Raw genomic sequence first — 57,671 nt, 5'->3', positions numbered from 1 at the left:
GATGATGATGGTGATGACCACCAGCACCACGCTGCGCAGCACCCCGGCGGGCAGCGGCAGAAAGGAGAGCGCCCCCGTCACCGGCCCGGCAAAATTGTCCGCCGCCACGGCCGAGTTGAGAAAACCCGAAAGGGTCACCCCGACCTGAATGGTGGCCAGAAAATCGGAGGGCGAGTCGGTGATGGAGAGCAGCCGCCCGGCCGCTTTGTCGCCGTCCTCCGCCAGGCGCTTCATCTTCTGCGAGTTGATGGAGATGATCGCGATCTCGCTCATGGCGAAAAATGCATTGATGCCGATGAGGATCAAAATAAGCAGGATACTGGGCCAAACGTCCATGTGGGGAAACCAACCTCTTTCTGTGAGCCGGGCGGCGGTAGGCCGCGCCCCGGGGGCAAAGCCCCAAAAGCCGCGTTTGCCGCCGCGCAGGCGTTGTCTGTGGGCGCGGCCGGGTCCCGGCGCGCCCCGCGGATAAAAAGTCCTGATCTACTGAAATGGTATCAAAACGCGGCGCTCCGCGTCAAGCCGCGCCCGGGCAGTTGCGGCCGCGCCCGTCCGCGCCAAGCCCGGCGCGGGCGGGCGCAGCGGGGATTTTCCGTCTATTCCCTTTCCTTTTCCGCTATTTTGCCCGTTTTGGGGCGTTTTACCAGAAAGCCCGGCCCGCCCCTTTTGTCCCTGCCCGCCGCCGGGCTGCGCGGCTGTATAACCGGCGCCTGATCTGGCAACCGTGATTATCACGGGACGCCGCTGCGCCGCAGGCGGGATCTGCAGTTTTAAGCGGGCTGTTTTCTTGTCTAGCGGGGGCTGATATGGTATACTGGGTAAGGTTATATTTCGACGGCATATCCCGGAGTATTTTTAAAACGGGCATATTTTTTACATTTTTATGCCGTGTCGCGCACAGAGCGCGGGAGAGGGACGAAGTATGGACAGCATTTTCAAGGATAAGACTCTTCTGATCACCGGCGGTACCGGCAGCTTCGGCAACACGGTGCTCAAACATTTTCTCTCCACCGATATCGGGGAGATCCGCATTTTTTCCAGGGACGAAAAAAAGCAGGACGACATGCGCCACGACTATCAGCTGCGCTTCCCCCATCTGGCGGGCAAGCTGAAGTTCTACATCGGCGACGTGCGCAACCGCGACAGCATCCACGCCGCCATGGGCGGGGTGGATTTCATCTTTCACGCCGCGGCCCTCAAGCAGGTGCCCAGCTGTGAATTTTTCCCCATGGAGGCGGTGCGCACCAACATCGTGGGCACCGACAACGTGCTGGCCGAGGCCATTGAGGCCGGGGTGAAAAAGGTGGTCTGCCTCTCCACCGACAAGGCGGCTTATCCCATCAACGCCATGGGCATCTCCAAGGCCATGATGGAAAAGGTCATCGGCGCCCGGGCCCGCACCGTCAGCGCGCAGGACACCACCATCTGCTGCACCCGCTACGGCAACGTGATGGCCAGCCGCGGCAGCGTCATCCCGCTGTTTGTCGACCAGATCCGGGCGGGCAAGCCCATCACGGTGACCAACCCCAACATGACCCGTTTTCTGATGAGCCTGGACGAGGCGGTCGCGCTGGTGGTCTTTGCCTTCGAGCACGCAGAACCCGGCGACCTCTTCGTACAAAAGAGCCCGGCCTCCACCATCGGCGACCTGGCCAAGGCCATGCAGCAGCTGTTCGGCGACACCGGCGTGCGCATCATCGGCGACCGCCACGGCGAAAAGCTGTACGAGACGCTGCTCACCAGCGAGGAGCGGATGCACGCCACCGACATGGGCGGCTATTTCAAGGTGGCGGCGGACACGCGCGACCTGAACTACGACAAATATTTTGTCGAGGGCACCCTGCCCGAGGGCGAGCCCGAATCCTATACCAGCCACAACACCACGCGGCTGGACGTGCCGGGCATCGTCGACAAGCTGATGACCCTGGACTATATCAAAGAAGAGCTGGCAAAGGAGTGAGCCCATTGGCCGCACAGTCTCGGCCCCTGCAAAAAGGGGACCCCATCCTGGTGACCGGCGCGGACGGTTTTGTGGGCCGCAACCTGGTGCTTGCGCTGCAGAACCGGGGCTACACCAACGTCCTGCGCTTTGACCGCGGGAACACCGACGCCGAGCTGGCCGCTTTTTGCGCGCAAGCCCGTTTTGTCTTTCATCTGGCCGGGGTCAACCGCCCCCGGGACCCCAGTGAATTCTACGACGGCAACAGCGACCTGACCGCCCGCCTGTGCGCCCTGCTGGCCGGGGCGGGGGGCCGCTGCCCGGTGCTGATGACCAGCAGCATCCAGGTGGGCAACGGCAGCGATTACGGCAACAGCAAGGCCCTGGCGGAACAGCAGCTGGTGCGGTACAGCCACGACACCGGCGCCCCCGTCCACTTGACCCGCATGCCCGGCGTGTTCGGCAAATGGTGCCGCCCCAACTACAACAGCGTTGTGGCCACTTTCTGCCACAACATCGCCGCCGGGCTGCCCGTGCAGGTGCGCGATCCCGCATTTTCGCTGCCGCTGGTCTACATCGACGACGTGGTGGACGCCCTTGTCGGCGTTTTGGAGGGGCGCAGCCTGCCCGACCCCGAACGCCCGGGCTATTTTGCCATCGCCCCGGTGCATGAGACCACGCTGAGCTGGCTGGCGGACACCATCCGCTCGTTTGCCGACAGCCGCGGCACGCTGCAGGTGCCGGACCTGTCCGACCCCCTGACCAAAAAGCTCTACAGCACCTATCTGTCCTATCTTGAGCCGGAGAGCGGCTTCAAATACCCGCTGAAGACGCACGCGGACGCGCGCGGCAGCTTTACCGAATTTCTGCGCAGCCCGGACCGGGGCCAGGTCAGCGTCAACGTCAGCCGCCCCGGCATCGTCAAGGGCAACCACTGGCACGACACAAAAAACGAAAAGTTCCTCGTCGTATCCGGCCGGGCCTGCATCCGCTTCCGCCGGGCCGACGGCGGCCCTGTTTACGAGTATCACGTCTGCGGGGAGAAACTGGAAGTGGTGGACATCCCCACCGGCTACACCCACTCCATCGAAAACGAGGGCGAGGGCGACCTGGTGACCGTGATGTGGGCCAACGAGTGTTTTGACCCGGACCATCCCGACACCTGGCCCCTGCCGGTGACCGGGGACTGACGCGGCCCTGCCGCCGTTTTCCGGCCGTCTGTTTCGGCCTTTTGCGGCGGGCGTTTCTATCCCGGGGCGGCCGGACCGGCCGCAGGCTGTCTTTTCAGCCCTCCGGCCTTTCCGGGCCGCGGTCCTCAAACCCGGCGCCGGGCTGCCCCGCGCATCCGGGCGGCCAAAACTTTCCCACGGAGGCTGTGATAAAATGAAAAAACTGAAGCTCATGACCATCGTCGGCACCCGGCCCGAGATCATCCGGCTGTCGGAGGTCATCAAGTGCTGCGACCGGTACTTCGACCATCTGCTGGTGCACACCGGCCAGAACTACGATTACCGTCTGAACGGCATTTTTTTTGAGGATCTGGGGCTGCGCCAGCCGGACCATTACCTGTCCTGCGTGGGCAGGGATCTGGGCGAGACGATGGGCGGCATCATCGCGAAGAGCTATGAGCTGATGGTGAAAGAGCGCCCCGACGCGGTGCTGCTGCTGGGCGATACCAACAGCGCCCTGTCCGCCATCTCGGCAAAACGGCTGAAGATCCCCATCTTTCACATGGAGGCGGGCAACCGCTGCTGGGACTGGAACGTGTCTGAGATGATCAACCGCAAGATCGTGGACCACATCAGCGACGTCAACCTGCCCTATACCGAACATTCCCGCCGCTATCTGCTCAGCGAGGGGCTGGACGGCAAGACGATCTTCGTCACCGGCAGCCCCATGCGCGAGGTGCTGGCCGCCCACGCCGCAGCCATAGAGGACAGCCGGGTGCTGGAAGAGCTGGGCCTTGCGCCCGGCCGGTACATCCTGCTCTCCGCCCACCGGGAGGAAAACATCGACAACGAGGAAAATTTCATGTCCCTCATGGGGGCGGTGAACCGCATTGCCGAGCACACGGGCATGCCGGTGATCTACTCCTGCCACCCGCGCAGCCGCAAGTACATCGAAGCGCGGCAGTTCCGGTTTCACTCGCTGGTGCGGGAGATGCAGCCTTTCGGCTTTCTCGACTACAACAAGCTGCAGAAAAACGCCTACTGCGTGCTGTCCGATTCCGGCACCTTGTCGGAGGAGAGCGCCATGCTGGGCTTTGCCGGGGTGCTGATCCGCACCAGCACCGAGCGCCCCGAGGTGCTGGACAAGGGCAGCGTGGTGATCGGCGGCATCCGCGGCGACGACGTGGAACAGGCCATGGAGCTGGCTGTTGCGATGCGGGACAACGCAGAGCCGGTGGTGATGGCGGAAGACTATGCCGACCTCAACGTTTCCGTAAAGGTGGTCAAGCTGATCCAGAGCTATACCAAGATCGTCAACGAGACGGTGTGGCTCAAGCGCTGAGCCGCCGCGGGCACAGAGAAAGAGCAGCGGCCCGCGCTTTGGCGCGGCGCGCGGGACCTTTGAGATCTTTTCCCGCACTGGCGGCCCCGCCCGCTTTTGTTCTCTTTTCCAGACCGCCGCAGCGGCGGCGCGCGCCCCGTTTTTTCATCTTCTGCCAAAAGGTGGTGTCGTATTGCCCAAAAGGATCCTGGTCGTCAGCCAGCACTATTGGCCCGAGACCTTTCGCAGCACCGACGTCTGCCAGGGCTTTGCCGAACTGGGCTACGAGGTGGACGTGCTCTGCGGGCTGCCGAACTACCCCAAGGGGGAGCTGTTCCCCGGCTACGGCTTTTTTAAGCGGCGGCGGGAGACCCGCGGCGGGGTGGAGATCTTCCGCGCCTGGGAGGTGCCCCGCAAGGGGAATACCGGCCCGCGCATCTTCTGGAACTATGTCTCCTTCCCCTTTTTTGCGGTTTTTGATCTGCTGCGGCTGCACGGCCGCCGTTACGACGCGGTGTTCTGCTACGAGACCAGCCCGGTGCTGATGGCTTTTCCGGCGATCGTGTACGGCAAACTGCACCGGGTGCCCACCACCATCTATGTGCTGGACCTGTGGCCCGAAAACCTCTACTCCGTGCTGCCCATCAAAAACCGCGCCCTGCGCGCGCTGGCCTTTGGCGTCTCCCGCTGGCACATGCGGGCGGCGGACCGGCTGATCGCCATGTCCCCCGGGCTGCGGCAAAAGCTGATCGAGCGCACCGGCAAGCGCACCGGCGACGTGGCCGTGGTGCCCCAGTACTGCGAGGACCTCTACACCCGCGACGTGGAGGACGAGGCGCTGCGCGCCCGTTTTGCAGACAAGTTCAACGTGGTCTTTGCGGGCAATTTTTCCCCCGCCCAGTCGCTGGACACCCTGGTAGAGGCCGCGCTGTGCCTGCGCCGGCGCGGGGAGCAGGGCATCCGGTTCATCCTGGTCGGCGACGGCATGAGCCGCGAGACCCTGCTGGAGCGGATCAGCGCCGAGGGGCTGGACTCTTATTTTGCCTATGAGGGGCCGCATCCCGCAGAGGACGTGCCCCGGTACCACACGCTGGCCGACGCGCTGGTCGCCTGTCTGGCGGGCACTGAAGATCTCGGCCTGACCATCCCCGCCAAGATCACCAGCTACTGCGCCGCGGGGCGGCCGGTGCTGGCCAGCATGGACGGCGAAGGCGCCCGGGTCGTGCAGGAGGCGGGATGCGGTTTTGCCAGCCCGGCCGGCGACGCGGAGGCGCTGACGGAAAACCTGCTGCGGCTGTACCGCATGTCCCCCGGCGAGCGCGCCGAGCTGGGCCGGCGCGGACGCGCTTACAACGCCGCCCACTTCGACCGCAAGACGCTGCTGCGGCAGCTCACCGACTTTATACTCGGCGGGGAACAGCCCTCTGCCGGGGACTGCTGACCGACCGGAGGTGCATCCGCTTTTGAAGATTTTGGTAATGATCCCCTGCTACAATGAAGAGGAAAATCTGGAACGGGTCGTGACCCGTCTGAAAGAGACCTGTCCCGAGGTGGACTATCTCATCGTCAACGACTGTTCCACCGACCGCAGCCGTGAGATCTGCGACGAAAAGGGCTACAGCTATATCTCGCTGCCCGTCAATCTCGGCATTGGCGGCGGTGTGCAGAGCGGCTATCTCTACGCGGTGGAGCGGGGCTACGATGTGACGGTGCAGATGGACGGCGACGGCCAGCACGACCCCGCTTATCTGCGCGCGCTGGTCCAGCCGGTGCTGGACGGCAGTCTGGATATGGCCATCGGCAGCCGCTTCATTACCAAGGACGGCTTCCAGTCCAGCCCGCTGCGGCGGCTGGGCATCAACATCATCAGCCTGTTTATCCGGGTGCTCACCGGCAAAAAGGTGCGGGACACCACCAGCGGTTTTAGGGCCTGCAACCGCGCCCTGACCGAATTTTATGCCCGCCATTACGCCCAGGACTACCCCGAGCCCGAGGCCATCGTGGCCGCGCTGGCGGCGGGCTACCGGGTGGGCGAGGTGCCGGTGGTGATGGAAGAGCGCATGGGCGGCACCTCCAGCATCCGCTCTTTCAAATCCGCTTACTACATGGTCAAGGTCTGCCTGTCCCTGATCGTCTACCGGCTGTCCTTTTCCCGGCGGCGGCGCCGGCAGTGAGCCGCGTCATCCCCATCCTTTTGAGGTGAAGTAAAATGGATATTATGTTCCCGGCATTCCGGCTGGCGATGATCCTGGGGGTCCTGCTCTATCTGGGCGTCATCTTCTACCTGCTCAAAAAGCAGAAGCTGGGCGTACAGTATGCCATCATCTGGCTGATCTCCGGCTTTGTGCTGCTGATCTTCGCCCTGTTCCCCTATATCGTGCTGGTGATGGGCGACCTGCTGCATGTGCTCAACCCGGTCAATTTCGTCTTTATGGTGATCCTGGCCTTTGTGCTGCTGATCCTGCTCTCCCTCTCGGCGGTGGTCAGCGGTTTCGCCCTGAAGATCAAGTCCCTCACCCAGAATGCCGCCCTGCTGGAGCGGCGGATCCGCGAGCTGGAAAGCGGACGGGAGAACGCCGGGGAGGACGCGGGCCAAAAGCCCGGCCCCGGCCGTCACTGAACCGCATCCCCCTACGCCGCTGCGGCGCGGCGAATCCATGAGTTGAGGTTTTGGTGGTATGACGGAGACATTCACAAAGCAGGTGCAGGAGCTTTGGCGCTTTCTGCAGCAGGAGATCTTCAGCCAGCCCTTTTCCCTGCAGTCGGTCGGGGACTGGCTGGGCGGCCTGCTGCAAAAGGGGATGAGCTTTAATTCCCTTGCCTTTCTGCTCTTTTTCCCGCTCTGCGTGCTGCTTTATTATCTGCTGCCAAAGGCCGCGCGCAACCTTTGGCTGCTGGTGTGCAGCTATTTTTTCTACTATTTTGCGACCGTTGCGGGCGGCCGTGCACACCCCGCCGCGCTGGCCGTTCTGGCGCTGCTCACCCTTGTCACCTACCTGCTGGGGCTGGCCCTTGACCGGCCCGTCTCCCGCAGCGCGCGCCGGCTGCTGCTGGCCGCCGGCGTGCTGGCCAATATCGGCGCGCTGATCTATGTAAAGTACACCTCTTTTTTCGCCTCGCTGCTGAACGGGTGGTTCGGCTGGTCTCTCAAGGCCGCCCCCGCGCTCTCCCCGGTGTGGATGATCGGTTTGAGCTTTTACACCCTGATGGCGGTGGGGTATCTGGCCGACGTCTACCGCGGCGTCTCGCCCGCGGAAAAAAGCCCGGTAAAATGCGCGCTGTTCCTCTCGTTCTTCCCCCAGGTGGTGTCCGGCCCCATCAGCCGCAGCGGCGATCTGCTGCACCAGATGAACCGGGTCCACCGCTACGACTGCGCCATGGTCAGCCAGGGCCTGCGGCAGATGCTGTGGGGATACTTCAAAAAAATGGTGATCAGCGAGAACGCCGCCGCCATCCTCAAGCTGGCCTTTTCGTCCCCCGGGTCCTATAATGGTTTTCAGCTGCTGGTGTCCGCCCTGCTGTATGCCGTGCAGCTGTACGCCGACTTTTCCGGCTACTCCGACATTGCGCTGGGCGCCGCACGCTGCCTGGGCTTCAAGCTGCCCGGCAACTTCCGCCGGCCCTACGCGGCCCGCACCATCGGCGAATTCTGGGACCGCTGGCACATCTCGCTCTCCAGCTGGCTGCGGGACTATCTCTATATCCCCCTGGGCGGCAGCCGCAGGGGGGTGGCGCGCGCCTGCGCCAATACGCTGATCGTTTTTCTGGTCAGCGGCCTGTGGCACGGCGCCGGGCTGACCTTTTTGGTCTGGGGCGGTCTGCACGGTCTGTATAATGTGATCTCGCGGCTCACAAAGCCCCTGCGCCTCACCGTGAACCGGCTCACCCGGCTGAACCGCTGCAAACGGCTGCACCATTTTCTGCAGCGCGCAGCGACCTTTTGCATGGTGACCTTCGCCTGGATCTTCTTCCGGGCTGACAGTCTGGACAAAGCGCTGCTCTTCATCTACCGCCTGCCTGTGCAGCTGGGGCGCACTCTGGCCAGCTGGACGGCGGTGGACCGCGCCCTTGCGGGGATCGGCTTTTACGCCAACAACGGTGCGGCGCTGGTGTGCGCCATCCTGCTGATGTTCGTCGCCGAAGCGCTGGAGCGGCGGCGGCCGCTGGCGGAGGCGGTTGGCCGCTGGCCTTTTGCGCTGCGCTGGGTGGGATACTATCTGCTGTTGCTGGGCATCCTCTTTTTCGGTGTTTTCGGCGCCACCCCCTTTATCTACGGACAGTTTTAAACCTGTCGAAAATTAGTATTTGTAGAGCAAAAGGCTCCTTTTTAACAAAAAAGGAGCCTTTGCGTCTGCCCGGTGCGCCTGTGCCGTTCTCCCGCGCTTGGTTTTTTCCCTGATCCCTGGGTCCCGCATTTTGCCCTGCGCCCGGCTTTTCAGGCTTTCCGGCGCAGCCCCGCCGATGTGCTGCCGCGTCTGCCCTGTCCCAAAAGGCTGCGCCGCGTCCGCATCCACCTGACCGGCATCGGGCCTCCACCCGCAAAAGGCAAAGAGAAGCCGGCCCTTTTACACTTTTCTCTCAAAACTCCGGCAGTGGAAAAAACGTCTGTTTGGGCCGGCAGAGGGAGCGCTGTTTTTTACCGCGATCTGAAACAGGAGTGGAACAAACTGTGATCTGTTACAAAAGCTGCTGTGCGGAGGATATCCGCGAAGGGCTGTTTGAGGGCTTTCTGCGCCGCCAGAACGTAACGAAATGCTGGCGGAAAGAAAACGGGGAGTGGACCGTCAAAGACGATCCTTTCATCGACGACTGGTCGGAAAGCGACCGCCGGGCCCTGCTCGTCCATTTGAGAGAGCTGCTGGCAGCCGGCGGGTTCGTCTGCGCCGCGTTTGACCAGGGGCGGCTGAAAGGGTTTGCCTCCGTGAGCCCTGCGTGGTTCGGCGCCGGCCGGGAGTACCTTGACCTGACCAACCTCCACGTTTCGGAAGATCTGCGCAGGAACGGCGTCGGGAGAACACTTTTCTTGACGGCGGCGCAGTGGGCAAAGAGAAAAGGCGCAAAAAAGCTTTATATCTCCGCGCATTCCGCCGTGGAGAGCCAGGCCTTTTACCGCGCTATGGGCTGCCGCGAGGCGGAGGTCTGCAATCAGAAACATGTCGAAGAGGAACCCTTTGACTGCCAATTGGAATACCTGCTGTGAGAGAGCGGCCCCGGCGATCCGATGGAAGGAGGCGGCACCGGGCGCCGGTGCGGAAATGCCCCGTGCGGCGGCCCTGCCGGGGAGGCGGCGGATATCTCCCGCTTTTTCCTGCCCTGCATCAAAGAGGAGCTACCGGCCTGCCGCCGGTAGCTCCTCTCTTTTTTATTGCCGCGTCCCGCCTGTCTGCCGCGCCGCGGGAAAGCCGCCGCGCGTTTTTGTTTTGGGACGCCTTGCCGCCGGTTTCCCTTTTGTCCCGAAAGCGGGCTGCCTTTATTGCAGGGCCCCGCTCTTTTTCAGCCGCATGGCGGCCAGCAGCAGTCCCGCGCGGCTGGCCGCAAAATTCAGGCCGCCCTGCAGATAGGCGGTGTAGGGGGCCCGCATGGGCCCGTCGCAGGACAGCTCGATGCTGCTGCCCATCGTAAAAGCGCCCGCCGCCATGATCACCTCTGCGTCGTATCCCGGCATGGGACAGGGCTCCGGGGTGACGAAGCTGTCCACCGGGCTGCCCGCCTGTACCCCCTGGCAGACAGCCGTCAGCCCCTGCGGGCTGCCGGTCTCGATGCTGGTGATGATGTCGTTGCGGTCCGCGTCATAGGCCGGGGAGGTCTGATAGCCCAGCAGGCTGAACAGACTGCTGGCGTAAACGCTGGTCTTGAGCGCCTCGGCGGTGACGCCCGGGGCGTAATACAGGCCCAAGTACAGCTGGCGCAGCACGTCCATGGTGCAGCCCAGCTCCCGCCCGGTGCCGGGCGCGGTCAGGCGGTGGCCGCACAGCTCCACCAGGTCGGCCCGGCCCGCGATATAGCCGCCGGTGGGGGCGATGCCGCCGCCCGCGTTTTTGATCAGGCTGCCGATCATCAGGTCCGCGCCCACGCTCACCGGCTCGTCCTTTTGGGTGAACTCGCCGTAGCAGTTGTCCACCATCACGATCACTTCGGGGTTTGCCCGCTTTGCCGCCTGGGCGATGGAACCGATGGTCTGCAGCGACAGGGCCGGGCGGCTGGCATAGCCCCGGCTGCGCTGGATATAGCAGACCTTGGCGCCGCGGCTCTTTTCCTCAACGGCCGCAAGGTCGGGGCTGCCGTCCGGCCCCAGCTGGGCCTCCTCATAGCGCACGCCGAACTCGGCCAGGCTGCCCAGACGGCTGCCGTCCAGGCCGATGACCCCCCCCAGCGTGTCGTAGGGCCGCCCGGTGGCGGCAAACAGGGTGTCCCCTGCCCGCAGCACCCCGAACAGCGCCACCGCCAGGGCATGGGTGCCGGAGAGAAAATGCGGCCGGCAAAGGGCGTCCTGCGCCCCCACCGCAGCGGCGAACACCCTGTCCAGCATATCCCGGCCGCGGTCATCATAGCCATAGCCGGTGGTGCCCACAAGGTGGCTGCCCGCCACGCCGCAGCTGGTAAAGGCCCTGAGCATCTTCCACTGATTGTGCTCCTTGATCTCCTCGATGGCGGCAAACCGCGCCGCGCACCGCTCCATGGCCTGCCGGTCGATCTCCAGCAGCTCGTCCGAGACGTCAAAAAAATCCTGGATCATCTGTTTTGTGTTCTCCTTTGTTTTTCCGGCCGCAACAGGGCCTTTTTTCATCGATGCCGCGCAGCCGCATCGCCGGGCGGGCAGACGGCTTCCACCGCCGTGCCGGACGCGGCAAACCCCAGCTTTTCATAAAATCCCCGCAGCGGCTCCCCGCACAGCAGCCGCACCGGCCGTCCCCCGCAGGCGCGGGACAGCCCCAGGACCAGCGCGGCCGCATAACCGTGTCCGCGGGCCCCGGGCCGTGTCGCCACAGCCGTGAGATAAGCGCCGTCCGGCCGCAGGCTGTACAGCCCGGCCGTGGCCAGCGGCACGCCGTCCCGCTCCACCGTCCAGATCAGGGCCAGCCCCCGCGCCCGCCGGGCGCAGGCGTCGGCATACCAGCCGTCCGGGTCCGCCCCCTCCAGCAGGCCGCTCTCCCTCAGCCGCCACAGCGAGGGCTGCCGCTCCAGACGCACACCCTGCGGCAGAAGAGAATCCGGCCCCGCATCGCTGTCCGCTGCCGGGGGCTGCCGCAGCTCCATTTCGATCAGCGCCCGCTGCTGCCAGCCGGGCGGGCAGATCCCGCGGGAGCACAGCCGCTCCACCCCCGCAAAGCGCAGGAAAGCGGCCAGCTCCTCCGCCTCCGCGGCCTCCTGCCGCCCGCAGAGCAGCGCTCCGCCGCCCTGCACCAGCAGGGCGGCGGAGCGGCCGGCGCGGTAAAAGCCGCAGGCCCGGGGATGCTCTCCCCAGCAGTCAAAGGCGGTAGCGATGCGGCCGCCGAAAAGCGGATCGCGCTGCAAAAGGGCGGCAAAAGCCTCCCTGTCCCCCTCTGCGACCCGGGCGATCATTCGGGCAGAGCGTTGACCAGCCGCTTGAAATCCCGGCCCCGCACCTCAAAATTCGGGTATTTGTCAAAGCTGGCAGAGGCCGGCGAGAGGGAGACCACGTCCCCGGGCACGGCGCGCCGCCGGGCGGTCTCCACCGCCTCGGCCATATCCTGCGCGTGTTCGATGACCAGCCCGCTGCCGGCAAAGCCGGGGCATTCCCTGACCGCTTTTTCGATGATGGGGCCGGTGTCCCCCATCAGGATCAGCACCTTGACATGGGCAAGGATCTCCGGCGCCAGCGGCTCGTAGGGGATGTGCTTGTCATAGCCGCCCGCGATGATGATGATCTTCTGGTCAAAGCTGCGCAGCCCGGCGATGGTGCGGGTGGGGCTGCTGGCGATGGAATCGTTGTACCACTGCACCCCGTGCAGCAGCCGCACCGGCTCGATGCGGTGCTCGACCCCGGCAAATTCCCGTGCCACCTTTGCCATGGTCTCAAAGCGCACCTCGCCCGCCACCGTAGCGATGGCGCCCAGCAGGTTTTCCACATTGTGCAGGCCGCGCAGCCTGACCTCGCTGCGGTTGAGCACGGGGGTCACGACCCCGTCTTTCGCAAAGCAGAGGTCCCCGTTTTCTGCCAGAAAGGCCCCCCGCGCCACCTGATGGAGCCGGCTGAACCAGTAGGTATCGCCCACCACGTCCTTTGCCATGGCGCGGGTGATCTCGTTCTCGTAGCCCAGCACCGCTTTGCTGCCCGGCCGCTGGTGCAGCAGGATGTTGCGCTTGGCGTCGACATATTCTTCCATGTCCCTGTGATGGTCCAGATGGTTCGGGGTGACGTTGGTCACCAGGGCCACATCGGGGGAGGTGTGCATCGAGATCAGCTGAAAACTGGACAGCTCCACCACGGCCACGTCGTCGGGCCGCACCGTGTCCACCACCGGCAGCAGCGCCCGCCCCAGGTTGCCGCCGAGATGCACCGTCCTGCCCTCGGCCCGGAGCATCTCGGCGATGAGGGTGGTGCTGGTGGTCTTGCCGTCCGAGCCGGTCACGGCATAGATCCTGCAGGGGCAAAGCTCAAAAAACAGCTCCATCTCGCTGGTGACCTCGGCCCCCTCGGCCCGGGCCTGCTGCAGGGCGGGGGTAAAATACTCAAACCCCGGGGTGCGCAGGATCATATCCTGGCCCCTGAGGCCGTCGAGATAATCCTGCCCCAGCGAGAAGCGCACGCCCAGCGCGCGCAGTTCTTCTCCCAGGGGGCCGAACTCCTCCACCGAACTCTTTTGATCACAGAGGGTCACGACCGCCCCCTGTCTTGCAAAGAGCGGCAGCAGCTCCCGGTGGGAGACCCCCGCGCCGATAAATGCCACCCGTTTGCCTGCAAGCCCTTCAAAAAAGAGCTCCGCCTTTGTCTTCATTTCCGCAAGACCCCTCTTCCCTGTTTCATCTGGCCCGGCGGCCGGCGGCGGACGCAAAGCGATCCGCGCCGGTCCATAGCCTTACCATTATAATATGAAAGGATGAGCCAATCAAGCCCGGCTTAGACGCAGGGGAGCGTTCCGTCCCTGCGCCGCGCAGGATGCGGACGCGCCCCGATACCGCGAAAAGAGCGGTCTTTCCACGCGCCCACACTGTGTTTTTTCAGAGAGCGGGAGAGCAAGTTTCCCGCGCCGCGGTTGCGCAGGCTCGCCCGCGTGCCGCCCGCTGTCGCATCCCCCGGGCACAGGCGTTCGCGGCCCTCTTCCCGTTTCAGCGGCGTCTTTTCCGCCGTGTACCCTCCCCCGGCCTGTAAAAGGCCCGTTCTCCCCGCCCGGGCACGGCGCGCTGCGCCTTTTGCCGGTCCGGTACGCCGCCGCGCCGGGCGGTGCGGAAAGTTCCCGCCGGGCCCGCCTCTCCGCGCCCTTTTCTCCAAATTTTTTCTTGCTCCGCGATGCTGTCATGTGCTACAATAGGACACAATAAAAATTAAGCAAAATATACAAATTCCGGGAGGGGTACCTTTGGCGGATTTCGATCTGAAAGAGCTGTTCGGCAGCCGGCTGTTCGACGACCGGGTGATGCGCTCGCGGCTGCCCGGCAACGTCTACGAATGCCTGCGCGTCATCCGCGACGAGGGTGGGGAGTGGGACCCCGCCGTGGCCGACGTGGTGGCCGAGGTGATGAAAAACTGGGCCATGGAACTGGGCGCCACCCACTATGTGCACTGGTTTTCGCCCATGACCGGCACCAACAGCGGCAAGCACGACGCTTTCATCGACGGGGTGGATTTCGGCCAGCCGCTGCTGAGCTTTTCCGGCAAGATGCTCTCCAAAGGCGAGCCCGACGCCTCCAGCTTTCCCTCCGGCGGGCTGCGCGCCACCTTTGAGGCCCGCGGCTATACCACCTGGGACCCCACCTCTCCGGCCTTTGTGCTGGGCACCACCCTGTACATCCCCACCGCTTTCTGCGCCTATACCGGCGAGGCGCTGGATCAGAAGACCCCGGTGCTGCGCAGCATGCAGGCCCTGAACAAGCAGGCCCTGCGGGTACTGCGGGCACTGGGGGACAAGGCGGTGATCTCGGTGCGCCCCACCGTCGGCGCCGAGCAGGAATATTTTCTTGTGGACAAAGAGCTGTTTGACAAGCGGCTGGACCTGAAAGTCTGCGGCCACACGCTGATGGGCGCCCGCCCGCCCAAAGGGCAGGAGCTGGACGACCACTACTACGGCAGCATCAGCGAGCGGGTGCGCGCCTTTATGCGCGAGCTGGACGAGGAGCTGTGGGCGCTGGGCGTGCCCGCCAAGACCGAGCACAACGAGGTCGCCCCCGGCCAGTACGAGCTTGCCAGCGTCTTTGCCAGCTCCAACATCGCCTGCGACCACAACCAGATCATGATGGAGCTGATGCGCAAGGTGGCGCTGCGCCACGGCTTTGCCTGCCTGCTGCACGAAAAGCCCTTTGCCGGCGTCAACGGCAGCGGCAAACACAACAACTGGTCCCTTTCCACCGACCGGGGCGAAAACCTGCTCAAGCCCGGCAAGGATCCCGCCGGCAACCCGCGCTTTCTGCTGTTTTTGAGCGCGGTGATCGAGGCGGTGGACCGCTATGCCGATCTGCTGCGTCTGGCCGCTACCTGCCCGGGCAACGACGACCGGCTGGGCGGCAACGAGGCCCCGCCCGCTGTGGTCTCCATCTTTTTGGGCGACCCGCTGGTAAAAGTGCTGGACGCCGTGGCCACCAGCCATGAGGTGCAGGGCGGCGAGCGCAAAAAGCTGCTCACCGGCGTCAAAAGCCTGCCGCTGGTAACGCTGGACGACTCTGACCGCAACCGCACCTCCCCCTTTGCGTTTACCGGCAACAAGTTTGAATTCCGCATGGTGGGTTCCTCCCAAAGCATCGGGCTGGTCAATGCCGTGATCAACGGCGTCGTTGCAGACACGCTGCGCGGTTATGCCGACCGGCTGGAAGCCGCCGCAGACCCGCAGGCCGAGCTGATGCAGATCGTGCGGCAGGCCTGGGTGGAGCACAGCCGCATCGTCTTTAACGGCAACAACTATTCTGAGGAATGGGCCGCAGAGGCACGGCGGCGCGGCCTGCCCTGTCTGGACCACATGGCCGCCGCAGCCCGCGCCTTTGTCGACCAGAAAAACGTGGAGATGTTTGCCCGCACCAAGATCTTCACCCCCGGCGAATGTCACAGCCGCTATGAGGTGCTGCTGGAGCGGTATGTCAAGACCACCCATATCGAGGCCCTGACCATGCTGGAGATGGTGGACCGCAGCGTGCTGCCCGCCTCGATCGAGTTTATGGGCCGCATCGCCCGCAGCAGCTATTATGCCGGGCAGGAGGGGGTCTCCAGCCGCGCCACCGTACAGCTCGTCAAGCGGCTGGCCACGGGCATCGACGCGATGGAGGCCGCGCGCGACCGCCTTGCGGCAAAGGTCAAAGGCATGAAAACCCGGGACGCCCAGCAGGAGGCCGACGCATGGTATGGCATCCGCACCGGGGAGATGGCCCGGCTGCGCGCTGCCTGCGACCGGCTGGAAGAGTTGGTCGCCGACAGCGCCTGGCCGATGCCGGGTTACAGTGACCTTCTGTACGACCTTTAAACCCGCCAAAAAATGAACACCAGCACTGTGGCGCCGCCGGCGCCACTTTTTTATTGATCCGCCCCCCTCCCTTGTCCCGCACGCGTCTGCGCGCAGCCGGTGCGGGCAGTGATAAAAGCATCCGCCCCGGCCGGCCTTTTCGCCAAGGATGCCTCGCGGGACGCGCAAATGCCATTCTGCCGGGGTGAAGCGGCTGATTCTTTTTGCACATCTCGCAGAAATGGGGCGTTATTTCGTCTTTTTCACAAATTTTTCGATGTTCTTTTGTGCTTATTCATTGTTTTTTAAGGATCTTTTTGTTAACATTAAGGGCAGACCTGCGTTACTACTGATAGAGTGTTTTTATCGTCTTTTAAAGGAGGGATCCCTGTTGACAAAACGCCTGGCCGCGCTGACGCTTGCGGGCATGCTGTGCCTGTGCCTGCTGACCGGCTGCAAAAAAGACGCGGTCAACTTTATCTATTATACCTCCGACGCCATCACCACCCTGGACCCGCAGCTCGCCTCCACCCCGGCGGAACTCACCGCCGTCAAAAACATGTTTGCCGGGCTTTACCGGCTGGACGAAGCCGGCCGCGCCGCGCCGGACCGGGCGCAGGAGACGGAGGTCAGCGCCGACGGCCTGGTGTATACCTTTACGTTGGACCCGGACGACGTTTTTACCGACGGGGACAAGATCACGGTGCCGGTGACGGCGCGGGACTACGTCTTTGCCCTGCAGCGGCTGCTGGACCCGGCCACGGGCGCGCCTTCGGCGCGCAGCTTCCTCTCCATCCGGGGCGCGGCGGAGGTGTTGTCCGGCGCCGCGCGGCCCGCCTCGCTGGGGGTGCGCGCGGTATCCGACACGGTGCTGGAGATCACGCTGTCCACGCCGGACGACGGCCTGCCCGCCAAACTGGCCTCCGCGGGGGCCATGCCCTGCAACGAGGCGTTCTTCGACTCCACCGCCGGCGCTTACGGGCTTTCGGTGGGGACGGTGCTGGGCAACGGCGCTTTTCAGCCGACGGCCTGGTCCGCGGCGTCCGGGCTGACCCTGCGCCGCCTGCGGGGGGACGAAAACGATCTTGTCAACCGCATCCGTTTGGTGCCGGACGACGGCGGGAGCACTGCCGCCGAGCGGCTGGCAGAAGGCCAGCAGGACGGCGCGCTCGCCTCTGCGGACCAGCAGTCCCAATTGAGCGGCTATCCCTCCCAGACCTTTGAGACCACGGTCTGGACGCTGGTGTTCAACTGCGCCGACGACTCCCTCACCAACCTCTCCATCCGGCAGGCGCTTGCCTCTGTGGCGCGGCTGTCGGCGGAAGATCTGTCCGGGCTGGTGCATCTGCGCGCAGCGGACGGCCTGGTGCCGGGAAGCGCGCAGCTGACCGGCGGCAGCCCTTATCGGGACGCGGTAGGGGACGCGATGCCCTCCCTGGCGGAGGCGCAGAGTTATTCCCTTTACCGGCTGGGGCTGTCCGAGCTGGGCGTCGAGCGCCTCTCCGGCCTGCAGGTACTGATCCCGGAGACCGAGCCCTGGGGAGACCTGTATCCGATCATCAACCAGCGCTGGCAGCGCAGCCTGTCCGCCTTTTTCTCAGTACAGGCCCTGCCCGAGAGCGAGCTGCTCGCCCGGGTGCGGAAAGGTGAGTTCGACATCGCGCTCATCCCCCTTTCCATGACCTCCAGCGGCCCCGAAACGCTGCTGACCGGCTTTCTCTCCGACGAGGCGGCCAACCCGGCGCGCTACCACAGCACGGCGTTCGACAGCTTTGCCCGGCAGGGGCTGTCGGCTGCCGCCTCCGCGGCGCAGGCCGCTGCCTGGGGGGCTGCCGAGCGGCAGCTGCTGGGCGACGCCGCCGTGGCGCCGCTGGCATTTCAAAGCAGCGGATTCTATCTCGCCCCGGACCTGAAAGGGGTCGTCGTCAGTCCCTTTGGCCCTGTCATCGACCTGACCGGCGCAAGCCGGAAATGACCCCCGCCCCGGCCAAAGGCAGCCCGGGGGACAAACTGTAAAAAAGCGCCTCCCGGCTGTGATCCCACAGCCGGGAGGCGCTTTTTTGTTCTGCGGCCGCGGTTTAAGGCCCCGCGGCCGTATTCTGAATTTTGTGACGATCTTTCCTGCCCCGCCCTTACAGGATATAGACGTTGACGCTTTGGACGGCGGACAGATACGCCTCGTCAAAGGTGTCGTAGAACAGGTCCACCAGGGCGTGGCCCTGCTGCATGGCCGAGCCGGTATCGGTGGCGATGGCATAGCCGTAGACAAACCGGCCGTCGGTAGAGGTGATATACAGCAGGCTGCCGTACGGGATCACGTTGGGGTCTACCGCGACCGTGCCCTCATACAGGCCCAGGCCGGACGAGCCGCGCCCGCGGCGGGCGGAATAGGCGGTGGCGCGGCCGGTGAGCACCTGCCGGTAGCTGCTGGGCACGCCGTTTTCCACCGTGACGCCCGCAGGCCCCTCCAGCGGGGAGACCGGCGCGCCTGCGCCGTAGCGCATGATAATGGTGTCCTGTGCGGGGACCACATCCTCCACCCGGATCACCTCGGCGGATTCCACCGCGCCGTCCACCACCCGCTCGCGGGTGGTGGTCTCCCGCAGGCCGGGCACCCCCTCCTGCACCACATAGCTGGAGTTTTTGCGCCGGTAGAGCAGACTGGTCTCCTGATAGACGGTCCCTGGCTCGATCTCACTTTGGACCACCGTATCCCGGTATTCCACCCGGTGCACGGTCACCGTGTCGCCCTCGGTCAGTGAGGTATTGAGGGACGGCTCGGTATAATCGTGTTCGCCCAGCGCGGCGCCCACCTGGGCCAGGGCCTGTTCCACAGTGCCGTCGGTGAGATAGGCGGTGCGGGTCTCCCCGTCCGCCTCGACCGCGACCGTGAACGCGCGCTGGATGTTGAGGCTGGCCACATTGCCGTTGTACTCGGTGTAAAAGACGTCGTCGTGTTCGCCGGCGACGATGCCGGACACCTCCATGATCTGCTGCGGGTCCTCTGCAGTGGTGAACAGCATCTGACGGTTGCCGTCAGAGTCGGTCACCAGCACGATGTTCAGCGCCAGATACAGGCTGAACAGGGTGCAGCAGAGGGCCGCTGCGGAAATTGCCACGGCGTACGCTCTCGCGGGGATGCCCGCGATGCGGCGCCGCAGATGCTCGATGAGCTTGGTCATGCATTCACTCCTTTTTTCTTCGTCCGGCACGCGCACCGAAGCGCGCTTTGCCGGGCCGTTCGCGAAAAACGTCAAACCCTGTCTTTCGCGCCGCCGTCTGCAACGCCGCCGGCAAAGCCCGAATCGGTACGGGGACGCCGGCGGCGGAGACGCGAATCATTTTGAATTTCTGCCGGGCCGCTGCAGAGAAAAAAGACGCCGCCGCGCTGTCTGCCCGCGCGGAACGGCAAGTTGCCTTGGCCCTTTCTTGACCTCACTTCGAGCATTTTACCAAAACGGCCCACCCGGGTCAAACAAAACTGCCGTCAAAATCCGGGGGGATTTCACCCTCTGACGGGGCTGGTATAGATATACAGCTTTATATTCACGATTTTCTTTATTTCCTTTTCTTTACTCGGATATTTGCGATTCAGCGCCCCTGTTTTTGCATTTAAATGCATTTTTCGACGCCGCTCTTTTTGCCGCCGCCCGGACCGCTCTATTTTTTTCTGTCCGCACTGTAACTACAAAAAAACTTCCTCCCCCGCGCAGCGGGAAAGGAAGCTCTTTCTTTTTTCTATGCGGCGCTGTCCGAAGACGCGTCCTGCGGCGCGGAGGAACCGTCCTGCGGCGGCGCGGAGGAAACTCCGCTATCCGCCACGCCGTCCGCGCCGTCCGAAGACGCCTGCGAGGAAGAACTGTCCGGCGCGGCGCTGGACGAGGGCGCGGGCCCGTTGCCGCTGTTGCCTGCGGCCAGGCTCACCGCCACCTCTATGGCGCGCTGGATCTGCGGGTCGTCGTTCACTGTGTAATCGTAATAGGCCAGCTCTTCCTCTGCCGAGAGGGTGCGCTCATAGTCCGGCGTCACGCCGACGCCGTCGAAGCTCTCGCTTCTGCCCGGCACCATCACCGCCACCGTCAGGCTGACGGCGCTGCCGTCGGTCATGGTGTACATCCGCTGCAGGGTGCCCCTGCCCGCCGTTTTGGCGCCCACGATGCGCCCTTTGCCGAAATCGCGCAGCGAGACCGCAAAAAGCTCCGCGCCGGAGGCGGTGTTGCCGTTGGTCAGCACCACCATGGGCAGGGCCACTTCTTTCTCGTCGCTGGTATAAAGCACCTTGGTCTCGCCGCCCTTATAGGTGCCCGAGACGATGGTGCCCGCGGGGCAGAGCAGGTCGACGCACTCGGCCGCCGCGGACAGCGAGCCCCCGGCGTTGTTCCGCACGTCGAACACCAGCGAGGAGGCCCCCTGCTGCGTGAGCGCATTGATGGCGTAATCCAGCTGGGACACCGTCTCGTCGGCAAAGGTGCGGATCTTGATATAGCCCACCGCGTCCACCAGCTGGAACTCCACCGTGGGCAGGTCGAACGGGCTGCGCTGGATATCCACCGGGGTCTCGGCGTTGTCCTGCAGGTAAGTCACCTTGATGGTGGTGCCGCTCTCCCCTTTCAGCAGGCTGTTCACCGCGTCGAGGGTAAGGGTCTTCAGGTCGGTCTCGTCCAGCTTGGTGATGATGAGATTCTGCGAGAGCTGCGCCGCCTCGGCCGGGCTGCCCGGATAGATCTTGACGATACGGAAATAGCCGCTGGCGTCCTTGACCACCTCTACGCCGATGCCCATCAGCTTGCCGCTGGCGGTGTCGTTGAGCTCCGTGACCTGCTTGGCGGTGTAATATTTGCTGTTGCGGTCCCCCAGGCCGGCCACGTAGCCGGTGGCCAGCATGTCGTAGAGGGTCTGGTCGTTGATCTCGGTGTAAAAATTGTCCCGCGCCACCTTGTCGATCTCCGCCAGCTTATTGTACATCACCTGTTTTTCATTTACATCGCTCACGGTCCTGTCAAACAGCTTCATGGCCAGGATCATGGTCACCGAAAAAGTCACCGTCATGGCGATGATCGCGATGGCGATGGCGAGGCTGACCGATATCTTTTTTTTCATATTGCGAACCTCCCGGATCTCTCGGCACTTTTTTCGGGGGAAAGAGCTTCTGCCCCCAAACCGGCAAAACGCGCCCCGGGGCCTGCGCAGCTTTTTTGCGCGCGGCCCCCGGGGTGCGCCTGGTCTCTCGTCCGTTCCCGCGAAACGGCGCAAAAGGGCCGCCCCGCTGATCCCGCTTCATTATATTGCCGGAATGTGTTGGTTTTATGAACGCCGCGCTGCGCCGGAAAGCCCGCTCAGAAATGCGGGCAGGGCGCGGGGCCCGCGCCCCGACAGCCGGAAAATGCCCAAACAGGCCGCCCCGGCAGACGGTTTTGACGCAGCGGACGCCTTTTGCCGCGCGAAGAGACCGCGCGGCAAAAAGCCGGGCCCCTCAGCGCCCCAAGAACGGCGCGGGGTCCACCTGCTGGCCGTTCTGACGGATCTCAAAATGCAGGTGCGGGCCGGTGGAATTGCCGGTGCTGCCCACCGCGCCCAGCGTTTCACCCTGACCGACCGCCTGCCCCGGCGTGACATAGATGGCGCTCATATGCCCGTAAAGCGTTTTGTTGTTGCCGCCGTGGTCCACAATGACGTAGTACCCGTACCCGCGCGAGCCGTAGACCACCGTCTGCACCGTGCCGGGCAGGCTGGCGGTCACGCCCGCCCCGTAGATCACCCGGCCGCCGCCGGAGATGTCGATGCCGGTGTGAAAATCCCTCTGCCCATAAAGGATGCGCCAGCCGTAAGGCGAGGAGATGTTGTAAAAACCGGGCACCGGCCAGCCGTAGGCGCCGCCCACAAAGTCCGGGTTGTCCGAGGGTTTGCTCATCTCCGCCTGGGCCGCAGCGCGGGCGGCGTTGTATTCCCGGGTGAGCCGGGCCTCGTCGGCGGCATTGGCTTTCTGCGCCGCTTCAATGTCGCTCAGGCTGGCGTCCACCGCCTGCAGGTTGCCGGCAAGCTCCTGCTTTTTGGCGTTCTGGGCGTCCAGATCAGCCTGCAGCTGGTCCAGCTGCGCGTTGATCTCGGCCTCCTGCCGCTCCATCTCCGCCTTTTCCTCCGCCAGCTTTTTCAGCAGCTCCGTGTCGGCCACCGAGATGCGGGACAGGGTGGTGGACGCAGTGAGCAGCTCGTCAAAGCTGTTGACCGCCAGCAGGGTGGACAGCAGCCCGGAGGTGCGGTTCACCTGCATGGCGCGCAGCCGCTCCTGAAACAGCGCGTCGGTTTGGGCGATGTCGCGCCGCTTCTGGTCCAGCTCCGCCTGCTTTTGGGCGAGCTGCTCCTTGGTCTGGTCGATGGAAGTGCCCAGCGCGTCGATCTGCGCCTGGATGATATCGTTCTGGCGCTTCAGGTTGTCCCTGTAGGATTTTTGCTGTTCTTCCTTTTCTTCCAGCTCTTCGCCTTTTTTCTTGACCTCGTTCAGCTCCTGCTGCAGCCGCTCCACATCGTCGGCCGCCGTGGCCCGCGCCACATAGGGCAAAGCCAGCATCAGAGCCATGAGGATCGCCATGGCAAGGCAGATAACACGTGCGGTCTTTTTTTTCATACGCGCCTCCAACTACAGTGATCTTGGACATGCCGCTCCCCGGGGCCCGCGTCCGCGGCCGGCGGCCGCAGCCCGTACAGCGCTTTTGCCGCCCTGCGCCGGTCCCCCCGGCCGGGCAGACGGCTGCGCGGCGCCCCCTGGCGGAGCTTTTATGCTGCCCGGCCCCTGCCGGGCGGACGGGCCGTCAGACTTTCAAATGCTTGCGCACGCTTGCCGCGCTGCCGAAGCCGCCCAGCACCGCGCCGCTGGCCACAAAGCCGATCAGCAGCGGGGCCCAGACCGCGCGGTAAGACAACAGGGTGAAATAAAGGTTGGACAGCAGCCCTGTGCCGGAGCGGGAGACCGCTTCCAGCACGCCCAGATACGCCCCCGACACCAGCCCGAAGGCCACGGCGGCGGAGATCAGGCCGATGGCCGTGCCCTCCACCAGGAAAGGCAGCCGGATAAAGCCGTTGGTCGCGCCCACGAACTTCATGATGTTGATCTCCTTGCGGCGGGCAAAAACGGTGATGCGGATGGTGTTGGAGATCACCACCAGCGAGACCACCGCCAGCACCGCGACCAGCCCCCAGCCGGCGATATTGACCGTGTTTTTGAGCGAGACCAGCGTGCCGGCCAGGTCGCTGGGCGCATCCACCGAGTAAAGCCCCGGCAGCGCTTTGAGCTGGTCCACGGTGGCGTCGATCTGGGTCAGATCGTCCACCGTCACCCGGAAGCTGGCCAGCAGGGGGTTGCCGTCCCCCTTATACGGCTCCAACAGTTCGCCGTAAGACTCGCCGTCGCCGTCGGACATCCAGCCCTGCATCTCCTCGATGGCCTGGTCCTTGTCCACATAGGTGTAGCCCAGGATATTCGGCATGGCCCCGATCGCCTCGTCCGCAGCCTGGATGGAGGCCTCGTCCGCGTTGGGCTGCATATAGACGATGACTTTGTTCTGCGCGCCCAGATAGTCCACAAAATTGCCCACGTTCACCGACAGCAGCGCCGCGATGCCGGTGATGACCAGGCAGGCGGTGAGCACGCCGATGGAGGCGATGCTCATCAGCTTGTTGCGGGTCAGGTTGTGCAGGCCCTGGCCGGTGAGATATTTGAAACCGGAAAAGCTCATCGCGCCACCACCTCCACTTCACTGGGGGACACCAGCTTGTCCCGCAGCCCGGCGCTGGTGTCGGCCACGACCTCGCCCTTTTCTATGTAGATGGTGCGCTGGTGAAACTGGGCCGCGAGCTCCTGCTCATGGGTGACCACCACCACGGTGGTGCCCACCTTGTTGATGGCGGTGAGCAGTTCCATGATCTCCACCGAAAGCTCGGGGTCGATGTTGCCGGTGGGCTCGTCCGCGATGATGATGGGCGGCGAGTGGACCATGGCCCGGGCCAGCGCCACCCGCTGCTGCTCGCCGCCCGAGAGCTCGGGCGGATAGCTGCGCGCCTTGTCCTTGAGGCCCACCAGGTTCAGCACATAGGGCACCCGGCTGCGGATCTGCTTTTCAGGGATATTGGTCACCCGCATGGCAAAGGCCACGTTCTCGTAGGCGGTCATGGTCGGGATGAGACGGAAATCCTGAAAGACCACGCCCAGCGAACGGCGCATATAGGGGATCTGCCGGTTTTTGATCCGGCGGAAATCATATCCATTGACCACGATCTTGCCCTCGGTGGCGGTCTCCTCGTGCAGGATCAGCTTGAGAAAGGTGCTTTTGCCCGCGCCGGAATGCCCCAGCACAAAGACAAATTCGCCCCGGTCGATCTTCAGGCTGATGCCGTCCAGGGCGGTGATGCCGCCCGGGTATACTTTTTTGACGTTTTTAAACTCTATCATTGGCAAAAATCTCCTTTGCCCGCGCGCGGGGACCTAAAACGCAGCCCCGCAGGGCTGCACCGCCCGGGACGGGGCCTGCCCCGCCCGCAGGCGGTCTGCCCCGCGGGACCTTTTTTCTGTCTGCATCCCCGCCGCGCGCCGCTCAGTATTTGGCGGGGTTGGAATTGAGATATTTTTTGACCATCAGCGCCACTTTGAAGACGATGGCGTCGTCGAACTCACGCAGGTCGAGCCCGGTGAGCTTTTTGATCTTTTCAAGCCGGTAAACCAGCGTGTTGCGGTGCACGAACAGCCCGCGGCTGGTCTCAGAGACGTTGAGGTTGTTCTCGAAGAACCGCTGGATGGTAAACAGGGTCTCGGAGTCCAGCGAGTCGATGCTGCCCTGCTTGAACACCTCTTTGAGGAACATCTCGCACAGGGTGGTGGGCAGCTGGTAGATCAGCCGGGCGATGCCCAGGTTATCGTAGCTGACCACGGTCTGCTCGGTGTCGAACACCTTGCTCACCTCCAGCGCGATCTGGGCCTCTTTGAAGCTGGTCGCCAGGTCTTTCACGTTGGCGATGGGGGTGCCGATGCCGATGACGCTTTTGATGTAATGTTCGCCGTTGAGGGTATCCACGATGCTGGCGGCCAACTTGATGATATCCTCGCGGTCGATGCCGCGCTTGATCTCCTTGACCAGCACGGTGTCGTTTTCACTGATATTAAAGACAAAGTCTTTCTGCTTGTCGGGGAACAGGCCGCTCACCACGTCATAGGCGGAGATATCGTTGCCGCTGGTGACCCGGATGAGCAGCACCACGCGGGACACGTCGGTGGAGAAATGCAGCTCCCGCGCCTTGGCGTAGATGTCGCCGGGCAGGATGTTGTCCAGCACCACGTTTTTGATGAAATTCGCCTTGTCGAACTTTTCGTCGTGATACTGCTTGATGTTCTGCAGCGAGATGGTGATCAGCGACGCATAGCGCCCCGCCAGGTCGTCGGCGCCCTCCACAAAGACCGCGTAATCGTTGCGCTTGTTGGAGCTGAACATGTGGTAGGTGTAGCCATCCCGCACAAAGACGTCGCCGGTCGACAGCCGGTCGGCCGCGATGCCGTCCCGCACCTCGCCGATCTTGGTCAGTTCGCTGCAGGAGATGATGGTGCCGGTCTCGTCCACGACGCCCAGGACGCGGTCCACCGCATCCTTCATCTGATAGATCACGCCCTGAAACACTCTGTTCGCCATAATGATCGATTCCCTTCTCTGGCAGTGGCTGCCGATTGTGAATTTCACCAATTTGCCGTGTAGTATATTTCTATTTTACACAATGCTTTCGTCTTTTGCAATAGGAATCGACAAAATAACCAGCCGCTTCCTGTGCAACTTGATAAAATTCCCTGCGCACCGGGAAACCGCGCTCAAAAAGCCTCCAAAAAGCGTGCCCGCCCCGCCCGTTTTTTTTATCTTTTGACGGCGCCGCAGGCGGCCCGCAGACAGGCCAGCTCCGCGCCGGTGAGGGGGCGGCTGCCGCCGGGGCCGAGGGCGGGGTCCAGCGGCACGCCGCCGATGGCCACCCGCCGCAGCGCGCACACCCCGGCCCCGAAAACCCCGAACATGCGCTTGATCTGATGATAGACTCCCTGATGCAGCACCACGGTGGCCCGGCAGGGGTCCTGCGGGTCGGCCTCTAGGCCGGCCGGCAGCATGGCCTCCCCGTCCGCCAGGACGACCCCCGCGGCAAAGCCGGCCAGCATCTCCGGGGTCACCGGCGCGTCCAGCAGTACCTGGTAGACCTTGTCCACATGACGTTTGGGCGCCAGCAGGGCGTGGGCAAAGACCCCGTCGTCGGTGAGCAGCACAAAGCCGGTGGAGTCCTTGTCCAGCCGCCCGGCCGGGAAGAGCTCCCGCCGCGGGTACTGCTCCCGCACCAGGTCGGTCACCGTCGTGTCGCGGCCATCCCGGCTGGCGCTGACCACGCCCTGGGGCTTATCCAGCATCAGATAAACATATTTCTGCCAGGACAGCGGCCGCCCCGCCAGCGTCAGGGCGGCGGTGTCCTCTATTTTCTGGTCCGGCCGGCGGCAGACCGCCCCGTCCGCCGCCAGCTGCCCGCTCAGGATGGCCCGGCGCGCCTCCGCGCGCGGGATGCCCGCCGCCTCGGCCAGCAGCCGGTCCAACCGATATTGCGCCATGAACGAGCGCCTCCTTCCGGCCGCCGCCGCGGCCACGGGGATATTATAGCACGGAAAGGCGGTCCTGGGCGAGGAAATATCTGGGCGGCGCCCGGCTGCGGCAGGGCCCGCCGCCGGAAAGTGCGGCACGGCGGCACGGCGCCGCAGCCCCCGCCGTCCTGCTTTTTGGGAGCGATCGGCATTCCCTTTATAAAAAAAGCAGCGGCCGACGGCCGCTGCACAGCGTTGTTTCAGGGCCCGCGCCCGCCTACTCGGAAGGCAGGGCGTCCGGGTTTTGCGCCGCGGCTTCAATAGCCGCCGCAGCCGCGGCGATCTGCTCGTCGATCAGGCCCGCGGCCTGGGCCGCCGCGCTCACCTGCGCCAGCTGCTCGGGCGTCAGCTCCGCCCCCTGCTGCTGGGCCTGCTCGGCGTCGGTCATGGTGGGCACCGTGCCCTCCGGCTGCCCCTCGGTCGGCGCGGCGCTGGGCGCAGGCGAAGCCTCCGGCGCGGCCAGTGCGCTCACCTCGCCGCTCGGCCGGCCGATCAGGTAAGCCCCGATCACCTGTTTTTTGTAGACCAGCAGGATGGCGCTGACCGTGTCGCTCTCGGTAGATCTGTTGGGCGCGACAAAATCCCATTTTTCCACCGTCTTGCCCTTGTACTTGCTCAGGTCCAGGCCGCTCTGCTTGATGACCTCGTTGAAAGCGACGAAGCTGTCGTCCCACTTTTTGGGCACCTTTACCTTATCCACCTTGGCCGTGGAGATGTCCGCCTCCACCCCCATCGAGACCAGATAGGTCACCATGTCGTCGGTGGATTTCACCTTGATCTTGCCCGGCTTTGCCGCCTCCGACGTCCCGGTCAGCGCGGTGGCTTTGGTGTCCCCGTTTTTCACCGCCCCGCTCACCACCACGGCGGACAGCACCAGCAGCGCGGCGCACCCGACCACGACGGCGGCTTTTTTCAGTCCGTTTTTGTTCATTGTAAACACAAACATCTCAGGCCTCCCCGGCAGTTCCCCCTGCCAAATTTACTCCCGCGGGCGGCGCGCCGCCCCGTGTGTCATTTGTACAGATTTATGTCTCTGTCGCAAAAAATAGCACCCGGCGGCAGAAAAATGATACAATTGGGGCGGACAAGCAAAACCGTGTCGGGGCAGCCGGCGGCGGAGAGGGGCGGTCATGGGGATGGATCTGGCAAAAGAGCGGGCGGATTTTCTGGCCGGGCGCAGCTTTACGGCCTGGCGCTGGCTGGGCGGGCGCTTTGCGCCCGGGGCAGAGGGGGCCGTTTTCCGCGTCTACGCGCCGGGGGCCCGCGCAGTCGGGCTGATCGCCGGCTGGAACGGCTGGGCCCCCGCCCCCATGGCCCGGGACGCGGACGGGTTCTGGACGCTGACCGACCCCGCCGCAGAGGAGGGGGGCCTGTATAAATACCGCATCCTGGGGGCGGACGGCCGCACGGTGGACCGGGCCGATCCCTTTGCGCTGTGCACCGAGCTGCGGCCCGGCTGCGCCTCGCGCCTGATACGGCTGTCCCCCACCCGCGCCGCGGCCGGCTGGCGGCCCGCGCCGGGACGGGGCTATGACCGGCCGATGAATATTTACGAGCTGCACGCCGGCTCGTGGCGGCGGCGCGCAGACGGCGGCTGGCTGTTCTACGGGGAGCTGGCCGAACCGCTGATCCCCTATCTGCAGCGGCACGGCTTTACCCATGTGGAGCTGCTGCCGCTGGCCGAGCACCCCTTTGACGGCAGCTGGGGCTATCAGGTGAGCGGCTATTTCAGCGCCACCAGCCGCTATGGGGACCCGCGGGGCCTGCAATACCTGATCGACGAACTGCACCGGGCGGACATCGGGGTGCTGATGGATTTTGTGCCGGTGCACTTTGTGGCCGATGATTTCGGCCTGCACCGCTTTGACGGCACGCCGCTGTACGAATACGACCACCCGGACATCGCGCAAAGCGCCTGGGGCAGCTGCAATTTTGATTATTACAAGCCGGTGGTGCGCTCTTTTTTACAGTCCGCGGCGGATCTCTGGCTCTCTTTTTACCACTGCGACGGGCTGCGGATGGACGCGGTCTCCAACGCGCTTTACTGGCAGGGCGATCCCTCCCGGGGGGTGAACGCGGGCGGGGTGGAGTTCCTGCGCGGGCTCAACAGCGGCCTGCACCGCCGCCATCCGGGCGCGGTGCTGACGGCGGAGGACTCCTCCACCTTTCTCAAGGTGACCGCCCCGGTGGAATACGGCGGGCTGGGGTTCGATTACAAGTGGGACATGGGCTGGATGCACGATACGCTGGACTTTTTTGCCGCGCCGCCGGAGGTCCGCGGGCGGCTGCGGGGCCAGCTGGCCTTTTCGATGCAGTACTTTTCCAGCGAGCTCTATCTGCTGCCGCTCTCCCACGACGAGGTCGTGCACGGCAAAAAGACCATTCTGGACAAGCTGCCCGGCGGCTATGAGGAAAAGTTTGCCCAGTGCCGCGCCCTGTTCGCCTATATGTTCTGCCACCCGGGCAAAAAGCTCAGCTTTATGGGAAACGAGCTGGGACAGTTCCGCGAATGGGACGAGGACCGCGAGCTGGACTGGAACCTGCTGGAATACCCGATGCACGCCGCCTTTGACCGCTGTTTCGCCGCGCTGGGCCAGCTTTATCTGGAGCATCCCGCTCTGTGGGACGGGGAATACGACCCCAAAAACTGGACGGCGCTGAACACCGAGGACCCGGAGGTCTTTGCCTTTTCCCGCACAGGCGGCGGCGAGCGGCTGCTGTTCGCGCTGAACCTCTCCGGCGCGCTCAAGCAGGAGGCGGGGGTGGCCTGGCGGGGCAGCGCACCGCTGCGGGAGCTGCTGAACACCGACGACGAGCGGTTTGGCGGCGGCGGCCGGGTAAACGGCCCCCTGATCCCGGCCTATGGCGGGGTGGTGCTGCAGCTGGCCCCCTTTGCGGCCGCGGTCTTTGCAAAAAGCGGACCGTCCGCCGGCAGGGCCGCCCCCGCAGAAGCGGGCCCCGACGCCCGATCTTGACGTCATCGATCTTACCAAACCAAGTCACGCCCGTCGAAGCGTTCCCTGCCGCCCCGGGACGCAAAGGCTCTGCCCGGGCTGCGGGCCGGGCCGCCGGGGCCGCCGCGCGCCGCTTTCCCCCCGCGCCGCTTTCGGGCGCCTGCGCCGGGGCCGAAAAGCCGTGCTGCCGCAGGAAAGGCGCAAAACCGATATCCTGCCGCAGGAGAAGTGCAAAACCGCGGCGCAGCGTCCTGCGCCTCTTTTTTTCGTTTCCCTCCCCGCCCGGCTGAAAATGTGCTAAAATAGCCTTGTTATCCCCTGTGTCCCGCCATTTTCGCCAAAGGAGTGTCGTTATGGAAAATTCCACCTATGAACTCACCGTTGCCGGGGTCACCCGTCAGCTGCCCATCATCCAGATCGCGCCGGATCTCGCCATCGCCAGCTTCGTCATCCTGGGGGACTGCGAGCTGGTCACCGCCGCCGCCCCGCTGCTGGCCGAACGCCTGCCCGAGATCGACTATGTGGTCACCGCCGAGGCCAAGGGCATCCCGCTGGCCAACGAGGTCAGCCGCCTGCTGGGCCTGCCTTACTATATCGTGGCCCGCAAAAGCATCAAGCCGTATATGAACGCCCCGATCACCGATGAGGTCAACTCCATCACCACCCAAAAGACCCAGGCCCTCTGCCTGGACGGCAAGGATGCGCTGGCCATCAAGGGCAAGCGGGTGGCCATTGTGGACGACGTGATCTCCACCGGCGAAAGCCTTTCCGCGGTGGAGCGCCTGGTGGAAAAGGCGGGCGCCGTCGTGGCGGCCCGCGCCGCCATCCTGGCCGAGGGGGACGCGGCAAAGCGCGCGGACATCCTCTTTCTGGAAGAGCTGCCGCTCTTCCCGCTGTAAGTTTTCCCGCACGCCCGAAAAAAGGCGCTCTCCTGCCAAAGCCGCCTGGAGCGGCGTGGAAGCCGCGCGGGAGCTGAGCCCGCTTTGCGGCGGGTCCAGATCGCTGCGTCCTGCGCCCCGGGCGGCACTGCCGCTGGAACCGTGCCTGTTTTGCGGCGGGCCCGGGCGGTTGGCCGAGGTCTCTCGCGCCGCCCCCGCCGCGGTCCGATCAGAGTTTACTGCAAATGCCCTCTGCCCCGGAGCTGTCTTTCCGGGGCAGAGGGCATTTGCATCTCCAAAAATCACAAAGCCAGCAGCATCGGCAGCGCGATCAGCCCGCAGACCAGGCAGACCGTCCCCAGCACTGCCGCGGGTACGCCCAGATAGCAGCACAGCCAGAGCGCCAGCCTGTGATGCGCAAACCAGCGCTCCCATCTGCGGCGGCGGGCTTCCCTGTTGTATGGCTTCTGCGCGCCGCGGCCGGGCAGCCGCAGGGCCGCCCTTTTTTCCCCGCACACCGCATATGCCGCTTCCGTTGTCCCTGTCATAGCAGATCCTCCCTGCCGCGAAACGGACTTCCCGTTTCCTTTCTTGTGCCCACAGTGTACCATCGCCCGCATAAAACGGGGGTTAACCTTTGCTCCGGCACGCTAAAGTTTTGTAAAGGCGCTTTCGGCATCACTTTTGTCTTAACGGGATCTTTACGCCAACAACAAAAAATTTACCCTCACCTAATCTCAAAGCTCCTATAATGGGCGGTAAGGACAGGCGGCAAAGGGCCGCGCAGGCGCCTTTCCGGACCGTCCAAAAGAGAGGAGATCGGACGCTGTGATCGAATTTCAAAATGTCGCCAAATCCTATAAGTCCAAGACGGTGTTGAAAGGGGTGAGCCTGACGGTGCAAACCGGCGAGCTGGTAGCCCTGATCGGCGCCTCCGGCTGCGGCAAGACGACGCTGCTCAAAACCGTCAACCGGCTCGGGCCCGCCGACAGCGGAGAGATCCTGCTGGACGGCAGGCCCGTCTCCCAGCTGCCCCTCGCCGCTCTGCGGCGCGGCATCGGCTATGTGGTGCAGGACGGCGGTCTCTTCCCCCACCTGACGGTGGAGGAAAATTTGGAGCTGGTTCTCAAAAATGCGAAGGTGCCCGCCGCCGGCCGCACCGCCCGGGCGGCGGAACTGCTGCAAATGGTGGAGCTGCAGCCTGACGAATACCGCATGCTTTACCCCTGCCAGCTCTCCGGCGGTCAACGCCAGCGGGTGGGGGTGGCGCGCGCCTTTGCCGCCGACCCGGCGCTGATCCTGATGGACGAGCCGTTCTCTGCCCTGGACCCGCTCACGCGGGCCGAGCTGCAGGATACGTTGGCCGCCCTGCAGCGGCACACCGGCAAGACCATCCTCTTCGTCACCCATGATATGGACGAGGCTGTAAAGCTCGCCCAGCGCATCTGCTTCCTGGAAAACGGGCGGGTGGTGCAGTACGACACACCGGAAAATGTGCTGCGCAGCCCGGCGGACGGGTATGTGGCCGACTTTGTGGGCAAAAACCGGCTGTGGGGCAACCCGGAGTTCATCAAGGCGCGGGATATCATGAAAAAGAACCCCAGCCGGATCTCCCGCGGGCGGTCGGTGCTACAGGCGCTGCAGGTGATGAACCACAGCGGTGTGGACAGCGTATTGGTCACCCGGGCCGGACAACTGGAAGGGGTGGTCTGGCTGGCCGACCTGCAGAAGTTCAAAGATTACCGCGCCCCACTGGACAATTTTATCTCGCAGGACTATGTCTCGGTCTACGAGGACACCAGCCTGCAAAAGATCATCGACACCATCGACTACAACATTTCAGGCGTCATCCCGGTCCTCAGTCACAAGGGAGAGCTGCTGGGCTATCTGACCAAAAGCATCCTGCTGGCCACTCTCAGCAAACAGTATGAGACGCCTGAGACCCAGAGCGAAAGGAGCGGTGTGATATGACGCTCAACACTCTTTGGACCGCTTTTCTGGACCGGCGCGGTGAGATCTGGGAGCTGTTTTTGCAGCATGTGGACCTGTCTACCATGGCGGTGCTCCTCTCGCTGCTGATCGGCGTGCCGCTGGGGCTGCTCATCACCAAAAACAGGCCCGCCGCCGCCGCGGTGATCGGCCTGGCCAACGTGCTGCAGTCGATCCCCAGTCTGGCGCTGCTGGCTTTTCTGGTTCCCTTTATCGGCATCGGCGAAAAACCGGCTATCCTGATGGTGGTGCTCTATGCGCTGCTGCCGATCATTAAAAACACCTATACCGGCATCACCAGTATCGACCCCAAGCTGCTGGAGGCCGCGGATGGCATCGGCCTCACCCGCCTGCAGCGTCTGTTCCGGGTAGAACTGCCCATGGCCATGCCCTTTCTCATGGCCGGTGTGCGCATCTCGGCCGTAGGCGCGGTGGGCACCGTGACCATCGCCGCCTTTGCGGGCGCGAAGGGTCTGGGCTGGCTGATCAGCCTGGGGCTGAACGGCAACGACCCCAACCTGGTGTTGCTGGGCGCCATCCCCGCTTCCATTCTGGCCCTGCTGGTGGACCTGGTGCTCTCTACCCTGGAAAAGGGGGTCACCGCCGAAGGCCTCAAAAGCCCGGAGAAGATCGTGCTGCGCAGCCGCGCCCAAAAACGTCGCCGTGCGCTGGTCGCTGCTGCCCTGTGCACGGTGCTTCTGACGGTGCCGGTCGGCTCCGCCGCCGCCGGGGCGTTGGACGCCTCGCAAAAAAGGATCACCGTGGGCACCTCAAACTTCACCGAGGCGATCGTTCTGGGTTACATTTATGAGACGCTGATCGAGGAAAACACCGACATCCAGGTAGAGGAACGGTTCAACCTGAACGGCTCGCCGCTGAGCTTTTCGGCGCTGGAGCGGGGCGACATCGACATGTTCACCGATTACACCGGCATTGCCGGTCCCATCCTGCTGGGGCTGCCCACCGAGACCGACACCCAAAAGGTCTACGACGACGTGGCGCGGCTGATGCGGGACGAACACGGCGTCGCCGTCTCGGCTCCGCTGGGCTTTTCCAACGAATACGTGATCAGCGCCAGCCCGGAGGCCGCCGCGTCCTATGGGCTGGACACTCTGTCGGATCTTGTGGATAATGCCCAGTTCCTGCGCTTTGGCTGCACCACTGCCTTTACACAGCGGGAAGACTGCCTGCCCAAGATGGAATCTCAGTTCGGCATCCATTTTAAAGAGGTCGTCGGCCTGGAAGGCAACATCCGCTATCAGGCCATCGACTCGGGCGAGGTGGATGTGACCGACGCCTACTCCACCGATGCGATGACGGTCAAGGTGAAGCTGATCCCGCTCACGGACGATCTGGGCTTCTTCCCGCCTTACCAGGCCATCAATCTGGCGCGGCAGGACACGCTGGACCGCTATCCCGAGCTGGTACCGCTGCTGGCCAGGCTGGAAGGCGGTATCACCACCGAAGAGATGGCCCGGATGAACTATGAGGTGGACGTGGAAGGCAAAAATCCCAAAGATGTGGCCGTCGCTTTCCTTACCGGCAAAGGCCTCATTTGACCTCTGACCTCCCGGAGCAGTCGCGGACACACCGCCTTTTCCCACGCAATGCAAAGGGCCGTCGTTTGCGCGGCGGCCTTTTACGGCGGCGGGAAACGCTGCGAAAAAACGCTGCAAAACGGCCCCACAAAAAAAATGCATAAAAAGTGAGACGCTTTCCGACGGCCGGCCCAGCCGCAGGCGTCTCCCTTTTTGCGCGCCGGACACAGGTAAGGAGCGGCGTATCTGGCCGCCCGCATTTCTTCGGTTTCAGGCGTTCCTACGTCCATGCCCTCGCCGGGTTTGGGCTGTCAGAGAAACTGCGCAGCCTTACGAACGCCCCATCGCCCTCTCCCCGGCGCGCGCTGCCGCCCCGGCAGGCCGCAGCCTTTTGTCTCTGTCGCCCAGCCGCTTCAACCGTCCGCGCTGCCGTTCTCTCGTATCTCCCCCAGACGAGGCCTGCTTATTTTTTGCGCCGCCTTTGGACAGGGGAAGCGATACTGCAAGTTTGGTGAGCCTGTCAAACAAAATTTTTTGCATCTATTGACTTTTAGTTTTTATTGATATACTATATTAATAAAGATTAATTATCATGCCTCGCAGTTTTTTTTACCAGGCGCGATACCGCTTTCACGGCATTTTACAAATGCCGGCACGGCCGCCGGCCCTGGCCGGGGCTCGCCTGCAAAGCACTCTTTCCGTGCGCATACGGGAGCATCCCGTAAATAAAATAGATGTAAGGAGAACAGCGACATGAGAAGCATCACCACATTGGACCTGCAGTACGCACACCGATTTTACGGATTCAAGGGCGAAGCGCAGTACCTGCACGGCCACACCGGCATTTTGACCATCGAAGTGGAGGATTCGATCAACGACGGGGTCAACATGGTCTTTCCCTGTAATGAGATCCAGAAAGCCGCATGGGCCGTGCTAAAAAACTTTGATCACGCCCTGATCCTGCGGGAGGACGATCCCCTGCTGCCCGCCGTGCTGGACGTGTATGAAAAACAGGGCATCCGGGACGGTGCGCCCACCAACCAGATGAAGGGCCCCGCTTTTAAAACGGAACTGGCAGCCGCCTATCCCGAGTGCCGTTTGGTCGTCACCAAAGAGACCATGACCGTTGAGGGCATGATCAAGATCGTTTACGACCTGTTGAAAGATCAGCTGAACATCGTCAAACTCACCTTCACCAGCGGCGTCAACGCCGCCTGTGCGGAATTTGAGACCAGAAACAAGATCGACCGCTGCCCTCTATGCGGTATCGCCCTGGATGAAAACGGCGTATGCCCCAAGTGCGGATACCGAAAGTAAAAGACAAGCAAAAAACGAGCAGCACATCCCAAAATGGATGTGCTGCTCGTTTTTTGCGCTTTTCGGGCAATCGGCTCCCGCCCGGCAGGGCCGGTCCCCTGACCAGCCGTCCGGCCCTGCAAAGCAGATCCCGGCGCGGCGACAAAAGGCCGTGCCGGGAGAGATCTCCCCTCCGGCCGGAGAAGTACGCCGCGCCGTTTTTATCTCATGCTGGGGCGCCGGCGCTTGACACATCGCTGTTTTTCGCTTTCTCCCCGCTCCCCAGTTCCCGCTCCAGCGCCAGGCCCATCTGGGAGAGTACCGTGCGCACAAACAGCATCTGCTCGTCCCCGGCCTGCCCGCCGCCGCAGAAAACGCCCAGCACCCCCAGCACCCGGCCGGAACTGCGGATGGGCAGATAGAGCCAATGGGACTCGCCGTAAAACGCAGTGCCCGCGCCGCAGGGCGTGGCGTTGACCAGGCACCAGCCCGGCAGGGCCTCCCCCTCCAGGTCCGCGGGATCGTCGAACTGCGCCGCGATATAATAGGGTTTTGACAGTCCGGCGGAGGGACTTGCCACATAGGCCACGCAGCGGTCGCCGCGGGCACTGTATAGGCTGCGCAAACCGTAATAGACGATATTGTCCACCCCCGACAGGTTCAGATAACCGCTGCTGATCTCAAACAGGGCCTGGGTGCGCCGCGCCAGATCGCGGGCCAGGCGCTCCTGCTGCTGCAGACGGGTGACCAGTACCGCAGTCAGCAGGGAGACGACCAAAAAGATGCCCATCGTCAGCAGCAGGTTGGGATCGCTGACCTTGAACGAAAGGCGCGGGTCGGTGAAAAGAAAATTGAATACCAGCATACAGACCGCCGCAAACCCCATGCCGAACAAATAGCCGCCCGTCTCCAAAATGATGATGATGGTGCCCAGCAGGTAGATCATCAAGCAATTTTCCGTATGGGCCCCCAACTGCTGCAGGGCCAGCGCCAGCAGGGTGCACAGCGCCAGCGCGGCGGCCGCTTTTCCGTAATTCAGAGCGCCGCAGCGGACCGTCCTTTTTTCTTTCATCTGCGCATCCTCCCTTTCAGCTGACCCGCCAGAGCGGCGGCCCCGTTCTTCAGATCTCCTGCCGCCCGGACGGCGGCAAGCAGCACCACATAGATCTCCAGCCGGCCCAGCAGCATACCCGCGGTCTCGGTCCAAAGCACGCCCGCGGGCGCGTCAAAGGCAGTGATGCCCGCGGACAGGCCGACCGTGCCCAGCGCCGAAGAGAACTCGAACATGCTTTCCGCCAGTGGGTAGCCGTAACAGCTGAGGATAAAACTGCCCAGCGCAAAGACTGCCAGATACAGCAGCACAAAACCCGCCACTTCGCCGCGGGTGCGCGTGCCGACCTGCTGAAGGCCGTCCGGCCTGCGGATCGCATCGTCGTGCACCACCCGCCGGTGGGAAAATTTGTCCCGCAGCGTCCAGATCAGATCCTTATATAAAATATAGATCCGGAACTGCTTGATGCCGCCCGCCGTGGACCCGGTGCCGCCGCCGATCAGCTGCAGCAGGATCAGGACCAGCAGCGCTGCGCCGGGAAAGCCCGCAAAACCAGGGATGGACTGAAAGCCGGTGGTGGTCAGAGCGCTGACGGTCTGAAACAGGCCGTCCCGCAGCGCCCGCGGCAGCGTGTCCGACAGGCCTCCCGTCAGCAGCAGCCCCGCCAGCAGCGGGGACACAAAAGCGGTCGCAAAAAGGCAGAAGCGCACCTCACAGTAGCCAAAAAAATTTTTCAGCCTGCCCCGGATCAGATAGAGATGGGCCAGAAAATTGGTGCAGCCCAACAGCATCAGCAGCACGGTGACCAGCTCGATGGCCGGGCTGTCATAATAGCCGATGCTGGCGGCCCGGGTGGAAAAGCCCCCGGTGGAGAGGGCGGCGATGGAGTGGTTGAGCGCGTCGAACCAGTCCATGCCGAAAATGCTGTACAGCACCGTTCCGGCCAGGATGTACCCCGCGTAGATGGCCAGGATGGTGCGGGCGGAGGACGCCAGGTTCGGCAGCAGCCGGTCCGCATGCCCCTCGGCGCTGTACAGCCGCATGCCATAGCTGTCGGAAAGCACCGACAGCATCACCAGCACCAGGCCCACCCCGCCAAAAAACAGCATTACGCTGCGATACATCAAAAAGATGCGCGGCGCGGCTTCCACCTCCACCACTGACAGCCCGGTGGTGGACCAGCCGCTGGTGCACTCAAAAACAGCCTGTGTGAAATTATAGTTGCCGGTGAGCAGGAAAGGGATCGCGCACAGGGTGATCGCCAGCAGCCACGCGCCCACCACGATGACGGCGTCCTGGTGCTTGCGCAGCCGGCCGCGCGGCCTGCCGCGGATGAGCAGCGCCAGCAGATAACCGCCCAGCACCGCGCCGCAGCCGGGCAGAATGAAAAAAACAGCCTGTCCCCCCTCGTCCGGGTAGGCGGGCAACACCAGCAGCGGCAGCAGAATGATGCCGCCCAGCAGCATCAGGATCACCCCGAAATAGCCCAGGATCAGCCGCCAGCCCTCCGCCTGCCGACAGGAAAAACATTCACACAACGCCGTTGCCTCCCCGCAGCGCCGCGACGACGCTCTCCCGCAGGGCGGCGGGCGAGAGCACCAGCAGCTTGTCGTTTGCCAGCACCTGAGACTCGCCCCTTGCCACCAGCATATCCCCGCCGCGCAGGATGCAGCAGATGACCGCATCCTGCGGCAGCGGCAGCCGGGCCACCTTTTTCCCGGCTGCCGGGCTTGCGGCCGTGATCAGCAGTTCGGTGAGGGAAAGCCGTCCGTTTTCCAGCGGCAGGGTATCCACCATGCCCTCCACCGCGGCGGCTTGTTCGATATACTGAGACGCCAGATAAGCGGCGCTGAGCGCGGTGGTGACCCCCAGCTTTTGAAACAGCTCGACGCTTTTGGGACTGGCGACCACTGCCAGTGTGCGCTTCACATGGTACAGCCGCTGCGCGCTCTGGCAGATCACCAGATTGTCCGCATCGCTGGGGCGCAGCGCCACCAGCAGGTCAAACCCGTCGATCTCAGCGTCGTCCAGCACATAGCGCTTGCAAGGATCGCCGCAGATCACCGGGATATGATGCTGGCGGGAGAGATAAGCGCAGTAGTCCGGGTCGTCATGCAGCGCCACGACCTGATGGTGCCTGCTCAGCAGCAGCCGGATCAGATAATCCGCTTTGCCGCGCCCGCCCGCGATCGCGATCCTCATGTGAAAATCCCCCCTCTGCGCGGCGTCCCCGCCTCATCGGCGCTCAGCAGGCTGACAGCGCTGAACGCATCCATCGACAATTGGGCCGGGCAGAGCACATGGATACCGCTCCCCTCCACCAGATAGGACAGCTCTGGGTCGTCAAACCGGGCAAAAACCTGCCCCAACCCGAACAGCCGTCCCGCGATCTGGGCGATCATGCAGTTCACATTGTCGTTCTCGGTGGCCGCCACCAGCAGTCCCGCCGTCTCGACGCCCGCATCCCGCAAAATATCCGGGTCCGTGGCATCCCCCTGCAGCTCAAAACCGGCAAATTCTGCCGGCAGCCGGCGAAAGGCGCGGCCGTCCCGGTCGATCACCGTCACACTGTGCCCGCGGGCACTGAGCATCGAGGCCAGACCCGACCCCAGCCGCCCGCAGCCCGCGATCAAAATACCGTTGTTCCTTTTTGCCCTCACGGCGCGTCCCATCCCTTCTTTTTTCTCGGTCCGGTGTTAGTATACCTTTTCTGCGATTAGCGCGGCATTATGGTTTTGGGGGTTCCATTAACGCCGCGTTAATATTTCTGTCCGGCGGCGATGCGCGCCGCGTCCCGGTTTGGACTTTTGTGAAAAATCGATCTCCTCCGCCGCTTGCCAACACCCTTTGACGGCCCGCGCGATATCGAGATATCCTGTACGGATAGAGGATCGGAGAGAGGGGGCGGTCATAGAACAAACGTCCGTGGTGCTGATCGTCGATGCAGACCGCGTCCTGCGCCGTTTGCCGCGCGCCGCGCTGCGGGGCGGCGTCTACCCGCTGCGTCCGGCCGCTACCGCCACCGAGGCCGGGGTACCGCTCGCCCGTTTGGACGCGGTGCTGCGGGACCCGGACCTGCCGGACTGCGGCGGCTGGTCGCCGCTGGACCGCGTGACCCGTCCCGGCGTGCGCCCTGCCTGGCGATGAGCGAAGCGCGGCCGGGAGATCGGGGCCCAGGCCGGTCTCACTCAGCAGCGCCCGGACCAGGCACGGAAAAGGCGGGGCAGGAGCGCCGGCTCGTTCAAGTCATGGCCTCCCCTAAAAGGGTCGGCATGACGAGCGGCCTATAAGGACGCAACAGAAGCCAGCGCCCAGAAGACGCTGGCTTTCACTTTGTTCAAGCTGCGGCGGCATCACTGCTTGCCGCCCTGGAAAAGGGTCTACATACTTTTTTCCTCAAAAAGATGTTCTTTTGTTTAAGCTTTGATCCCACCCGCATAGCGGGCGGTTATCGTCCCTTTGCCTTTGCCAAAGGGACGATGCTAAAACCCAAAAGCAAAAAGGCGCGGGGCCAGCCCCGCGCCTTTTTTCAATTTGCCGCAACGCCAAAGCGGTTTTCCACCGCCGCCCTGCACGGCGGCCGTACAGGACCGCCCGCTCTCCCGCTGCGGCCCTTGGCTCAGGCCGTGCGCCCCACCTCGTCGATGGTCAGCGCGCTGGTGTGGGCGATGGGGTCCCAGCTCTTCTGGCGGCGCACCATGCTGACCAGGGTGATGACCATCCAGCTGCCCATGAACAGCCAGAACGAGAGGATGCTCTTGGCCATGCCGGGCAGAGGCGTCTTTTTCATCAGCACCGCGGCCAGGGCCACCACCGCGCAGCCCACGGCGCTGGCCAGCACCGAGCCCGCCGCCGCTGCCGCCGCGATGAGCAGATGCACCGGCTCCAGCCTGCCCTGCCAGATCATCAGCCCCGCGGCCAGGGCCCCGGCCGCGGCCGACGCCACCTGGATGATCGGGGAGAGAAAGGTCAGATACATGTCAAAGCTCACCATGTCATGCTCTGACACCGCGTGCGCGAACAGACGGCCGCCGTAGAGCTCCAGCCCCTGCAGGCTGCCGGTGGTCCAGCGGCGGCGCTGCTTCCAGGACTGGCGGAACGTCAGCGGCTGCTCGTCGTAGATGACGGCCTCGGGCACAAAAAAGACCCGCTCGCCCGCCAGCACGCACTGGGCGCTGAACTCGTAGTCCTCGGTCATGGTGCGGGTGTTCCAGCCGCCCAGGCGGCGCAGCAGCGCGGCCGTGACCATAAAGCCGCTGCCGTTTACCAGCGCCGACAGGCCCAGCACGGCGCGGGCGTTGTTGTAAAAATGACTCAGCATCCAATAGCAGATCGAGTAACAGCCGGACACCGCGCTCTGGCGCGGGTTCTTGCTGTCCCGGAAGCCCTGCGCCGCACCCGCGCCCGCCTGCCGGGCGTCGTTCATGCGGGAGAGGAAAGCCGGGTCCACCAGATTGTCGGCGTCAAAGACGCACATGGCGTCGTAGCCCTCGGCCAGCACCACCTTTTCCACCGCCTGGCGCAGCACCTCGCCCTTGCTCTTCACCTGCCCCTGCGGGCGGAAGATGCGGGCCCCGTGGGCGCGGGCCGCCACTTCGGTGCCGTCGGTGCAGTTGTTGGGCGCGACGATCACGTCGTACAGGGCGCGCGGATAATCCTGGCGCAGCAGACTGTCCACCAGGTTGCCGATCACGGCCTCCTCGTTGCGGGCGGCGATCACCACCGCGAAGCGGGTCCTGGGGGCGGCGGGCTCATAGTGGGCGCGGCGGCGCAGTCCAAACAGCGCGATGCCCGCAAAGTACAGGCCGTAAGCGGCCAAAAACAGCCCGGGCACGGCCATCAGTGCGATCAACAGGTTCAGTGACATGGCGGTCAGCTCCTTTTTTCTCCCTGGGGGAGACGGGGATATTTTTGCGGGGATGCCGGGCGTTTGCCCAAGACGCGGCCGTCGGTCCGTGAGGCCTGTCCCCGCTTTTGATTCTAGCATTGAAACGACCGGCAGGGAGAAAACTCTTCAAAACTGTACCGCTTTTTTACAGGAAATTTTCACCGGCACGCCCCGGCGCCCGGCGGCCGCCCCCCAAACGCTCCTCTGCAAACGCCGCTTTTTCTTCCGCCCCGTCCTTGCGCCGCCCCCGAAAAACGCCCGCGCGCCGTTTCACCGGGCCCCAAAAGCGCCCGCGCCCCCCTGCGCCGTCCTGACGGCCGCGTATTGTAATTTTTTTCCGTTTCCATTACTATATAGACTGTCAGAGCAAGATCCGCGCGCCGCGCAGCAAAAGGAGGGGACCGGGATGGCAGAGGGCAGACCACGCAGGGACAATCTGTATTATTCCGCCAACCTGATCGGCATGGCGGTGGGGCTTTATCTGCTGCTGGGCCAGCTGCTGCAGGCCGCCCTCTCGGCCGCGCTGGGCGCGAACCTGCCGGGCGCAGGCGCGGCCAACCCCGCGGGCATCCCGGTGTGGGCCGCAATGCTGCTCAACTGCCTTGCCACCTGCGTCAACCTGGCCCTGCCCCTTTTCTGCCTGCGCCGGTGGGCCAGGCCCCTGGGGCTGCCCCGCCGCCCGCTGCGCCCGCCGTCCCGGCAGGTGGCGCTGCTGGGCATCCCGCTTTTTCTCTGCTACACCACGCTTTGCAGCGCCCTGTCCAACCTGGTGCGCATCCTGCTGGGCTTTGGCGGCTATACCCCGCCCGCCGCCGTCCGCCTGCCCGACAGCGCGGGCGGTCTGGCGCTGGCTTTCGTCGCCATCTGCGTGCTGCCCGCCGTGCTGGAGGAGCTGTTTTTCCGCGGCGCGATCCAGGGCATCCTGGCGCCTTACGGCGACTGGTTCTCGATCATCGTCACCTCCGCCCTCTTTGCGCTGCTCCACTCCGATCTGTCCCAGCTGCCCTCCATCTTTGCCCTCTCGCTCTTTCTGGGCTATGTGGCGGCTGCCACCAAAAATGTGGGCAACTCCATCCTGCTGCACTTTGTGAACAATGTGTCCAGCTTTCTGCTGCTCTGGTCCCAGCAGCAGATGGACGGCACCAACGCGGTGGGCCTGTCGGCCATTCTGTTCACCCTTTACTTTGGCGCCGGGCTGCTGGCGCTGGCGGCGCTGATCCGCCGCGGCGGCGCAAAAAAGCTGCCCTGCTACCCCACCCGCAAAAACCGCATGGGCCGCACCGAGCGCATCCTGTCGGCCCCGGTCTTTGTCTTTATGCTGCTGATCCTGATTCTGACCGCGATATTGGAGTATTTCAGATGAATGAGAGAGACGACGACTATTTTATGGGCCTTGCGCTGGAACAGGCGCGCCGCGCCGCCGCCCTGGGCGAGGTGCCGGTGGGCGCGGTCGTGGTGCGGGACGGCCAGGTGGTCGGCGCGGGCCACAACCGGCGCGAGACCGGCCGCAGCGCCCTGGCCCACGCCGAGCTGGCCGCCATCGACGCCGCCTGCCGGGAACTGGGAGGCTGGCGGCTTTGGCAGTGCGACCTCTATGTGACGCTGGAGCCCTGTCCCATGTGCACGGGGGCTATCATCAACAGCCGCATCGTGCGGGTGGTCTACGGCGCCGCCGACCCCCGCGCGGGCTGCTGCGGCAGCCTGATCGACCTGACCGCCCTGCCCTTTAACCACCGGCCGGTGCTGGTGCGCGGCGTCCGGGAGGCCGAATGTGCCGCCCTGCTGACGGAATTTTTCAAGGACCTGCGGCAGAAACGGGCCGAAAAGCGCGTCCCGCCCGGGCAGGGGAACGCGCAGTAGCCGATCCCGGCCGCCCCTCCGCACCGCCCAGAGCGCGGGGCGGCTGCCTGCCCCGGTGCGCCCGGTCCGGCAGGGAAAGCGCCCATCGTCCCGTCGCCCCATGACCGGCATACCCTGCGCGCTTCCGTCTCTCCCCACGGGAATCCCGGCAGGCGGGCGCGGGCACTGGTTACCGTCGGGCGCTGGTGCAGGTGCCGGGGTAGACGGACACGCACAGGTAATGTGACCCCGTGGGGCGGCAAAACCGAAGCCGCGGCTGCGGATGGACGTCTGAAATGCAGACCCACATACCCTCCTCCGGCACGGTGCCGGGCCGGGCGCTGATCCCGGCAGTGTACGGCGGCGGCCAGCCGTCGTTTTTATTTTTCTCTTTTTGCCCGGCGGCTGCCGGGCTTTTTACATTTTTAACAAAATTTTCATTGATTTTTTGGAAAGAAAAGCATATGATAGAACCTCTTTCGCAATTTGTTTAGCATACCTAAATATTTGTCCTGCGAATCTTTTTGCCCCTTTCAGGGCGCACGGCGGCCGGAGCGCCAGGTATGCCCGGGCCGGCGGTACTATCATCCACAGGAGGTGGTCCGGGCGTGTCCACGTCGGAGGAGATCGATCAGCGCACGCGGGAGCTGTTTGCGACTGCGGCGGAGATCAAAGACCTGTTTTTCAACTATTCGCCCCTGCCCCAGCTCAGCCATGGGCAATTTTTGATGCTGCGCCATATCTATTTGTTTGAAAACGACCAGTGCCCGTTCGGCGCCGCGCCGCCCGGCCTGTCCGACGGCGAGGGCGGCATCAAGATCACCGCGTTGGCAAAGCTGATGCGCAACGCGCCCCCCACCGTCAGCCAGAAAGCCGACGATCTGGAACGGCTGGGCTACATCGAGCGGCGGCGCGGCCGCAGGGACCGGCGCGCCGTCTACGTCTCGCTCACCCCCCGGGGACAGACGCTGATGGCGCGCGCCATGCGGCTGTACGATCATCTGGGACGCAGGGTGGTGGCCCGGCTGGGCGACGAGCAGATCCGCGTTTTTGTCCAGACGCTGCAAAACTTAAAAGACGCCCTCGCGGCGGAGCAGGCCGAGTTTGCGGCCGCCCTGGCGCGCGGCGGGACGGAGGGGGAAGATGCCCCGCCGGAGCCGTAAACGCGCCGCACACGGCGCCTGCCGCGCCCGCGGGCGGGCCGCGGCGTCCATTTCAAGATCCAAGAAGGGAGAGGAATGCAGATGACAAAACTGGCAAGATATCTCAAGCCCTATATCCTGCCCATCCTGCTGTGCGTGGCACTGCTCTTTGTGCAGGCCAACGCCGACCTGAACCTGCCCAACTACATGTCCGACATCGTCAATGTCGGCATCCAGCAGGGCGGTGTGGAGCACAGCTACCCGGAGGCGATCAGCGCCGACGGCCTGGCGCTGATGGAGACCTTTTTGACCGGGGAGGACCGCGCCCTGGCCGAGCGCGTCTACGCGCCGGTGGAGGAGGGGACCCCGGAGTGGGAGAGCCTGAAAAAGGATTACCCCGCCCTGTCGGGCACCGTCTATACCGCCGGCCCGCTGAACGCGCAGGACAGCGCCGCGCTGAACGCCGCCTTTGGCCGCGCCGGCTACGCCATGGTGCTGCTGATGCAGGACCTGGCGGGCGCCGCCGGCGAGACGGCGCAGCAGGCCGGGGACAGCGCCTCCTTTGACCTGACCCAGCTGTACCCCATGCTGCCGATGCTGGCCGCACAGCAGCAGGCGGTGGACAGGGCGGTGGCCGCCGCGGCCGCCGCGCCGGAACAGACCACCTCTTCCACCGGCGCGCTTTTTGCCCGGAGCTTTCTGGCCGAGCTGGGCGCCGACACGGCGGCCCTCCAGTCCCGCTATGTGATGAAAACCGGCGGCAGGATGCTTCTGGTCTCGCTGATCGGCGCGGCGTCCAGCATCCTGGTGGGCCTGCTGGCCGCCCGCATCGGCGCGGGCGCGGCCCGCACCCTGCGCGGAGACGTGTTCTCAAAGGTCTCCCGCTTCACCAATCAGGAGTTTGACCGCTTTTCCACCGCCAGCCTCATCACCCGCACCACCAACGACATCACCCAGATGCAGATGCTCATCACCATGGGCCTGCGCATGGTCTGTTATGCGCCCATCATGGGGGTGGGCGGCGTGTTCATGGCGCTGTCCAAAAGCCCCAACATGAGCTGGGTGCTGGCAGTCGGCGTGATCTTCATCCTGCTCTTCATCGCCGTGATCTACAACATCGGCATGCCCAAGTTCAAGATCATGCAGAAGCTGGTCGACAAGCTCAACCTGGTCACGCGTGAAAACCTGTCCGGTATGATGGTGATCCGCGCTTTCGGCACCCAGAAATTTGAGGAAAAGCGCTTTGACGACGCCAACCGGGACCTGAACCGCACCAACCTGTTCGTCAACCGCTTGATGGCCTTTATGATGCCGGCGATGAACCTGACCATGAACCTGCTGATGGTGCTCATCCTCTGGGTGGGCGGGCACCAGATCGCCGCCAGCAACATGCAGGTGGGCGACATGATGGCGTTTATGCAGTATGCCATGCAGATCATGTTCAGCTTTTTGATGATCAGCATGATGTTCATCATGATCCCCCGCGCCTCGGTCTCGGCCGAGCGCATCAACGAGGTGCTGACCACCGAGGCCAGCATCGAGGACCCGGCACAGGCAAAGCATCTGGCCGGCGGCCGCGCCCGGGGCGAGATCCGCTTCAACGACGTCTCTTTCCGCTATGCGGGGGCCGACGCGGACGTGCTGCAGCACATTGATTTCACCGCCCGGCCGGGCGAGACCACGGCTTTCATCGGCTCCACCGGCAGCGGCAAATCCACCCTGATCAACCTGATCCCCCGCTTTTACGATGTCACCGGCGGCAGCATCACGCTGGACGGGGTGGATATCCGGGAGCTGTCCCAGAAAGAGCTGCGGGACAATATCGGCTATGTGCCGCAGAAAGGGCTGCTCTTTTCGGGCACCATTGCCTCCAACCTGCGCTACGGCGACGAAAACGCCTCCGACGCGGATCTCGATCAGGCAGCGGAGATCGCCCAGGCAAAGGAATTCATCGATCAGAAACCCGACCACTTTGACGAGCCCATCAGCCAGGGCGGCGCCAACGTGTCCGGCGGGCAGAAGCAGCGCCTGTCCATCGCGCGGGCACTGGTAAAAAAGGCCCCGGTCTACATTTTTGACGACTCGTTCTCGGCGCTGGACTTTAAGACCGACGCCGCCCTGCGTCACGCCCTGCGGGAAAAAACCGCGGACAGCGCCGTGCTGATCGTGGCCCAGCGCATCTCCACCATCATGAACGCCGAACAGATCATCGTGCTGGACGAGGGGCGCATGGTGGGCAAGGGCACCCACAAACAGCTGCTGGAGACCTGCGAGACTTACCGCGAGATCGCGCTGAGCCAGCTGTCAAAGGAGGAATTGGCATGAGCGAACAGAACAAGGGCGCCCGCGCCCAGCGCCGCGGGCCCTTCGGCGGCCACGGGCCCGGCGGCCCCCGCGGCATGATGCCGGGCGAAAAGGCAAAAGATTTTAAAGGCACTTTCCGCAAGCTGATCCGCTATCTCGGCGAGTATCATGTGACCATTCTCGTGGTGGCGGCCGCGGCCATGCTCTCCTGTGTGTTCGCCATCGCAGGACCCAAGGTGATGGCCAAGGCCACCAACAAGCTGTTCGAGGGCGTCATCGCCATGCTCACCGGCGCCGGTGGGATCGATTTTGGCTATATCGGCTGGATCATCCTGATCCTGGCGGGCCTGTACGTGCTGTCCTGCGCGCTGTCCTATCTGCAGGGCTGGCTGATGACCGGCGTGACCCAAAAGGTCTCCTACCGGCTGCGCCGGGATATCAGCCTCAAGATCAACCGCCTGCCGCTGAGCTATTTTGACGGCACCTCCACCGGCGACGTGCTCAGCCGCGTGACCAACGACGTGGACACCCTGAGCCAGAGCCTGAACCAGAGCCTGACCCAGATCGTCACCAGCGTCACCACCGTGCTGGGCGTGCTGGCGATGATGCTCTCCATCAGCCCGCTGATGACGCTGGTGGCCGTGCTCACGCTGCCGCTCTCGCTGCTTTTCATCACCCAGATCGTCAAGCGCAGCCAGCCTTTCTTTGTGCGGCAGCAGCGGTATCTGGGCGAGGCCAACGGCCACATTGAAGAGATGTACGGCGGCCACGTGGTGGTGCGCGCTTTCAACGGCGAGGACAGAAGCATCGAGACCTTTAACGAGATCAACGACAAGCTGTACAATTCCGCCTGGAAGAGCCAGTTCCTCTCCGGCCTGATGCAGCCGCTGATGGGCTTTGTGGGCAACATCGGCTATGTGGCCATCTGTGTGCTGGGCGGCTGGCTGACCGCAAAGGGCAGCATCAGCGTGGGCGATATCCAGGCCTTTATCCAGTATGTGCGCAGCTTCAACCAGCCCATCAACCAGCTGGCCAACATCAGCAACGTGCTGCAGCAGACCGCGGCCGCGGCCGAGCGGGTCTTTGAATTTCTGGACGAAAAAGAGGAGCTCCCCGACCCCGAACAGCCCGTGTCCGCCGATGAGGTCCAGGGCCAGGTGATGTTCGCCCACGTCAAGTTCGGCTACTCCCCGGAAAAGATCATCATCCACGACTTCTCCCACATCGTGCAGCCGGGCCAGAAAGTGGCCATCGTCGGCCCCACCGGCGCCGGCAAGACCACCATGGTCAAGCTGCTGATGCGCTTTTACGACGTCAACGAAGGGGCCATCCTGGTGGATGGCTACGACGTGCGCCAGTTCACCCGCAACGGCCTGCGCGGCCTGTTCGGCATGGTGCTGCAGGACACCTGGCTGTACAACGGCACCATTCTTGAAAACATCCGCTACGGGCGGCTGGATGCCACCGACGAAGAGGTCTACGCCGCCGCCCGCATGGCGGGGGTGGAGCACTTTGTCCACACCCTGCCCGACGGCTATCACACCGTTCTCAACGAGGAAGCCAGCAACATCAGCCAGGGCCAGAAGCAGCTGCTGACCATTGCCCGGGCCGTGCTCAGCGATCCGAAGATCCTGATCCTGGACGAGGCGACCAGCAGCGTGGACACCCGCACCGAGCTGCATATCCAGCACGCCATGGACCGGCTGATGAAAGGCCGCACCAGCTTTGTCATCGCCCACCGCCTGTCCACCATCCGGGACAGCGACGTCATCCTGGTCATGCGGGACGGCGATATCGTGGAGGTCGGCAGCCACGACGCGCTGATGGCAAAGGGCGGCTTTTATGCGGAGCTCTACCAGAGCCAGTTTGAGCCCGAGGAGACCGCCTGAACGCGTTTGCCGGGCAGTGGCTTTCACAATAAAAACAGGGGCCGGCTAATGCCGGCCCCTGTTTTTCGCGGCGGACCCGCCCTGCCCCGGACCGCCGCCCCGATCTGCCCGGGGCCGGGAAAAGCGCTTTTGCCGCGTCTCTCTCAAGCGGCGGCGGGGCCCGCAGCGCGGCCCCCGGCCTGTGCAGGCCGCCCCGGGGAGCATTTTTGCCCCCATCCCCCTTTTTTGTGCAAAGAGCGCCGCCGGCACTGAGATGCCGGCGGCGCTCTTTTAAATGGCCGCGAGGCTCACGGCTTCTTTTTCAGCGGACGGTGCACACCGAACTCGTCGATCGTCTCGGCGTTGTCCAGCTGCGCTTTCAGGCTCGCTTTCATGGCCTGCACGTACTCCTGCCGCAGCGCCTCCTGCTCGGCCCGCTCCTCCGCGGTGAGGCCGCCCTCGCGGCTTTTTTTCGCCAGCGCGTTGATGCGCGCGATCTTTTCCTGCGTCATTTTAAACAACCTGCCTTTCTCAACGGCCATCATACCACAACACCGCCGCCTCGTCCACTGCCCGTGCGGCACAAAAAGAGGGGCCGCCGGTGGAACCGGCGGCCCATAAAGAAAAAAGAGGAAAAGGAGAAAAGTTATTGTCACTTGCTACGACTATATTGTATCAAAACGGTTACAAGAAGTTGTTACGAAATTGTTAACATTTGTAATTATTTTGTAACTAGTCGTTTGGCAGGCAAGGACAATGAGGAGAAAAGAAAGAAAAAAAGGAGAACATCTATAAAAACCGCGCAAAGCGGAGGATGGTTTGTCTGCTGCGCCCCGACGGCGGCGTCCCGAGCGGCGGGGGACAGCAGGAATTTTTGGCTTCTCGCATTTTTCGCCGGCGGCCGGCGTTTTGCGCCGATCCCGGCAATTTCATCACCGCGGCGTCCCGGCGGCCTGTAACTTGTCCGGCAAAGGGGATTTTCTTTCCCTCCGACAGTTGCTATTATAGAGGGGAATCGTGAACAATTTTTGTTAGACTTATAAATAGATTGCAAAAAGATGACAAAGAAAATCTTAAGGCGGGAGAGAGGATGTCCCCCGCTTGCCCCGGCGCGGCGCAAAGATCTGTGCCCTGCCTGTCACAAACGGGACAAGCAGCAGTCTAATCAAACAGGAGGTGCTGAAAAATGAAAGATCCCGACCGGGAAAAACAATTGATCGAAGCCGCCCTGGGCGGCGACCGGCAGGCCCTGGAGGACCTGCTGGTGGGCGTGCAGGACATGGTGTTCAACCTTTCGCTGCGGATGCTCGGCACGGTGCCGGACGCGGAGGACGCCGCGCAGGAGATCCTGGTGAAAGTGATGACCCGCCTGGCCTCTTTCCGCGGCGAGAGCAGCTTTGCCACCTGGGTGTTCCGCGTCGCGGCCAATCACCTGAAGACCTGCCGCAAGGGCATGTTCGCCGCCCGCCCGCTCAGCTTTGAAGCCTACGGTGAGGACATCGTTTCGGGCCGTGAGCGGGACCTGCCGGACCTCAGCGGCGGCGTGGACCGGTCGCTGCTGGAGCAGGAGCTGAAGCTCTCCTGCACCAATGTCATGCTGCAGTGTCTGGACCCGGAGAGCCGCTGCGCCTACATTTTGGGCACCATGTTCCGGCTGGACAGCCGCGTCGCGGCCCAGGCGCTGGAGCTGACGCCCGAGGCCTACCGCCAGCGCTTGTCCCGCGCCCGCAAAAAAATGGCCGCTTTTTTGGGCGAGTACTGCGGCCTTGGGGGCGGCGTCTGCGCCTGCGCGCGCCGGGTGGACTACGCCGTCGCCACCCACCGCATCGACCCGGCCGCCCCCGCCTTTGCGGGGCTGCCGTCCTGCAGCTATGACGAGGTCTTGCGGCACGCCCGCGCCATGGAGCAGCTGGACCAGCTCTCGCAGGTCTTTGCCGGCCTGCCCGCCTACCGCACCCCGGCCCAGGCCGCCGGCCGCGTGCGGGCGCTGATGCGCTCTGAGAGCTTTGCGGCGGCGGTGCAGGACGGGGGGACGGGCGCATGAGTATGGAGCAGATGCTGCACTATCTGGCGGCGCTGGAACAAAACAATGACCGCGACTGGTTCCACACCCACCGGCAGGAGTATGACCAGGCCCGCACGGCCTTTGAAAAGCTGGTGGAGGACCTGCTGTGCGAGCTGCGCAGGTCCGATCCCTCGCTGCCCGTCCTGCCGGCGCGGGAGCTGACTTTCAAACTGATGCGGGACACCCGTTTCAGCCGCGACAAATCCCCCTATCTTCCCGCTTTCCGCGCCCATCTGGGGCCGCGCGGCAAACTGCCGGTGCCGGTGGGATATTATCTGATGGTCCGCCCGGGCGGCCGCTCGTTCCTCGGCGGCGGGCTGTTTGCGGACATGTTCCGGGACGCCACCACACGGGTGCGGGACGCCATCGCGGCAAACGGGGAGGAATGGGCGGCGATCCTCGCCGACCCCGTTTTTGCCGGGACCTTCACAGTGGGCGGCAGCGCCCTGAAAAGGGTGCCGCAGGGCTATGACCCGGCCCATCCGCAGGCGGAATGGCTGCGCTGCAAAAGCTGGTATCTGGAACTGCCGGTGCCGGACAGCCGCCTGCTGGAGCCGGGCTTTCTGCCCTGGGTGGCGGAGGCCTTTCAGCGGATGCAGCCTTTCAACGACTTTTTGAACCGCGCGCTGGAGGGGTTTGAACTGCCCGCCCGGTAAAGCGCGCGGCTCGTAGGGGAAAAGTTTTTCTTTTTCTCTCCCCCGCAAAGGTGGTCCTCCTGACGGCTTTTCCCGGCGCTGACGGCCGGCGGTCATGGGCGCCCTGCCCGGAAAAGCGCTGAAACTGCGGCCTTTGACCGCGCGCCCGCCGCCCGCCGGAAAAGCAGCTCCCTCTCCCGCAAAACGGGCCCGCCCAGGCCCGCCCCGCGGTGGTCGCCGCCGCGGCCTGCCCCGAGGATAAAACAGCAAAAAGCGCCCGGCCGCTGGACGGCCGGGCACTTTTTTGCACAGAAACAAAAGAAGCAGCTAAAAAAGTAAAAAAACCGATCTTTAAACCGCGGGACGGCATCCCCCGCACGGCCGGGTGCCCCCGGCGGCCCCGCGCTGTAAAAGCCGTGAAAATCGGCCGCCTGGCCCCGGGCGGCAGAGAGGGGCTCCGCTGCGGCCGCCCGCCGCTTCTGCGCCCGGGGGCGCTTTTGGTTCCCTGCGTTCTGCCCAGCCCCGGGGCGTTACGGTTTTCTGCACACCGGCATAAGCTCGATATAGCCGCGTGTGCCGATGGGTTCCAGCTGGATGCGGGGGTTGGTCTCGTCCCAGACATAGCCCATCCCGGACGGGTCGTACTTCTTTATCGCCGCCTCCAGCTCCTCGATGGCCTGACAGTAGTCCTCCTCCGCAAAGGGCTCGCCCTGGAACAGCAGGTATTCTGCGGCCGGCAGCCGGATGACGTCAAAGCCCTCGGGGGGCTGGGTCTCATCCACCTCTGCGACCTCGACCCCCTGCACATATCGCGAGGTGCCGGGCGCGATATAGGCGGAGGGCAGCCACAGGCAGACCGGCTCCCCCTCCAGGCCCCGGATGCTCCGCAAAATCCCCCACACATCGCAGCCCACCTCTTCGCAGTAGGCAAAATAATCGTCCGCGCGCACGCCCCTTTTGAGGATCACTTTTCGCGCCGGTTTTTCCACGAGCCGGACAAAGACGTTTTTGACAGGTTCCATGACGGTTTTTCTCTCCATTTCTCGGTATTTTACGCCGTAAGGGGTGAAAAGTCTCAGCGGGACCGGCCGGGCGGCATACTCCCGCGGATTGCAGCCGAACGCGCGGAAAAACGCCCGCTGATACCCGTCCACGCTGCCAAACCCCATCTCAAACGCCACGTCCGCGACCTTGCAGGCCTCGTCCCGCAGCCGCAGCGCCGAGCGGGACAGCCGCAGGCGGCGGATGTAATCCGCCGGGGTCAGGCCCAGCCAGGCGGTAAACAGCCGGCAGGCGTGCCAGGGGGAGAAGAGCGCCGCCCGCGCCAGATCGGCGGGGGTGATCTCTTCCCCCAGGTGCTCCTCGATATAATCCTGCATCCGCTGCACCGCTTCCACCTGTTCCCGCATTTCCTCTCACCTCCCCGGCCTTTTCATCATAGAGAAAAGAAAAAAATTTTTCTCGACTATTTTTGCCCCGCTGCCCGGCGGCTGCCGCAGCCCCGCGCACGGTCCCCTGCCTCTCCGCTGCCGCCCGGCCCGGAACACAAAAGCCATCCGCCCCGGTGCGGATGGCTTTTGGAAAGGGAAAACGCGATCTTCCGGCAAAACCGTGCCGCAGGGCGGGCGCCTTGCTGACAACAGACGCCGGGCGCAGAGCCGCCGCTCCGCCCTGGTGATAAGGTGCAGCAGGTCTCCCGGCGCGGCCGCCGTCCCACGGCTGCCACGGGGCAGGCATTCCTTTTTCAGCCCTCCCCGCTCAGGGCCGGGCCGCAAGATCCGCCGTCGACGCGCCTGTCAGCCGCAGCAGGTCCGCCGGCGCGGCCTCGATCTGAAAGCCAACCCGGCCCGCCGAGACCATCACCGTCTCCAGCCCCTGGACGCTGGCGTCAAAAAATGTCGCATACTGTTTTTTCATCCCCAGCGGGCTGCAGCCGCCGCGGATATAGCCGGTGACCTTGTTGATCTCCGCCACAGCGATCATCGACACCGATTTTTCCCCGGCCGCGCGGGCCGCTTTTTTCAGATCCAGTTCCCGCTCCACCGGCAGGCAAAAAACCACATAGCTGCCCGAGGCGCTGCGGGTGACCAGGGTCTTAAAGACCCGCGCCGGGTCCTGCCCCAGCTTGCGGGCCACCCCCGCGCCGTCGATCACCCCGTCCGAATGGTCGTAGGCGTGGGCCTGATAGGCGACCTTTTCCCGGTCCAGCAGGCGCATCACATTGGTCTTTTCCTCTTTTTTTGCCATCCTGTCCGCCCCTCTCTCAGCTGTTTTCGCGCAGCACCCGTTCCACGGTCCCGCGGCTCAGGGCAGGCAGCGGCAAAATAGGGCCGGGGACAAAGCCGGGGGCCTGCAGCTCTTTTTGCCACCAGCTGACGCCCCACCAGCGGCCCGCCTTATAGCCCGCGCGGGGCAGCCGGCCGCAGACAGAAAAGCCCAGCTTTTCGTGAAAGGCCTCGCTGGGCGCGTTGGGGTCGGTGAGCACCGCCACCGCGGAGCCATATCCCTGCAGGCGCAGCAGCTCCAGCAGGGCGGTGTACAGCTTGCGCCCCACCCCCAGGCCGCGCCTGTCCTCCCGCAGATAGATGCTGGTCTCCGCCGTCCAGCCATATGCCGCCCGGCCGCTGAACGGATGGGCGCAGGCATACCCCAGCAGTTCCCCGCTATGAAACGCCAGCACCCAGGGATAGCGACCGTCCTCGTCGATCCGGCCCGCGAACTCTTCCAGCGCGGGTGTCCGGGTCTCAAAGGTGACGGCGGTCTTTTCCACATACGGCGCGTAGACCGCCAGCAATTCTCCTGCGTCCATCGGTGTGCCCAGTCTCAGCATCGCTCTCTTCTCCCCGCCGCTGCGCGGCATTTTTTTGCTTTGGGTGCGGGCCGCGGCGGCCCGGTGAGGAAAAGCCGCGGAGCCTTTTTCAAAGCCCCGCGGTCCCCCAGCCTGGCCGGCACGCCCGGCGCGGCTCACAGCTTCTGGATCAGCCGCGTGAAAAACTCCACCGTCTTGGCGATGGTGGGCAGCTCCACCCGCTCGTCATCGTTGTGGATCAGGCCGCGCTGCTCTGCGGAGAGCGCCATGGCCGAAAACTTGAACACGTTGGGGCAGATCTCAGAAAAATGGCGCGAGTCGGAACAGGCGATCATCAGATACGGGGTGACGATGGCCTCCTGCCAGGTCTCCCCCACCGCCGCCGCCAAGGTGCGCCAGGCTTCGCTGTTCACGTCCGCATACGGCGACGCCTCCGAGCCGTGCAGTACCCTGACCTCCACCGCCGGGTCGTTGATGGCCCTGCGCAGATGTTCGGCCGCGCCCTCCACCGTAGTGCTGTTGATCAGCCGCAGGTTGACGGTGGCAGTGGCCTCGTTGGGCATCACGTTCGACTGCTTGGACCCCCGCGCCATCGTGAAAGCCATCGTGGTGCGCATCATGGCGTTCAGCTCGCCGCCCAGCTTGTGGATAACGCCGGTGATGAGGCCGCCGAAGCACCACAGATTTGCAAAGACGATCCGCAGGGCAAACGGCGCGTGGGGGCCCACGGTATTCAGCATCTCCCGCACCGGGGTGGTGATCTCCGCTTTGAACTGATGCTTCTCGCAGGCCACCACCGCTTTGCTGAGCACGCCCACGGCGCTGTGCAGCGGCGGGTGGCTGGCGTGTCCGCCCTCGCTTTTGGCCGTGACCTCCAGGTCGGCCAGGCCTTTCTCCCCAATGCCCACCACGGCCATTGGCCGCTGCACACCGGGGAAAACGCCCTCTACCACCGCGCCGCCCTCGTCCACCACCATGGCGGGCTTGACGCCGCGCTCCCGCAGCACCTGTACCGCGGCGGGCGCGCCGGTGCCGTTGACCTCCTCGTCGCCCGCAAAGGCAAAGTAGACGTCGTTTTGGGGCACAAAGCCCTCGCCGATCAGCCGCTCGGCGGCCTCAAAGATGCCCATCAGGGTGATCTTGGTGTCCAGGGTGCCGCGTCCCCACAGCTCCCCGTCAAAAACTTCGCCGCAGAAAGGCGGGTGCTTCCAGCGGCTCTCCTCCACCGGCACCACATCGTAATGGGCCATCAGCACCACTGGGGCGGCGCTGCTTTTGCCTTTCCAGGTGAAAAGCATCTCGGTGTGGTCAAAGCGCTCGTAAGTACAGGTCTCGAACACCTTTGGATAAAACTTTTTCAGCAGGCCGCGGAACTCTTCGAACTTTTCCTCGTCAAATTCCTCGAGCCGGTAGCTGGACACCGTGGGCACGCGCACCAGCTGCGCCAGATGCTCTGTCGCAGCGGCGGCGTCCACCTCGCAGGGCCCGGCCGCCGCACGGCCGTCGTCCTGCGGCCGAAACCGCGCCGCCCGCACCAGAAGCACGGCGATGAAGACCGCCGCCAGGGCCAGAAGGATCCACCAGAACATGACAACACTCCCTTTCAGGGCGGCGGGGCCGCCCACAGCTGACTTGTTTTAAAACAGTATACCACATTCCCCCCGCGCCTGAAAGAGACAGGGCCCGCCGTTTGTCCTGTGCCCGCCGCGGCGGGACAGGGCGCACACGGCGCGTCTGCGGGTGCAGTTTTTCCCCGCCCCCGCTCTTTTTGAGCGTACAGGGAAAAACGCGCGCCCTGCGGGGGCGCGCGGCAGGGCGCGGGCATCGGAGGCCTCTCAGGCCTGCCAGACCGCCGCCAGCCGCCGCACCGCGCAGCGGATGGCGTCTTCGTCCATCGTGCCGTAGCCCAGCACCACCGCGGCGTCCAGCCCCGGCGGCGGGCTGCCGTAACGGGAGAGCCCGGACAGCCGCACGCGGGCCGCCGCGGCCCGCTCCACCAGCTGGGCCTCCGTCAGCGGCAGACCGGGCGACGCCACAAGGTGAAGGCCCGTGTGCGCCCCCCACAGCGCCAGCCGCGGCCCGAAAGCGGCGTGCAGCGCCTGCGTCAGGGCGTCCCTGCGGCGGCGATACTGGCCCCTGGCCCGGTTGAGCCCGCGGGTAAAATGGCCGCCTGTCAAAAAGCCGGTCAGCGTCTGCTGCTCCAAACGGGACACCGTACAGGCATAACCGGCAAAAACGCGGCGGTACCGGGCCAGAAGCGCCGTCGGCAGCACCATATAGCCGATGCGGATGCCCGGCGCGATGCTGCGGGAAAAAGTACCCACATAGACCACCCGCCCGTGCGCGTCCAGGCTTTGCAGCGAGGGCACCGGCCTGCCGTCGAAGCGGAACTCCGAGTCGTAGTCGTCCTCCACGATCAGCCGCCCTGGCGCGGCCCCCGCCCACCGCAGCAGGGCGCTGCGCCGCCCCACCGGCATCAGGGCGCCGGTGGGGAACTGATGCGAGGGGGTGACATAGACCGCGCCGGCGCCGCTGCGTTCCAGCGCGTCCACCCGCAGGCCTCCCCCGTCCACCGGCACCCCCCGCACCTGCAGGCCGCTGTTTTCAAAAATGCGCCGCGCCTTGGGGTAACCGGGCTCTTCCAGCGCCACCTCCGCCGGCAGCAGATGGGCCAGCAGGCCCAGCAGATATTCCATGCCCGCGCCCACCACGATCTGCTCCGGCGCGCAGTGGACGCCGCGGAACTCGTGCAGATAGCCCGCGATCGCGCCCCGCAGCGCCGCCTCTCCCTCCGCCGGGCCGGGGTTCAGCAGCGCCGGGTCGGCGGAGAGCACGCCGCGCGCGATGCGCCCCCAGGTCTTGAAAGGGAACAGCGAGGTATCCACCCCGCTGGTGGCAAAGCTGTAGTCCCACTGCGGGGGCGTCTGCTCCTGCGCGGCGGCGGGCAGCGGCCGCGCGGCGGGCACCAGCGGCGCCACGTCCGCCACATAGACCCCGCTGCGCGGCCGCGCCTCCACATAGCCTTCCGCCGCCAGCATGGCCAGCGCCGTTTCCACCGTATTCAGGCTGACCCCCAGGTTGGCCGCCGCGCTGCGCTTGGCGGGCAGCCGCTCGCCCGCCTGCAGCCGCCCCGCGCTGATCTCGCCCGCCAGCCAGGCGTACAGCTGCTGATAAAGGGGCCGTCTGTCTGCGGCATCCAGTACCAGAGGAAAATATTCCACGGAACACCTCCCATCTGACCTCATTAAAAAAACATTTTTTGGATATTTTAATGGGTCCAGTTTTTCTTTACAATAACCATAGACCCGACAAGGGCTTTTGTCAATCAGAGAGGGGAACCATTTATGCAAAACAAAGCGTCTTTCACCGTGCGCCGCCTGGCGGTCACCGGGCTGCTCGCCGCCCTGGTCTTTATCTTCAGCTGGATCCAGATCCCCATCGGGCAAATCGCCCGCATCCATCTGGGCAATGTGTTCTGCGCGCTGTCCGGCCTGCTGTTCGGGCCGTTTACCGGCGGCCTCGCCTCCGGCTTCGGCAGCATGCTGTTCGACCTGACCAATCCGGCCTATATCGCAGAGTGCTGGATCACCTTTATCACCAAGTTCTTTATCGGCTTTCTCGCCGGCCTGATCGCGGGCCGCGGCCAAAAGCAGGGCCCGGGCCGGGACGTGCTGGGCGCGGCGGTGGGCAGCGCCGCTTATGTGGCGCTTTATCTGGTAAAATCCT

48 protein-coding genes (2 of these 48 cut by a window edge) are annotated in these 57,671 nt (G+C 64.2%); 24 read left to right on the top strand and 24 right to left on the bottom strand.

All coding sequences use genetic code 11. The features are described from left to right. Positions 1 to 336: the beginning of a hemolysin family protein gene (locus H8S23_RS06430; RefSeq protein ID WP_186887503.1), read on the bottom strand. The gene continues 1,050 nt to the left of window position 1, outside the view; the window shows 336 of its 1,386 coding nt (coding positions 1-336); the start codon lies at positions 334 to 336; its stop codon lies beyond the left edge, outside the window. 586 nt (positions 337 to 922) lie between these two features. Here H8S23_RS06430 and H8S23_RS06425 point away from each other — a divergent pair. The 8 genes from H8S23_RS06425 to H8S23_RS06390 all read left to right on the top strand — a co-directional run bounded on the left by H8S23_RS06425 (position 923) and on the right by H8S23_RS06390 (position 9,629). Continuing rightward, positions 923 to 1,960, top strand: a complete 1,038-nt coding sequence (locus H8S23_RS06425; protein WP_207721104.1) for a polysaccharide biosynthesis protein — start codon at positions 923 to 925, stop codon at positions 1,958 to 1,960. A 5-nt stretch (positions 1,961 to 1,965) separates the two neighbouring features. After that, a complete protein-coding gene (locus H8S23_RS06420) occupies positions 1,966 to 3,129 on the top strand; it encodes a polysaccharide biosynthesis C-terminal domain-containing protein (RefSeq protein ID WP_243165912.1) in 1,164 nt (387 codons plus the stop codon). A gap of 193 nt (positions 3,130 to 3,322) precedes the next feature. Beyond that, the gene (locus H8S23_RS06415; RefSeq protein ID WP_186887502.1) at positions 3,323 to 4,450 is read left to right on the top strand and encodes a UDP-N-acetyl glucosamine 2-epimerase; all 1,128 of its coding nucleotides are present in this window, start codon (positions 3,323 to 3,325) and stop codon (positions 4,448 to 4,450) included. A 172-nt stretch (positions 4,451 to 4,622) separates the two neighbouring features. After that, on the top strand, positions 4,623 to 5,870 hold the full coding sequence (locus H8S23_RS06410) for a glycosyltransferase family 4 protein (protein ID WP_186887501.1): 1,248 nt from the start codon (positions 4,623 to 4,625) through the stop codon (positions 5,868 to 5,870). Between the two features lie 22 nt (positions 5,871 to 5,892). Further along, positions 5,893 to 6,603 (top strand): glycosyltransferase family 2 protein, encoded by a 711-nt coding sequence (locus H8S23_RS06405; RefSeq protein ID WP_186887500.1) that lies wholly within the window; start codon positions 5,893 to 5,895, stop codon positions 6,601 to 6,603. A gap of 35 nt (positions 6,604 to 6,638) precedes the next feature. Continuing rightward, the gene (locus H8S23_RS06400) at positions 6,639 to 7,049 is read left to right on the top strand and encodes a DUF2304 domain-containing protein (RefSeq protein ID WP_186887499.1); all 411 of its coding nucleotides are present in this window, start codon (positions 6,639 to 6,641) and stop codon (positions 7,047 to 7,049) included. Positions 7,050 to 7,107: 58 nt separating this feature from the next. Beyond that, complete coding sequence (locus H8S23_RS06395; protein ID WP_186887498.1) at positions 7,108 to 8,715, top strand: MBOAT family O-acyltransferase; 1,608 nt, start codon at positions 7,108 to 7,110, stop codon at positions 8,713 to 8,715. Positions 8,716 to 9,098: 383 nt separating this feature from the next. Then, positions 9,099 to 9,629 carry a GNAT family N-acetyltransferase gene (locus H8S23_RS06390; protein ID WP_186887497.1) on the top strand — a complete coding sequence of 177 codons (531 nt, stop codon included), beginning with the start codon at positions 9,099 to 9,101 and terminating at the stop codon, positions 9,627 to 9,629. A gap of 270 nt (positions 9,630 to 9,899) precedes the next feature. On the opposite strand, the gene H8S23_RS06385 is transcribed toward H8S23_RS06390, so the two are convergent. From H8S23_RS06385 to murD, 3 genes are read right to left on the bottom strand one after another with little or no spacing between them, the layout of a single operon-like run. Further along, positions 9,900 to 11,165: a methionine gamma-lyase family protein gene (locus H8S23_RS06385; RefSeq protein ID WP_186887496.1), complete on the bottom strand. Its 1,266-nt coding sequence runs from the start codon at positions 11,163 to 11,165 to the stop codon at positions 9,900 to 9,902. Positions 11,166 to 11,212: 47 nt separating this feature from the next. Then, a complete protein-coding gene (locus H8S23_RS06380; RefSeq protein WP_186887495.1) occupies positions 11,213 to 11,944 on the bottom strand; it encodes a GNAT family N-acetyltransferase in 732 nt (243 codons plus the stop codon). A 44-nt stretch (positions 11,945 to 11,988) separates the two neighbouring features. Continuing rightward, positions 11,989 to 13,389, bottom strand: a complete 1,401-nt coding sequence (gene murD / locus H8S23_RS06375) for a UDP-N-acetylmuramoyl-L-alanine--D-glutamate ligase (RefSeq protein ID WP_186887494.1) — start codon at positions 13,387 to 13,389, stop codon at positions 11,989 to 11,991. 582 nt (positions 13,390 to 13,971) lie between these two features. Here murD and H8S23_RS06370 point away from each other — a divergent pair. Next, complete coding sequence (locus tag H8S23_RS06370) at positions 13,972 to 16,059, top strand: glutamine synthetase III family protein (protein ID WP_186887493.1); 2,088 nt, start codon at positions 13,972 to 13,974, stop codon at positions 16,057 to 16,059. A 370-nt stretch (positions 16,060 to 16,429) separates the two neighbouring features. Next, positions 16,430 to 18,013, top strand: a complete 1,584-nt coding sequence (locus H8S23_RS06365; RefSeq protein WP_186887492.1) for a peptide ABC transporter substrate-binding protein — start codon at positions 16,430 to 16,432, stop codon at positions 18,011 to 18,013. Between the two features lie 157 nt (positions 18,014 to 18,170). Here H8S23_RS06365 and H8S23_RS06360 read toward each other — a convergent pair whose 3' ends face one another. From H8S23_RS06360 to H8S23_RS06325, 8 genes are all read right to left on the bottom strand, one after another. Continuing rightward, positions 18,171 to 19,220: a 3D domain-containing protein gene (locus H8S23_RS06360; RefSeq protein ID WP_186887491.1), complete on the bottom strand. Its 1,050-nt coding sequence runs from the start codon at positions 19,218 to 19,220 to the stop codon at positions 18,171 to 18,173. 556 nt (positions 19,221 to 19,776) lie between these two features. Continuing rightward, positions 19,777 to 21,138, bottom strand: a complete 1,362-nt coding sequence (locus tag H8S23_RS06355) for a S41 family peptidase (protein ID WP_186887490.1) — start codon at positions 21,136 to 21,138, stop codon at positions 19,777 to 19,779. A 373-nt stretch (positions 21,139 to 21,511) separates the two neighbouring features. Next, positions 21,512 to 22,663, bottom strand: a complete 1,152-nt coding sequence (locus H8S23_RS06350) for a murein hydrolase activator EnvC family protein (RefSeq protein ID WP_186887489.1) — start codon at positions 22,661 to 22,663, stop codon at positions 21,512 to 21,514. Positions 22,664 to 22,847: 184 nt separating this feature from the next. Then, positions 22,848 to 23,771, bottom strand: coding sequence for a permease-like cell division protein FtsX (gene ftsX / locus H8S23_RS06345; protein ID WP_186887488.1), 924 nt, complete (start codon positions 23,769 to 23,771; stop codon positions 22,848 to 22,850). Next, positions 23,768 to 24,484 (bottom strand): cell division ATP-binding protein FtsE, encoded by a 717-nt coding sequence (ftsE, locus tag H8S23_RS06340; RefSeq protein ID WP_186887487.1) that lies wholly within the window; start codon positions 24,482 to 24,484, stop codon positions 23,768 to 23,770. The genes ftsX and ftsE overlap by 4 nt, the downstream gene beginning before the upstream one ends. Before the next feature lie 142 nt (positions 24,485 to 24,626). Beyond that, a complete protein-coding gene (locus tag H8S23_RS06335; protein WP_186887486.1) occupies positions 24,627 to 25,712 on the bottom strand; it encodes a PucR family transcriptional regulator in 1,086 nt (361 codons plus the stop codon). Positions 25,713 to 25,927: 215 nt separating this feature from the next. Further along, positions 25,928 to 26,659 carry a pseudouridine synthase gene (locus H8S23_RS06330; RefSeq protein WP_186887485.1) on the bottom strand — a complete coding sequence of 244 codons (732 nt, stop codon included), beginning with the start codon at positions 26,657 to 26,659 and terminating at the stop codon, positions 25,928 to 25,930. Between the two features lie 247 nt (positions 26,660 to 26,906). Further along, on the bottom strand, positions 26,907 to 27,635 hold the full coding sequence (locus tag H8S23_RS06325) for a DUF4830 domain-containing protein (protein WP_186887484.1): 729 nt from the start codon (positions 27,633 to 27,635) through the stop codon (positions 26,907 to 26,909). A 184-nt stretch (positions 27,636 to 27,819) separates the two neighbouring features. Here H8S23_RS06325 and glgB point away from each other — a divergent pair, with 184 nt between their 5' ends. Together glgB and H8S23_RS06315 are read left to right on the top strand one after the other, a co-directional pair. Next, the gene (gene glgB, locus H8S23_RS06320) at positions 27,820 to 29,664 is read left to right on the top strand and encodes a 1,4-alpha-glucan branching protein GlgB (RefSeq protein ID WP_243165911.1); all 1,845 of its coding nucleotides are present in this window, start codon (positions 27,820 to 27,822) and stop codon (positions 29,662 to 29,664) included. Positions 29,665 to 29,996: 332 nt separating this feature from the next. Next, the gene (locus H8S23_RS06315) at positions 29,997 to 30,542 is read left to right on the top strand and encodes a phosphoribosyltransferase family protein (protein WP_186887483.1); all 546 of its coding nucleotides are present in this window, start codon (positions 29,997 to 29,999) and stop codon (positions 30,540 to 30,542) included. 281 nt (positions 30,543 to 30,823) lie between these two features. Here H8S23_RS06315 and H8S23_RS06310 read toward each other — a convergent pair whose 3' ends face one another. Further along, complete coding sequence (locus tag H8S23_RS06310) at positions 30,824 to 31,069, bottom strand: hypothetical protein (RefSeq protein ID WP_186887482.1); 246 nt, start codon at positions 31,067 to 31,069, stop codon at positions 30,824 to 30,826. Positions 31,070 to 31,349: 280 nt separating this feature from the next. Between H8S23_RS06310 and H8S23_RS06305 the strand changes: the two genes are divergently transcribed. The 3 genes from H8S23_RS06305 to H8S23_RS06295 all read left to right on the top strand — a co-directional run bounded on the left by H8S23_RS06305 (position 31,350) and on the right by H8S23_RS06295 (position 35,365). Next, positions 31,350 to 32,492, top strand: a complete 1,143-nt coding sequence (locus H8S23_RS06305; RefSeq protein ID WP_186887481.1) for a betaine/proline/choline family ABC transporter ATP-binding protein — start codon at positions 31,350 to 31,352, stop codon at positions 32,490 to 32,492. Next, the gene (locus H8S23_RS06300) at positions 32,489 to 34,069 is read left to right on the top strand and encodes an ABC transporter permease/substrate-binding protein (protein WP_186887480.1); all 1,581 of its coding nucleotides are present in this window, start codon (positions 32,489 to 32,491) and stop codon (positions 34,067 to 34,069) included. Before H8S23_RS06305 ends, H8S23_RS06300 begins: the two co-directional genes overlap by 4 nt. A gap of 732 nt (positions 34,070 to 34,801) precedes the next feature. Beyond that, complete coding sequence (locus tag H8S23_RS06295; RefSeq protein WP_186887479.1) at positions 34,802 to 35,365, top strand: 6-pyruvoyl trahydropterin synthase family protein; 564 nt, start codon at positions 34,802 to 34,804, stop codon at positions 35,363 to 35,365. Between the two features lie 205 nt (positions 35,366 to 35,570). On the opposite strand, the gene H8S23_RS06290 is transcribed toward H8S23_RS06295, so the two are convergent. Genes H8S23_RS06290 through H8S23_RS06275 form a run of 4 tightly spaced genes read right to left on the bottom strand, consistent with a single transcriptional unit; the run spans position 35,571 to position 39,055 of the window. Continuing rightward, positions 35,571 to 36,416: a DUF4118 domain-containing protein gene (locus H8S23_RS06290; RefSeq protein WP_186887478.1), complete on the bottom strand. Its 846-nt coding sequence runs from the start codon at positions 36,414 to 36,416 to the stop codon at positions 35,571 to 35,573. Further along, on the bottom strand, positions 36,413 to 37,933 hold the full coding sequence (locus H8S23_RS06285) for a TrkH family potassium uptake protein (RefSeq protein WP_243165910.1): 1,521 nt from the start codon (positions 37,931 to 37,933) through the stop codon (positions 36,413 to 36,415). Before H8S23_RS06285 ends, H8S23_RS06290 begins: the two co-directional genes overlap by 4 nt. Beyond that, a complete protein-coding gene (locus tag H8S23_RS06280; RefSeq protein WP_186887477.1) occupies positions 37,926 to 38,597 on the bottom strand; it encodes a potassium channel family protein in 672 nt (223 codons plus the stop codon). Before H8S23_RS06280 ends, H8S23_RS06285 begins: the two co-directional genes overlap by 8 nt. Next, positions 38,594 to 39,055: a potassium channel family protein gene (locus tag H8S23_RS06275; RefSeq protein WP_341479900.1), complete on the bottom strand. Its 462-nt coding sequence runs from the start codon at positions 39,053 to 39,055 to the stop codon at positions 38,594 to 38,596. Before H8S23_RS06275 ends, H8S23_RS06280 begins: the two co-directional genes overlap by 4 nt. A 265-nt stretch (positions 39,056 to 39,320) precedes the next feature. Here H8S23_RS06275 and H8S23_RS06270 point away from each other — a divergent pair, with 265 nt between their 5' ends. Then, positions 39,321 to 39,542 carry a hypothetical protein gene (locus tag H8S23_RS06270; RefSeq protein ID WP_186887475.1) on the top strand — a complete coding sequence of 74 codons (222 nt, stop codon included), beginning with the start codon at positions 39,321 to 39,323 and terminating at the stop codon, positions 39,540 to 39,542. Between the two features lie 472 nt (positions 39,543 to 40,014). Here the strand turns inward: H8S23_RS06270 and H8S23_RS06265 are convergent, their stop codons facing one another. Next, complete coding sequence (locus tag H8S23_RS06265) at positions 40,015 to 41,262, bottom strand: glycosyltransferase family 2 protein (protein ID WP_186887474.1); 1,248 nt, start codon at positions 41,260 to 41,262, stop codon at positions 40,015 to 40,017. 427 nt (positions 41,263 to 41,689) lie between these two features. On the opposite strand from H8S23_RS06265, the gene H8S23_RS06260 reads away from it, so the two are divergent. The 5 genes from H8S23_RS06260 to H8S23_RS06240 all read left to right on the top strand — a co-directional run bounded on the left by H8S23_RS06260 (position 41,690) and on the right by H8S23_RS06240 (position 48,457). After that, on the top strand, positions 41,690 to 42,646 hold the full coding sequence (locus tag H8S23_RS06260) for a CPBP family intramembrane glutamic endopeptidase (protein WP_186887473.1): 957 nt from the start codon (positions 41,690 to 41,692) through the stop codon (positions 42,644 to 42,646). Beyond that, complete coding sequence (tadA, locus tag H8S23_RS06255) at positions 42,643 to 43,143, top strand: tRNA adenosine(34) deaminase TadA (protein WP_186887472.1); 501 nt, start codon at positions 42,643 to 42,645, stop codon at positions 43,141 to 43,143. The genes H8S23_RS06260 and tadA overlap by 4 nt, the downstream gene beginning before the upstream one ends. A 587-nt stretch (positions 43,144 to 43,730) precedes the next feature. Then, entirely contained in the window at positions 43,731 to 44,285 is a 555-nt protein-coding gene (locus H8S23_RS13945; protein WP_186887471.1) for a MarR family transcriptional regulator, read from the top strand. A gap of 81 nt (positions 44,286 to 44,366) precedes the next feature. Further along, positions 44,367 to 46,589, top strand: a complete 2,223-nt coding sequence (locus tag H8S23_RS06245) for an ABC transporter ATP-binding protein (protein ID WP_186887926.1) — start codon at positions 44,367 to 44,369, stop codon at positions 46,587 to 46,589. After that, entirely contained in the window at positions 46,586 to 48,457 is a 1,872-nt protein-coding gene (locus tag H8S23_RS06240; RefSeq protein WP_186887470.1) for an ABC transporter ATP-binding protein, read from the top strand. Before H8S23_RS06245 ends, H8S23_RS06240 begins: the two co-directional genes overlap by 4 nt. Positions 48,458 to 48,744: 287 nt before the next feature. On the opposite strand, the gene H8S23_RS06235 is transcribed toward H8S23_RS06240, so the two are convergent. Continuing rightward, positions 48,745 to 48,948: a DUF896 domain-containing protein gene (locus tag H8S23_RS06235; protein WP_186887469.1), complete on the bottom strand. Its 204-nt coding sequence runs from the start codon at positions 48,946 to 48,948 to the stop codon at positions 48,745 to 48,747. Between the two features lie 674 nt (positions 48,949 to 49,622). Between H8S23_RS06235 and H8S23_RS06230 the strand changes: the two genes are divergently transcribed. Together H8S23_RS06230 and H8S23_RS06225 are read left to right on the top strand one after the other, a co-directional pair. Further along, a complete protein-coding gene (locus tag H8S23_RS06230) occupies positions 49,623 to 50,480 on the top strand; it encodes an RNA polymerase sigma factor (RefSeq protein ID WP_186887468.1) in 858 nt (285 codons plus the stop codon). Continuing rightward, positions 50,477 to 51,157: a DUF2461 domain-containing protein gene (locus H8S23_RS06225; protein WP_186887467.1), complete on the top strand. Its 681-nt coding sequence runs from the start codon at positions 50,477 to 50,479 to the stop codon at positions 51,155 to 51,157. The genes H8S23_RS06230 and H8S23_RS06225 overlap by 4 nt, the downstream gene beginning before the upstream one ends. Before the next feature lie 509 nt (positions 51,158 to 51,666). Here H8S23_RS06225 and H8S23_RS06220 read toward each other — a convergent pair. The 5 genes from H8S23_RS06220 to pdxR form a co-directional block, all read right to left on the bottom strand. Continuing rightward, positions 51,667 to 52,545: an AraC family transcriptional regulator gene (locus tag H8S23_RS06220; protein WP_186887466.1), complete on the bottom strand. Its 879-nt coding sequence runs from the start codon at positions 52,543 to 52,545 to the stop codon at positions 51,667 to 51,669. A 349-nt stretch (positions 52,546 to 52,894) separates the two neighbouring features. Then, a complete protein-coding gene (gene ybaK / locus H8S23_RS06215) occupies positions 52,895 to 53,383 on the bottom strand; it encodes a Cys-tRNA(Pro) deacylase (protein WP_186887465.1) in 489 nt (162 codons plus the stop codon). Positions 53,384 to 53,399: 16 nt separating this feature from the next. Continuing rightward, on the bottom strand, positions 53,400 to 53,966 hold the full coding sequence (locus tag H8S23_RS06210) for a GNAT family N-acetyltransferase (RefSeq protein WP_186887464.1): 567 nt from the start codon (positions 53,964 to 53,966) through the stop codon (positions 53,400 to 53,402). Between the two features lie 134 nt (positions 53,967 to 54,100). Further along, the gene (locus H8S23_RS06205) at positions 54,101 to 55,534 is read right to left on the bottom strand and encodes a M20/M25/M40 family metallo-hydrolase (RefSeq protein ID WP_186887463.1); all 1,434 of its coding nucleotides are present in this window, start codon (positions 55,532 to 55,534) and stop codon (positions 54,101 to 54,103) included. 246 nt (positions 55,535 to 55,780) lie between these two features. Continuing rightward, a complete protein-coding gene (gene pdxR, locus H8S23_RS06200; RefSeq protein ID WP_186887462.1) occupies positions 55,781 to 57,166 on the bottom strand; it encodes a MocR-like pyridoxine biosynthesis transcription factor PdxR in 1,386 nt (461 codons plus the stop codon). Positions 57,167 to 57,289: 123 nt separating this feature from the next. Between pdxR and H8S23_RS06195 the strand changes: the two genes are divergently transcribed. Next, positions 57,290 to 57,671, top strand: the 5' portion of a protein-coding gene (locus tag H8S23_RS06195; RefSeq protein WP_186887461.1) for an ECF transporter S component. Its footprint extends 191 nt past the window's final position; 382 of the gene's 573 nt are visible here — the first part of the coding sequence; its start codon is at positions 57,290 to 57,292; the stop codon falls past the right edge of the window.

Source organism: Anaerofilum hominis (assembly GCF_014287275.1).
Taxonomy (GTDB): Bacteria; Bacillota; Clostridia; order Oscillospirales; family Ruminococcaceae; genus Pygmaiobacter; species Pygmaiobacter hominis.
The sequence above is the reverse complement of the archived record's forward strand: the minus strand, read 5'-3'. Positions and strand labels throughout refer to the sequence as shown.

Coding starts and splice junctions, on each gene's coding strand:
- tadA (WP_186887472.1), top strand. CDS start 42,643: ATGAATGAGAGAGACGACGACTATTTTATGGGCCTTGCGCTGGAACAG.
- H8S23_RS06310 (WP_186887482.1), bottom strand. CDS start 31,069: ATGACAGGGACAACGGAAGCGGCATATGCGGTGTGCGGGGAAAAAAGG.
- H8S23_RS06395 (WP_186887498.1), top strand. CDS start 7,108: ATGACGGAGACATTCACAAAGCAGGTGCAGGAGCTTTGGCGCTTTCTG.
- H8S23_RS06240 (WP_186887470.1), top strand. CDS start 46,586: ATGAGCGAACAGAACAAGGGCGCCCGCGCCCAGCGCCGCGGGCCCTTC.
- H8S23_RS06290 (WP_186887478.1), bottom strand. CDS start 36,416: ATGAAAGAAAAAAGGACGGTCCGCTGCGGCGCTCTGAATTACGGAAAA.
- H8S23_RS06265 (WP_186887474.1), bottom strand. CDS start 41,262: ATGTCACTGAACCTGTTGATCGCACTGATGGCCGTGCCCGGGCTGTTT.
- H8S23_RS06335 (WP_186887486.1), bottom strand. CDS start 25,712: ATGGCGAACAGAGTGTTTCAGGGCGTGATCTATCAGATGAAGGATGCG.
- H8S23_RS06325 (WP_186887484.1), bottom strand. CDS start 27,635: ATGTTTGTGTTTACAATGAACAAAAACGGACTGAAAAAAGCCGCCGTC.
- H8S23_RS06415 (WP_186887502.1), top strand. CDS start 3,323: ATGAAAAAACTGAAGCTCATGACCATCGTCGGCACCCGGCCCGAGATC.
- H8S23_RS06400 (WP_186887499.1), top strand. CDS start 6,639: ATGGATATTATGTTCCCGGCATTCCGGCTGGCGATGATCCTGGGGGTC.
- ftsE (WP_186887487.1), bottom strand. CDS start 24,484: ATGATAGAGTTTAAAAACGTCAAAAAAGTATACCCGGGCGGCATCACC.
- glgB (WP_243165911.1), top strand. CDS start 27,820: ATGGGGATGGATCTGGCAAAAGAGCGGGCGGATTTTCTGGCCGGGCGC.
- H8S23_RS06300 (WP_186887480.1), top strand. CDS start 32,489: ATGACGCTCAACACTCTTTGGACCGCTTTTCTGGACCGGCGCGGTGAG.
- H8S23_RS06205 (WP_186887463.1), bottom strand. CDS start 55,534: ATGTTCTGGTGGATCCTTCTGGCCCTGGCGGCGGTCTTCATCGCCGTG.
- H8S23_RS06280 (WP_186887477.1), bottom strand. CDS start 38,597: ATGAGGATCGCGATCGCGGGCGGGCGCGGCAAAGCGGATTATCTGATC.
- H8S23_RS06350 (WP_186887489.1), bottom strand. CDS start 22,663: ATGAAAAAAAAGACCGCACGTGTTATCTGCCTTGCCATGGCGATCCTC.
- H8S23_RS06360 (WP_186887491.1), bottom strand. CDS start 19,220: ATGACCAAGCTCATCGAGCATCTGCGGCGCCGCATCGCGGGCATCCCC.
- H8S23_RS06315 (WP_186887483.1), top strand. CDS start 29,997: ATGGAAAATTCCACCTATGAACTCACCGTTGCCGGGGTCACCCGTCAG.
- H8S23_RS06230 (WP_186887468.1), top strand. CDS start 49,623: ATGAAAGATCCCGACCGGGAAAAACAATTGATCGAAGCCGCCCTGGGC.
- H8S23_RS06295 (WP_186887479.1), top strand. CDS start 34,802: ATGAGAAGCATCACCACATTGGACCTGCAGTACGCACACCGATTTTAC.
- ybaK (WP_186887465.1), bottom strand. CDS start 53,383: ATGGCAAAAAAAGAGGAAAAGACCAATGTGATGCGCCTGCTGGACCGG.
- H8S23_RS06425 (WP_207721104.1), top strand. CDS start 923: ATGGACAGCATTTTCAAGGATAAGACTCTTCTGATCACCGGCGGTACC.
- H8S23_RS06210 (WP_186887464.1), bottom strand. CDS start 53,966: ATGCTGAGACTGGGCACACCGATGGACGCAGGAGAATTGCTGGCGGTC.
- H8S23_RS06385 (WP_186887496.1), bottom strand. CDS start 11,165: ATGATCCAGGATTTTTTTGACGTCTCGGACGAGCTGCTGGAGATCGAC.
- H8S23_RS06260 (WP_186887473.1), top strand. CDS start 41,690: ATGGCAGAGGGCAGACCACGCAGGGACAATCTGTATTATTCCGCCAAC.
- H8S23_RS06355 (WP_186887490.1), bottom strand. CDS start 21,138: ATGAAAAAAAAGATATCGGTCAGCCTCGCCATCGCCATCGCGATCATC.
- murD (WP_186887494.1), bottom strand. CDS start 13,389: ATGAAGACAAAGGCGGAGCTCTTTTTTGAAGGGCTTGCAGGCAAACGG.
- H8S23_RS06225 (WP_186887467.1), top strand. CDS start 50,477: ATGAGTATGGAGCAGATGCTGCACTATCTGGCGGCGCTGGAACAAAAC.
- H8S23_RS06220 (WP_186887466.1), bottom strand. CDS start 52,545: ATGCGGGAACAGGTGGAAGCGGTGCAGCGGATGCAGGATTATATCGAG.
- H8S23_RS06330 (WP_186887485.1), bottom strand. CDS start 26,659: ATGGCGCAATATCGGTTGGACCGGCTGCTGGCCGAGGCGGCGGGCATC.
- H8S23_RS06235 (WP_186887469.1), bottom strand. CDS start 48,948: ATGACGCAGGAAAAGATCGCGCGCATCAACGCGCTGGCGAAAAAAAGC.
- H8S23_RS06245 (WP_186887926.1), top strand. CDS start 44,367: ATGACAAAACTGGCAAGATATCTCAAGCCCTATATCCTGCCCATCCTG.
- ftsX (WP_186887488.1), bottom strand. CDS start 23,771: ATGAGCTTTTCCGGTTTCAAATATCTCACCGGCCAGGGCCTGCACAAC.